Annotated in this window: 55 protein-coding genes and 2 pseudogenes (2 of these 57 running past the window's edge); 28 read left to right on the plus strand and 29 right to left on the minus strand. The window is 59.2% G+C overall.

Annotated elements, in window-relative coordinates; all coding sequences use genetic code 11:
- Together Q0X23_RS14580 and smpB are read right to left on the minus strand one after the other, a co-directional pair.
- Window positions 1-496 carry the 5' portion of an N-acetylmuramoyl-L-alanine amidase gene (locus Q0X23_RS14580; protein WP_297860951.1) on the minus strand. It extends 407 nt beyond the left edge of the window, so only the first 496 of its 903 coding nucleotides appear in the window; it begins with the start codon at window positions 494-496; the stop codon falls past the left edge of the window.
- A gap of 86 nt (window positions 497-582) precedes the next feature.
- Window positions 583-1,014, minus strand: a complete 432-nt coding sequence (gene smpB / locus Q0X23_RS14585; RefSeq protein ID WP_297860952.1) for an SsrA-binding protein SmpB — start codon at window positions 1,012-1,014, stop codon at window positions 583-585.
- 329 nt (window positions 1,015-1,343) lie between these two features.
- Here smpB and Q0X23_RS14590 point away from each other — a divergent pair, with 329 nt between their 5' ends.
- Both Q0X23_RS14590 and Q0X23_RS14595 read left to right on the plus strand, forming a co-directional pair.
- Complete coding sequence (locus Q0X23_RS14590; protein ID WP_297860953.1) at window positions 1,344-2,561, plus strand: carbohydrate ABC transporter permease; 1,218 nt, start codon at window positions 1,344-1,346, stop codon at window positions 2,559-2,561.
- Window positions 2,562-2,616: 55 nt separating this feature from the next.
- Window positions 2,617-3,762 (plus strand): carbohydrate ABC transporter permease, encoded by a 1,146-nt coding sequence (locus Q0X23_RS14595; RefSeq protein WP_374707483.1) that lies wholly within the window; start codon window positions 2,617-2,619, stop codon window positions 3,760-3,762.
- Window positions 3,763-3,839: 77 nt separating this feature from the next.
- Here Q0X23_RS14595 and pdxT read toward each other — a convergent pair whose 3' ends face one another.
- The 6 genes from pdxT to fsa form a co-directional block, all read right to left on the minus strand.
- Entirely contained in the window at window positions 3,840-4,412 is a 573-nt protein-coding gene (gene pdxT / locus Q0X23_RS14600) for a pyridoxal 5'-phosphate synthase glutaminase subunit PdxT (protein WP_374707484.1), read from the minus strand.
- A gap of 88 nt (window positions 4,413-4,500) precedes the next feature.
- On the minus strand, window positions 4,501-4,857 hold the full coding sequence (locus Q0X23_RS14605) for a hypothetical protein (RefSeq protein WP_297860956.1): 357 nt from the start codon (window positions 4,855-4,857) through the stop codon (window positions 4,501-4,503).
- A gap of 434 nt (window positions 4,858-5,291) precedes the next feature.
- Window positions 5,292-6,173, minus strand: coding sequence for a pyridoxal 5'-phosphate synthase lyase subunit PdxS (gene pdxS / locus Q0X23_RS14610; RefSeq protein ID WP_297860957.1), 882 nt, complete (start codon window positions 6,171-6,173; stop codon window positions 5,292-5,294).
- Between the two features lie 271 nt (window positions 6,174-6,444).
- Window positions 6,445-7,650, minus strand: coding sequence for a peptidoglycan DD-metalloendopeptidase family protein (locus Q0X23_RS14615; protein ID WP_374707462.1), 1,206 nt, complete (start codon window positions 7,648-7,650; stop codon window positions 6,445-6,447).
- Window positions 7,651-7,768: 118 nt separating this feature from the next.
- Window positions 7,769-9,046, minus strand: coding sequence for a transcription termination factor Rho (gene rho, locus Q0X23_RS14620; RefSeq protein WP_297861241.1), 1,278 nt, complete (start codon window positions 9,044-9,046; stop codon window positions 7,769-7,771).
- Between the two features lie 106 nt (window positions 9,047-9,152).
- Complete coding sequence (gene fsa, locus Q0X23_RS14625) at window positions 9,153-9,803, minus strand: fructose-6-phosphate aldolase (protein ID WP_297860958.1); 651 nt, start codon at window positions 9,801-9,803, stop codon at window positions 9,153-9,155.
- Window positions 9,804-10,368: 565 nt separating this feature from the next.
- Here fsa and ileS point away from each other — a divergent pair.
- Complete coding sequence (gene ileS, locus Q0X23_RS14630; protein WP_297860959.1) at window positions 10,369-13,659, plus strand: isoleucine--tRNA ligase; 3,291 nt, start codon at window positions 10,369-10,371, stop codon at window positions 13,657-13,659.
- Window positions 13,660-13,907: 248 nt separating this feature from the next.
- Here ileS and Q0X23_RS14635 read toward each other — a convergent pair whose 3' ends face one another.
- The gene (locus Q0X23_RS14635; RefSeq protein WP_297860960.1) at window positions 13,908-14,651 is read right to left on the minus strand and encodes a hypothetical protein; all 744 of its coding nucleotides are present in this window, start codon (window positions 14,649-14,651) and stop codon (window positions 13,908-13,910) included.
- A 125-nt stretch (window positions 14,652-14,776) separates the two neighbouring features.
- On the opposite strand from Q0X23_RS14635, the gene Q0X23_RS14640 reads away from it, so the two are divergent.
- The 3 genes from Q0X23_RS14640 to Q0X23_RS14650 are packed head-to-tail and all read left to right on the plus strand — an operon-like array spanning window position 14,777 to window position 17,237.
- Window positions 14,777-15,820 carry a Xaa-Pro peptidase family protein gene (locus tag Q0X23_RS14640; protein WP_297860961.1) on the plus strand — a complete coding sequence of 348 codons (1,044 nt, stop codon included), beginning with the start codon at window positions 14,777-14,779 and terminating at the stop codon, window positions 15,818-15,820.
- Window positions 15,817-16,428 carry a septal ring lytic transglycosylase RlpA family protein gene (locus tag Q0X23_RS14645; RefSeq protein WP_297860962.1) on the plus strand — a complete coding sequence of 204 codons (612 nt, stop codon included), beginning with the start codon at window positions 15,817-15,819 and terminating at the stop codon, window positions 16,426-16,428. The genes Q0X23_RS14640 and Q0X23_RS14645 overlap by 4 nt, the downstream gene beginning before the upstream one ends.
- On the plus strand, window positions 16,425-17,237 hold the full coding sequence (locus Q0X23_RS14650) for a deoxyribonuclease IV (RefSeq protein WP_297860963.1): 813 nt from the start codon (window positions 16,425-16,427) through the stop codon (window positions 17,235-17,237). The genes Q0X23_RS14645 and Q0X23_RS14650 overlap by 4 nt, the downstream gene beginning before the upstream one ends.
- Before the next feature lie 46 nt (window positions 17,238-17,283).
- Here Q0X23_RS14650 and Q0X23_RS14655 read toward each other — a convergent pair whose 3' ends face one another.
- The 12 genes from Q0X23_RS14655 to Q0X23_RS14710 form a co-directional block, all read right to left on the minus strand.
- The gene (locus Q0X23_RS14655) at window positions 17,284-17,937 is read right to left on the minus strand and encodes a site-2 protease family protein (protein WP_374707463.1); all 654 of its coding nucleotides are present in this window, start codon (window positions 17,935-17,937) and stop codon (window positions 17,284-17,286) included.
- On the minus strand, window positions 17,938-18,564 hold the full coding sequence (locus Q0X23_RS14660) for a site-2 protease family protein (RefSeq protein ID WP_297860964.1): 627 nt from the start codon (window positions 18,562-18,564) through the stop codon (window positions 17,938-17,940).
- A gap of 77 nt (window positions 18,565-18,641) precedes the next feature.
- Window positions 18,642-19,526 (minus strand): hypothetical protein, encoded by an 885-nt coding sequence (locus tag Q0X23_RS14665; RefSeq protein ID WP_297860001.1) that lies wholly within the window; start codon window positions 19,524-19,526, stop codon window positions 18,642-18,644.
- 176 nt (window positions 19,527-19,702) lie between these two features.
- The gene (locus Q0X23_RS14670) at window positions 19,703-19,927 is read right to left on the minus strand and encodes a hypothetical protein (RefSeq protein ID WP_119342520.1); all 225 of its coding nucleotides are present in this window, start codon (window positions 19,925-19,927) and stop codon (window positions 19,703-19,705) included.
- A 114-nt stretch (window positions 19,928-20,041) separates the two neighbouring features.
- Window positions 20,042-21,385, minus strand: a complete 1,344-nt coding sequence (gene accC, locus Q0X23_RS14675; protein WP_297860965.1) for an acetyl-CoA carboxylase biotin carboxylase subunit — start codon at window positions 21,383-21,385, stop codon at window positions 20,042-20,044.
- A 53-nt stretch (window positions 21,386-21,438) separates the two neighbouring features.
- The gene (gene accB / locus Q0X23_RS14680; protein WP_297860966.1) at window positions 21,439-21,960 is read right to left on the minus strand and encodes an acetyl-CoA carboxylase biotin carboxyl carrier protein; all 522 of its coding nucleotides are present in this window, start codon (window positions 21,958-21,960) and stop codon (window positions 21,439-21,441) included.
- A 318-nt stretch (window positions 21,961-22,278) separates the two neighbouring features.
- The gene (efp, locus tag Q0X23_RS14685; protein ID WP_119339317.1) at window positions 22,279-22,833 is read right to left on the minus strand and encodes an elongation factor P; all 555 of its coding nucleotides are present in this window, start codon (window positions 22,831-22,833) and stop codon (window positions 22,279-22,281) included.
- 248 nt (window positions 22,834-23,081) lie between these two features.
- Window positions 23,082-23,525, minus strand: coding sequence for a universal stress protein (locus Q0X23_RS14690; protein WP_297860967.1), 444 nt, complete (start codon window positions 23,523-23,525; stop codon window positions 23,082-23,084).
- Window positions 23,526-23,651: 126 nt separating this feature from the next.
- A complete protein-coding gene (phoU, locus tag Q0X23_RS14695; protein WP_297861243.1) occupies window positions 23,652-24,314 on the minus strand; it encodes a phosphate signaling complex protein PhoU in 663 nt (220 codons plus the stop codon).
- Window positions 24,315-24,336: 22 nt separating this feature from the next.
- A complete protein-coding gene (locus Q0X23_RS14700) occupies window positions 24,337-25,296 on the minus strand; it encodes an ATP-binding protein (protein ID WP_297860968.1) in 960 nt (319 codons plus the stop codon).
- Between the two features lie 60 nt (window positions 25,297-25,356).
- On the minus strand, window positions 25,357-26,025 hold the full coding sequence (locus Q0X23_RS14705) for a response regulator transcription factor (RefSeq protein ID WP_297860969.1): 669 nt from the start codon (window positions 26,023-26,025) through the stop codon (window positions 25,357-25,359).
- 80 nt (window positions 26,026-26,105) lie between these two features.
- Window positions 26,106-26,552, minus strand: a complete 447-nt coding sequence (locus Q0X23_RS14710) for a hypothetical protein (protein ID WP_297860970.1) — start codon at window positions 26,550-26,552, stop codon at window positions 26,106-26,108.
- A gap of 126 nt (window positions 26,553-26,678) precedes the next feature.
- Between Q0X23_RS14710 and Q0X23_RS14715 the strand changes: the two genes are divergently transcribed.
- The gene (locus Q0X23_RS14715) at window positions 26,679-27,572 is read left to right on the plus strand and encodes an AEC family transporter (protein ID WP_297860971.1); all 894 of its coding nucleotides are present in this window, start codon (window positions 26,679-26,681) and stop codon (window positions 27,570-27,572) included.
- A 342-nt stretch (window positions 27,573-27,914) separates the two neighbouring features.
- On the opposite strand, the gene Q0X23_RS14720 is transcribed toward Q0X23_RS14715, so the two are convergent.
- From Q0X23_RS14720 to Q0X23_RS14735, 4 genes are all read right to left on the minus strand, one after another.
- Window positions 27,915-28,310, minus strand: a complete 396-nt coding sequence (locus Q0X23_RS14720; RefSeq protein ID WP_297860972.1) for a hypothetical protein — start codon at window positions 28,308-28,310, stop codon at window positions 27,915-27,917.
- On the minus strand, window positions 28,307-29,005 hold the full coding sequence (locus tag Q0X23_RS14725; protein ID WP_297860973.1) for a 16S rRNA (uracil(1498)-N(3))-methyltransferase: 699 nt from the start codon (window positions 29,003-29,005) through the stop codon (window positions 28,307-28,309). The genes Q0X23_RS14720 and Q0X23_RS14725 overlap by 4 nt, the downstream gene beginning before the upstream one ends.
- Before the next feature lie 23 nt (window positions 29,006-29,028).
- Window positions 29,029-29,790 (minus strand): 50S ribosomal protein L11 methyltransferase, encoded by a 762-nt coding sequence (locus Q0X23_RS14730; RefSeq protein WP_297860974.1) that lies wholly within the window; start codon window positions 29,788-29,790, stop codon window positions 29,029-29,031.
- Between the two features lie 125 nt (window positions 29,791-29,915).
- Window positions 29,916-30,833 (minus strand): aldose 1-epimerase, encoded by a 918-nt coding sequence (locus Q0X23_RS14735; RefSeq protein WP_297860975.1) that lies wholly within the window; start codon window positions 30,831-30,833, stop codon window positions 29,916-29,918.
- A 301-nt stretch (window positions 30,834-31,134) separates the two neighbouring features.
- Between Q0X23_RS14735 and Q0X23_RS14740 the strand changes: the two genes are divergently transcribed.
- The 20 genes and pseudogenes from Q0X23_RS14740 to Q0X23_RS14830 all read left to right on the plus strand — a co-directional run bounded on the left by Q0X23_RS14740 (window position 31,135) and on the right by Q0X23_RS14830 (window position 51,754).
- On the plus strand, window positions 31,135-32,157 hold the full coding sequence (locus tag Q0X23_RS14740) for a LacI family DNA-binding transcriptional regulator (protein ID WP_297860976.1): 1,023 nt from the start codon (window positions 31,135-31,137) through the stop codon (window positions 32,155-32,157).
- A 1-nt stretch (window position 32,158) separates the two neighbouring features.
- Window positions 32,159-32,812, plus strand: a complete 654-nt coding sequence (locus Q0X23_RS14745) for a transaldolase family protein (protein WP_297860977.1) — start codon at window positions 32,159-32,161, stop codon at window positions 32,810-32,812.
- Entirely contained in the window at window positions 32,809-33,729 is a 921-nt protein-coding gene (locus Q0X23_RS14750; RefSeq protein ID WP_297860978.1) for a carbohydrate kinase, read from the plus strand. The genes Q0X23_RS14745 and Q0X23_RS14750 overlap by 4 nt, the downstream gene beginning before the upstream one ends.
- Window positions 33,730-33,861: 132 nt before the next feature.
- Complete coding sequence (locus Q0X23_RS14755; protein WP_297860979.1) at window positions 33,862-35,334, plus strand: ABC transporter substrate-binding protein; 1,473 nt, start codon at window positions 33,862-33,864, stop codon at window positions 35,332-35,334.
- A gap of 49 nt (window positions 35,335-35,383) precedes the next feature.
- Complete coding sequence (locus Q0X23_RS14760) at window positions 35,384-36,517, plus strand: carbohydrate ABC transporter permease (RefSeq protein ID WP_297860980.1); 1,134 nt, start codon at window positions 35,384-35,386, stop codon at window positions 36,515-36,517.
- Window positions 36,514-37,530: a carbohydrate ABC transporter permease gene (locus tag Q0X23_RS14765; protein WP_297860981.1), complete on the plus strand. Its 1,017-nt coding sequence runs from the start codon at window positions 36,514-36,516 to the stop codon at window positions 37,528-37,530. Before Q0X23_RS14760 ends, Q0X23_RS14765 begins: the two co-directional genes overlap by 4 nt.
- Window positions 37,527-38,666, plus strand: a complete 1,140-nt coding sequence (locus tag Q0X23_RS14770; protein WP_297860982.1) for an extracellular solute-binding protein — start codon at window positions 37,527-37,529, stop codon at window positions 38,664-38,666. The genes Q0X23_RS14765 and Q0X23_RS14770 overlap by 4 nt, the downstream gene beginning before the upstream one ends.
- Window positions 38,663-39,814, plus strand: a complete 1,152-nt coding sequence (locus tag Q0X23_RS14775; RefSeq protein WP_297860983.1) for a dihydrolipoamide acetyltransferase family protein — start codon at window positions 38,663-38,665, stop codon at window positions 39,812-39,814. Before Q0X23_RS14770 ends, Q0X23_RS14775 begins: the two co-directional genes overlap by 4 nt.
- Before the next feature lie 10 nt (window positions 39,815-39,824).
- Window positions 39,825-42,281, plus strand: coding sequence for a thiamine pyrophosphate-dependent enzyme (locus Q0X23_RS14780; RefSeq protein ID WP_297860984.1), 2,457 nt, complete (start codon window positions 39,825-39,827; stop codon window positions 42,279-42,281).
- 12 nt (window positions 42,282-42,293) lie between these two features.
- Window positions 42,294-43,607: an L-fuconate dehydratase gene (locus Q0X23_RS14785; protein ID WP_297860985.1), complete on the plus strand. Its 1,314-nt coding sequence runs from the start codon at window positions 42,294-42,296 to the stop codon at window positions 43,605-43,607.
- Entirely contained in the window at window positions 43,604-44,626 is a 1,023-nt protein-coding gene (locus Q0X23_RS14790) for an aldo/keto reductase (RefSeq protein WP_297860986.1), read from the plus strand. Before Q0X23_RS14785 ends, Q0X23_RS14790 begins: the two co-directional genes overlap by 4 nt.
- The gene (locus tag Q0X23_RS14795; protein WP_297860987.1) at window positions 44,627-45,367 is read left to right on the plus strand and encodes an SDR family oxidoreductase; all 741 of its coding nucleotides are present in this window, start codon (window positions 44,627-44,629) and stop codon (window positions 45,365-45,367) included. It abuts the gene before it with no gap.
- A 17-nt stretch (window positions 45,368-45,384) separates the two neighbouring features.
- Window positions 45,385-46,227, plus strand: coding sequence for a fumarylacetoacetate hydrolase family protein (locus tag Q0X23_RS14800; RefSeq protein ID WP_297860988.1), 843 nt, complete (start codon window positions 45,385-45,387; stop codon window positions 46,225-46,227).
- A gap of 9 nt (window positions 46,228-46,236) precedes the next feature.
- Window positions 46,237-47,070 (plus strand): amidohydrolase, encoded by an 834-nt coding sequence (locus tag Q0X23_RS14805; RefSeq protein ID WP_297860989.1) that lies wholly within the window; start codon window positions 46,237-46,239, stop codon window positions 47,068-47,070.
- 136 nt (window positions 47,071-47,206) lie between these two features.
- A complete protein-coding gene (locus tag Q0X23_RS14810; RefSeq protein WP_297860990.1) occupies window positions 47,207-47,584 on the plus strand; it encodes an IS5 family transposase in 378 nt (125 codons plus the stop codon).
- Window positions 47,581-47,670 (plus strand): annotated as a pseudogene (locus Q0X23_RS16180) (hypothetical protein); the annotation flags it as partial. The gene Q0X23_RS14810 and the pseudogene Q0X23_RS16180, both read left to right, overlap by 4 nt.
- A 14-nt stretch (window positions 47,671-47,684) precedes the next feature.
- Window positions 47,685-48,017, plus strand: a complete 333-nt coding sequence (locus tag Q0X23_RS16185; RefSeq protein WP_374707464.1) for a hypothetical protein — start codon at window positions 47,685-47,687, stop codon at window positions 48,015-48,017.
- 55 nt (window positions 48,018-48,072) lie between these two features.
- The gene (locus tag Q0X23_RS14820) at window positions 48,073-48,681 is read left to right on the plus strand and encodes an EAL domain-containing protein (protein WP_297861244.1); all 609 of its coding nucleotides are present in this window, start codon (window positions 48,073-48,075) and stop codon (window positions 48,679-48,681) included.
- Window positions 48,682-48,890: 209 nt separating this feature from the next.
- Window positions 48,891-49,262: a metalloregulator ArsR/SmtB family transcription factor gene (locus tag Q0X23_RS14825; RefSeq protein WP_297860991.1), complete on the plus strand. Its 372-nt coding sequence runs from the start codon at window positions 48,891-48,893 to the stop codon at window positions 49,260-49,262.
- 266 nt (window positions 49,263-49,528) lie between these two features.
- The gene (locus Q0X23_RS14830) at window positions 49,529-51,754 is read left to right on the plus strand and encodes a heavy metal translocating P-type ATPase (protein ID WP_297860992.1); all 2,226 of its coding nucleotides are present in this window, start codon (window positions 49,529-49,531) and stop codon (window positions 51,752-51,754) included.
- A 6-nt stretch (window positions 51,755-51,760) separates the two neighbouring features.
- Here Q0X23_RS14830 and Q0X23_RS14835 read toward each other — a convergent pair.
- The 3 genes and pseudogenes from Q0X23_RS14835 to coaE all read right to left on the minus strand — a co-directional run bounded on the left by Q0X23_RS14835 (window position 51,761) and on the right by coaE (window position 54,563).
- Window positions 51,761-52,549: pseudogene (locus Q0X23_RS14835) on the minus strand (IS5 family transposase).
- A gap of 635 nt (window positions 52,550-53,184) precedes the next feature.
- Entirely contained in the window at window positions 53,185-53,988 is an 804-nt protein-coding gene (locus Q0X23_RS14840; RefSeq protein WP_297860993.1) for a helical backbone metal receptor, read from the minus strand.
- Window positions 53,985-54,563 carry a dephospho-CoA kinase gene (coaE, locus tag Q0X23_RS14845; protein WP_297860994.1) on the minus strand — a complete coding sequence of 193 codons (579 nt, stop codon included), beginning with the start codon at window positions 54,561-54,563 and terminating at the stop codon, window positions 53,985-53,987. The genes Q0X23_RS14840 and coaE overlap by 4 nt, the downstream gene beginning before the upstream one ends.
- A gap of 88 nt (window positions 54,564-54,651) precedes the next feature.
- Here coaE and Q0X23_RS14850 point away from each other — a divergent pair, with 88 nt between their 5' ends.
- Window positions 54,652-55,143, plus strand: a complete 492-nt coding sequence (locus Q0X23_RS14850; RefSeq protein WP_297860995.1) for a CAP domain-containing protein — start codon at window positions 54,652-54,654, stop codon at window positions 55,141-55,143.
- Window positions 55,144-55,149: 6 nt separating this feature from the next.
- Here Q0X23_RS14850 and rnr read toward each other — a convergent pair whose 3' ends face one another.
- Window positions 55,150-56,569: the 3' portion of a ribonuclease R gene (gene rnr, locus Q0X23_RS14855; protein WP_297860996.1), read on the minus strand. 1,037 nt of this gene lie beyond the right edge of the window; 1,420 of the gene's 2,457 nt are visible here — the last part of the coding sequence; the start codon falls outside the window, past its right edge — the gene reads right to left on this strand; the stop codon is at window positions 55,150-55,152.

A 56,569-nucleotide genomic window follows, 5' to 3' on the forward strand; every position in this document is an offset into this window, starting at 1 on the left:
CTCCGATCATGGCCAGGCGGGGAGGGTTATTGGCCAAAAGCCGTACCTGCACATCTCGATCAAAACGAAGGATGTAGCGTTCGCTCGAGCCCGCTACGGCCCGCTGCACCTCCAGCAGTCGGGCCGGTCGCAGGGCCAGCACCGGTGCGCCATAGTCGTTGCGGTAGTACAGATCGAGGTTGCGGGCCAGCTCCCGCACCGGAACCCACAGGCTGCCCTGGTAGCGGTAGGCATTCAGAAAACGCACGGCATCAGCGCCCTGGCTGCTGATGCCAAAAGCCGCCACCCGGCTGCCCAGGCTCAGGTACACCTTCCCCGAGGCCTCGAGGTAGCCCAGCCCCAGGGCTTCGGCAATCAGCTTTGCGGAGCCAAAGGCTACCGTGCCGCCGCCCGGATAAATGGCCTGACTCTCCTGAAAACCCACCAGCAGGCGATTTTCGTACTGGGCCAGGGCAAGCCCAAGCAATACCACCCAAACCGTCAATATGCGCCGCATCCCAGATCCAGTCGCTACAGTTTTACTTGGCCCAGATTAGAAGTGCAAGCCCGTTCAGGGAGCACCGAGCGTCGGGGAGCCAAAGGCTACCAGCTTTCCAGCTCCCGCCGTATGGCTCTTTTTTTGTCGTCGGCTTTCTTCTGATAGTCCCGCTTGCCCCGCGCCAGGGCCAAGAGCAACTTGGCCTTGCCCCGCTCGTTGAAGTAAATCTTTAGCGGTACCAGGGTCAGCCCTTTCTGCTCGGCCCGGGCTTTGAGCTTGTTGAGCTCGTGGCGCTTGAGCAACAGTTTGCGCAGGCGGCGAGGGTCGTGATTGGTGTAGCCGCCTTTCTCGTAGGGGGCAATATAAAGGTTTTCCAGAAAGAGCTCGCCATTTTGAAACCGGGCAAAGGTGCCGGTAAAGTCCACCTGGCCCGCCCGGATGGACTTGACCTCAGTGCCTTTGAGAACCAGGCCCGCCTCGAGGGTCTCCAGGATTTCATAATCGTGGCGTGCTTTGCGGTTCTCGAGTCCAGCCATAAGGCACTCCATTCTACGGCTTCAAAGAGTTCCCTGTGGAGGGAGCTTATACCGGATTCAAAAAGACGCTTTGCAACACCAAAAACCCCAGAGGTTGTCTTTTTGAATCCTAGAGCACTCCCTTTGCCGCCTTCCCCAGCGGGGGAGGCTCGGTGGGGGCATTACACCCAGTCAGGGCGCCTGCCTACGAGCATTATTTGCAAGGGTTCCCGCTACGACCCAGGTCTTTTGTGGCAGCTCATGCTTGCTTCTTCCTTCCGAGTAGCTTTGCCCTCGACCACCTTACCCGTGATGCTGTCCTGACCTTTCAGGGAGTATATTCACCCTCGATGGGCTTGCGTTTGAGTTTATATCTAGGTTTTCTGGTAAGCACTTTGCTGGTGCGCCTGCTCTGGGACCTGCGCTTTGCGCCCTCCTGGCTCTACGCAGCGCTGGCCTTGCTGGTAGTGGGGTTGGGCCTCTGGATCATGCGGGGCTCGCCAGCCCTGGTATGGGCTGGAGGGCTGGTTACGCTTGCGGGTCTGGGGGTAGGTTACTTCAATGCAGTGGCATCCCTCATCGCATTAGCCGGGCTTTTCATCAGTTATCACGGCTGGCGCAACCACCTGAGCGAGAAAGATCAGGCAGCTTTTTGGGGCTGGGTATTTGTCTGGCCCGCGCTGGCTCTTCTCCTGTTCTGGCAGGTCTTGCCCGCCTTTTACGCGGTCTGGCTTTCCTTGCTGGACAGGTTCAACTTTCTAGGACCCAGCCGATTCGCAGGGCTGGGCAACTACGAAATTCTGCTGCGTGACCCGCTTTTCTGGAAGGCCATGGGCAATACTTTCTGGTTTGTGGCTTTCACCGTACCCATAGGTATAGGATTGGCGGCCTTGATAGCTATTTTGCTCAACGAGCGGGTGCGATTTCAGGGGCTTTTTCGCACCCTGTACTTTTTGCCCTACATCACGGCCCTCACCGCAGCCGCGGCAGTCTGGGACTGGATCTACAACCCCGAGTTTGGCTTTCTGAACTACCTGCTGGGTACCCAGGGCCTGGACTGGCTCAACCGGCCCGAGGGCATTTTTAGCTTGCTGCTGGCACCTTTGGGCCTGCCGTTGCAGGGCTTTTTTGCCGGGCCCAGCCTGGCTTTTGTGGCCATCATGGTCATGACCATCTGGCACTTTTTGGGCTACCAGATTGTGGTGCTGCTGGCTGGGTTACAAAACATTCCTCGGGAGTACTACGAGGCTGCCGAGCTAGACGGGGCTTCCTGGTGGCAACAGCAGTGGTTAATCACCTGGCCCTTGCTCTCCCCTGCAACGTTTTTCCTCTTTACCCTGGGCCTGATTGGCGCGTTTCAGGTCTTTACCCAGGTCTTAATCCTCACCCCCACCGGCGGGGTGTTGCAAGATACCCTGACGGTCACGCTTTATCTGTACAACAAGGGTTTTCGGGACTCCGACTTTTCGTATGCTTCGGCCATTGCGGTGGTGGTTTTTGGCGTGATTCTGATCCTGACCCTGATCCAGCAGCGGGTGCTGGAAAGGCGGGTGAACTATGAGGCGTAGCTCCCCCCTGGGCCGGTTTTTTATCTACCTGGTGCTAACTGCGGGGGCTGTGGTGATGGCGTTTCCTTTTTACTGGATGCTGGCCACCAGCCTCAAGAGTCCTCAAGAGGCCCAGCAAGCCCGGCCTATCTGGATTCCCGAGCGGCTCAAAGTGTCCAACTGGCGAGTGGCCTGGAGCCTGGGTGCAGAGGCAGGCTCGAGCTGGTGGGGTGGTTTTGGCCCCCAGCAAAGCGTAACCCTGAAGCTCTATGCCCCCCCAGGCCCCGCGCCCCAGGTCATGGTTCCCTCACCCCCCGGGGCATTCTCCGACCCGCGCTCCGAGCAAACCGAGATAGAAGTTGCCTATCAAATAGACCACTGGGCCATTCGTTTCACCAATCGGAGCAGCGAGCACTTTCGCACCCTTCCGGCAGTCATCCTGATTTCTAAGGAATACCCCAGCTACACCCCCGAACTACCCCCGGACGCCATCCGCAGCAGTGGCGATGATTGGAGGCTCGAGTATGTCAATGTGGCCCCAGGGCTTTTGGGCTACATCTTCCACAACTACCTCGAGGCCTGGTACGCTGCCCCCTTCGCCCGGTATTTTTTCAACAGCTTTTTCACCGCAGGTTTACAGGTACTGGGTGGGTTGTTTTTAGCGGTGCTGGCAGCCTTTGCCCTGGCCCGGATTCCTTTTCCAGGCAAGTCGTGGGTGTTTGGCCTGGTTCTGGCTACCCTGATGATCCCCGGCGAGGTACTGCTAATCCCCAACTATGTGCTGCTGGCGCGGCTCGAGTGGATTGACACCTATTACGCTTTAGTTGTGCCCTGGTTGGCCTCGGTCTTTGGCATCTTCTTGTTGCGCCAGTTCTATCTCTCTCTGCCCCAGGACTTGTTCGATGCTGCCCGTATAGACGGGGCCAGCTACTGGACGCAGATATTACACATTGCGCTGCCCCTTTCGATTCCAGGGCTGATCACCTATGGCATCTTCACCTTCCTGGGGGCCTACAACGCCCTGCTCTGGCCGCTCATCGTGACCAACAGCCCGGAGATGCGCACCGTTCAGCTGGGCTTGCAGGTGTTCATCGGCGAGGCCGGCAGCGACTACGGCGCACTCATGGCAGCATCTACCGTTTCAATTTTGCCTATCATCCTGGGCTATTTTATTGCTCAGAAGCAGTTTATTCAGGGTGTGGCACGCAGTGGTATCAAGTAAAGGAGATTTGCTAGTGAGAATATTCACGATACAATATATTCGTGAAAATATTATGCAATTGTTTGCAAGCACAGCCCCTATTTGGCTACCAGTACATTTAAAGATAGCTGCAGGAAAAGCTGATGGACTCGAGTATCTTCGCTCAGCTCGGGATGAAATGTACCGGCCAGTAACTTACCGGACTGCACCAGTACAGCTTCATTCTGATGTTTGGCCAGCACCCTCACATCATCGCCAACTTTTAGGATGCGCGGCGCCCGAATAAAAAAAGCATGAAAGGGCCGGTCAAGACCCAGAATCTCTAAGTCTTCCTCAAAGCTATCGACCTGACGCCCATAGGCATTGCGCTGCACGGCGATGTTCAGGATACCCAGACGGGGCTGATCGGGAAACTCCGGTATCTCCCTGGCTAACCAGATGGCGCCCGCGCAGGTTCCCCAGACCGCGAGCGAACCCTCCTGGACACGCTCTCGCACCGCGCCCTCGAGGCCATACTCCCGCGCCAGCATACCGATTGTGGTGGACTCCCCCCCAGGCACAATTAAGCCGGCCAGGCCTTCCAGGTCCCTGGGAAGTCGCACCTCAACCGCCTCGACCCCCAGTTCTTTCAGCATCTGTTTGTGTTCACGAAAATCACCTTGAATCGCCATCACACCGATTTTCACATCCCCAATCCTATAGCAAGCTGCACGATTCGCCCAAAAAGAAAAAGGCCAGGTCAAGCCTGGCCCTGTAAATCTAGGCAGGAAATGTTATCAGGTTGACAGTGGGGCCGTGGCGGCTCTCTTCAGCCTCTGCCTTCAGGAGCTGCTTTTCGTGCTCCTCCCCCAGGGCTTTCAGCAGGCGCCCTCGAGACACAAATTGGCCCGCCAGCATGTAGTAGAAGCCTTGCTGGCCCAAGACCACCACATAGCGCACCCCAAGATGATTGCGCACAAAGGTGTTGTGCTTCAGAGCGAATCGATACATCCTGTCCAGCGCTAGCAACTCTCGTTCCTGACGGCGGCGCTTCAAAACTGGCATTAGCCAGGTAGGAATCAACACGATCAGGGCCGTGACAGCAAAGAAAACCATGCCAAAGGTTTCTGCTTTCATAGCGTTACAACTATACACTAATACGTTACGTTATTTGTAACATAGTCGTAACATGAACCCAGTACAAAATACCCTCTAACCTGTGGAGCTACGTACAACAACGTTAGGAATTTGCTCTACCCGAAAAGGAGAGCCCACAAGCTGCGCCGCTTTAAAGACCGGCCACTTCTTTCACCGAGACCGTCACCACAAAAATCTAACGTGGGCGCACTTAGAGGGAGTGCATCTTGTCGGAGCGTAGAGCGCTCTTCACAAAAATCGAGCCTCTCATGATTAGAAGTCCTTTGTCCCAGACAGAACAGTTACCGCCCGGAAACTCAAAACCCAAGCACTCGTAGGCCGAGCCCGGCCCAGGCTTGGGTGCGTAACATGCGTCTGGGCGCAGGCGCATCCTCGTTTTCGCGGGCGCCAACGCCTGTGGAGGGCACGATAATCTACCAGCCGCGCTTGGCCAGTTTTTCTTCTTCAGACAGGAAATCCAGGTTGATGCCCACCATCGCCTCACCCAGATCTTCAGATACCTCGGCCAGGACTTCGGGGTTGTTGTAGTGCGTCACCGCCCGCACAATGGCCTTGGCCCGCTTGCGGGGGTCACCCGACTTGAAAATACCCGAGCCCACAAACACCCCGTCCATGCCCAGTTGCATCATCAAAGCGGCGTCGGCTGGAGTGGCCACACCGCCCGCCGCAAAGTTCACCACCGGCAGCTTGCCGTTTTCGTGAACCCAGAGCACCAGCTCGTAGGGGGCGCCGTGGTTTTTGGCATAGGTCATGAGCTCTTCGCGGGGCAGGGCCTGAATCTGCCGGATTGCCCCCATCACGCTACGGGCATGTCGGACAGCCTCCACCACATTGCCGGTGCCAGCCTCGCCCTTGGTGCGAATCATAGCCGCCCCTTCCCCAATCCGCCGCAGGGCCTCGCCAATATCGGTGGCGCCGCATACAAAAGGCACCTGGAAGGCGTGTTTGTCGATGTGGAACGACTCGTCTGCCGGGGTCAGTACCTCGGACTCGTCGATGAAGTCTACCCCGAGTGCCTGGAGAATCTGGGCTTCCACGGTGTGCCCAATACGGCACTTGGCCATCACCGGAATCGAGACCGCTCCGATGATCTCCTTGATCAGCTTGGGATCGGACATGCGGGCCACGCCCCCCTGCGCGCGTATGTCGGCCGGCACGCGCTCGAGAGCCATAACGGCTACCGCTCCAGCCTCCTGGGCAATTTCGGCTTGCTGGGCATTGACCACATCCATGATCACGCCGCCCTTGAACATTTCAGCGAATCCGGTTTTGACCCGCAAAGTTCCTTTTTCCATAACTCCCTCCAGCAACGTAGCATAAGGCTTTTTCGTTCAGTCTCCTAGGGGTTTGGCTTACAGCCCACAACGCATAGAGACCAATCCTGGATCTGGCTACCTTCGCCAAAAACATGCAATCTGGAAAGAAGCAGCAAATATGCATTGCCAGTGTGCTGCGCTTTCTTCACCACGCAGCGGGATGGCAAGATTGTTCGTCTGGTTCACAAAGGGGAATTGTATTCTTCCTGAAAAACCGCAAAGCGGATCCTGAGCCGCCTGGAACAAAAGCTCAAGGCAGATAGGCCATGGGGTTACGAGCTGCACCGCCGACCCGCACTTCGAAGTGGAGGTGGGGGCCGGTGCTCCAGCCCGTCGAGCCCACGTAGCCAATCAAATCGCCCCGAGCGACCCACTGGCCCGGACGCACTGCAATGCGCGACATGTGGCCGTAAAGGGTCTCCTGAGCCCCACCGTGGTCGAGGATGACATGCAAACCATAGCCGAAGCGGCTCCAGCCAGCCGTATCGACCTGGCCTGCCCTGGCTGCATAGATAGGGGTACCGGTCGGTGCAGCCAGGTCTATGCCGGTGTGGAAGCGCTGGAACACCCCCCTGCGGCCATAGTAGGTGGTGATGGTGAAGTTCGTCATCGGCCAGCGGTACCCGGCTGCCGCTACTACGGCATTGGCCCGGCGCAGGCGGGGCTGGCTCTGGACTTGCTGCTGGCGTGCGCGGGCCTGTTGCTCGAGGCGCCGTTGCTCTTGTTGCTGCTTGCGGCGGGCTTCCTCCCGCTGGCGACGTTCTTCGGCCAGTCGGCGCTCTTCTTCTTCGCGGGCTTTGCGCTCCGCTTCGCGGATTTGCAGCAATCGGTCGTAGGTGGTCTTGGCCTGTATACCGGGCAGCAGTACCAGATCCCCTGCTTGCACATCGGTGGGCGAGTTCAGCGCATTGGCCTTGGCTACTTGGGCAACCGAAAGCCCAAAGCGGCTGGCCAGATCCTGGATGGTCTCGCCTGGCTTGAGGCGGACCAGCAGGCCGGGCTCCCCGGTGGGGATGTAAAGGGTGGAGCCGACCTCGAGGCGATCCAGGCTGGGCAGGCCCGGATTGGCCGAAACCAGACCCAACACCGTCAAATCGAAGCGATTGGCCACCGACTGCACCGTATCGCCCCGGCGTACGATATAGGTGCGAACACCCGGCGGCAAGCGACTTTCATCGCTGGCCTCTTCGACCAGGGGGATGCGCAGCACCTGTCCGGGACGCAAGGCAACACCCTCCAGGCCGCTGCTATACATGATGGCTCTGGCGTCTACCCGGTATCGACGCGCAATCTGGCTCAGGGTATCGCCGGGCTGAACGGTGTACAGAACCCAACCCTTGCGGGCGGGTGAGTCTACTGCAATTTCGGTTCCTGGCAGGCTGGCCTTGGCTAGGCCTATCGGTAAACCGAGTACACCTGTCGCCAGCACACTGCTCAAGAGTTCGGTTATGGCCAAAGTCAACCTCCAAAGCTACCCAGGAGCTGCCCCAAGAGGGCCCCTGGTTGGAACGACAGGATATATGGGTCTGCTATCCGTAAACCCTGTGTTCCCATTACTTCCGCAGGGAGTATACCTATTTTCCCCCCAAAGTTGCAAGGAACTCCTTGTTGGTCTTGGTACGAGACAGTCGTCCCAACAACATTTCCATGGCTTCAGCCGGATCCATATCGGCCAACACCTTGCGCAACAGCCACATTTTCTGTATGACATCCTCGCCTAAAAGCAACTCCTCGCGCCGGGTGCCCGACTTGAGGATGTCAATGGCCGGGAAGATGCGGCGTTCTTCCAGGCGACGGGAAAGGTGCAGTTCCATATTGCCCGTGCCCTTGAACTCCTCAAAAATCACATCGTCCATGCGGCTGCCGGTTTCGACCAGGGCTGTAGCCAGGATGGTCAGCGACCCGCCACCCCGAATATTGCGGGCCGCCCCCAAAAAGCGCTTGGGGAAGTGCAGCGCCGCCGAGTCCAACCCACCCGACAAGGTGCGCCCGGTAGGGGGGGTGACCAGGTTATTGGCCCGGGCCAGACGGGTGATGGAATCCAGCAAGATCAGTACGTGGCCCCCTTCTTCGACGATCCGGCGGCTGCGCTCATGCACGAATTCGGCTACCCGGATGTGGTTTTGCGGGGGTTCATCGAAGGTCGAGGCAATCACATCGGCCCCTTCCACCGACTCGCGAAAATCGGTAACCTCCTCGGGTCGTTCATCGATCAGCAAAACGATCACCTTGATATCGGGTTCGTTCCGCAAGACGGCCCGGGCCACCTTCTTCAAGAGGGTGGTTTTACCGGCTTTAGGCGGGGCCACAATCAAACCGCGCTGGCCACGCCCAATGGGAGCCAGCAGATCTATAACTCGGTTGGAAGACTCCTCGCCGGTAGTCTCGAGGATGATCTGGCGGTCGGGGAACTGCGGGATCAGGTCGTCAAACTTGGGGCGCCTGGCAGCGGCCTCGGGGTCGAGGTTGTTAACCGCTTCCACCTTCATGAGGGTGCCGTAGCGCTCATTTTCACGTGCTGGACGGGCCTTACCCACGATATAGTCGCCCGTACGAAGCTGATATTGCTTAATCAGGCCCGCTGAGACAATTACCGTGCGGGATTCCATGGTGTAGAGGCTTTCCTGTAAGAAGCCATAGCCATCCTGGCTGATTTCCAGATAGCCTTTGGCAATGGCCAGGCCCTCCTCGGTGGCCTCCTGCGATAGCAAGAGCATCACCAGCTCATCTTTGGAGAGCTTTTTGTAGTTGGGAATGCCTGCCTCAGCGGCCAGCAGGTGCAGCTCGGGCAGGATGCGGCTCGAGAGTTCCTGGTAGCTGAGGGGTACCTGGCTCTCGGCCTTGCGGCGGATTTTCTTGCCGGTGCGGGTCACGGTGACCTGGGCTTCGGCGTTGGGATCGGCTGTGGTTGTTTTTGGCATTGCACTGACTCCAGTTCTAAAAAAAGGCTTATTGGTGCTACACCCTGGCGCTGGCCCTGGCCCAGTCCTCCAGGAAAGCTTTGAGGCCCAAGTCGGTCAGGGGGTGCTTGATGAGTTGCTGAAACACCTTGGCAGGCATGGTAGCGATGTCGGCACCCAGCATGGCGGCCTGGGTCACATGACGGGGGTGGCGAATCGAGGCCGCCAGGATGCGGGTACCGAGGTTTTGTACCTGGAACAGCTCGGCAATCTCGCGGATTAAGTCCATGCCCTCCCAGGAGATGTCGTCGATACGACCCAGGAAAGGCGAAACACACCAGGCCCCGGCCTTGGCACACAAGAGGGCCTGGTTGGCCGAGAACACCAGGGTCATATTTACCCGGATACCCTCGCCAGAGAGGATTTTGCAAGCCTTGAGCCCCTCGCTGGTGGTGGGAAGTTTGACCACCACATGTTCGTCGATAGCCGCCAGGCGGCGCCCTTCCGCCACCATATCGGCTGACGTAGTCGAAACCACTTCCGCCGAGACCGGCCCCTGCACGATCTCACATATTTCTTTGATGGTGGGCTCGAGCGGACGACCTGACTTGGCTATCAAGGAAGGGTTGGTCGTAACGCCCGCCAGCACGCCCCAGGCTGCGATTTCCTTGATTTCATTTACCTCGGCAGTATCCAGATATAAGTCCATACCGCATTCACTCCTTCCCGCGTCTGACCACATTTGTGCGGATTTTTCCAGGCGAGTATATCGCTGGTTAAGGATGAGAAGCAAGAGATTGATTGTTGACGCGGGGATAGCAGCTTGCTACCATGCAGGTTAGCCGGTTGCCAGCAGTGGAATATAGCATAACACTGCACCCGGTGTAAAGGGCCCGGGGACGAGTACGCCTTCAGCGACCACAAAGCGAGCCTGGGAGGGTGCAAGCCAGGCGGCAACCTGAAAGCCGAAAATCACCCCGGTGTATTTTGGGAAGAACGAGCGGCCTGCGCTCTAATAGACCCCAACGGGTGCGCCCGAGATAGCGCAGAAGAGGGCCTGAATGAAAGCTTATGGCTGGTAGCCACATGTCCATTTTTGCTTCACCAGCTATTAGCCAAATAGCAACATTCAGGAAGTGCGGTGGTAACGCGGGAAAGCTCGGCTGAGATTCTCGTCCGCACCTGAGGAACCCGAGGGTCACAGGTCGGACTTTTTATTCATTACCCGAGATTCGGCCCTTGACCAGGGGTGGCACCTCAGAAAGGAACCGACCATGGTGGAGGAGAAAAAGCTATTCCAGGAGATTAAGGAAACCAACTTTCCCCAACTAGAAGAAAACATTCTCGCCTTCTGGCGCGACAACCACATTTTCGCCAAATCCGACCAGAAGTCCGCACCCAAGGGCGAATTTGTCTTTTACGAAGGCCCCCCAACGGCCAATGGCAAACCGGCCATGCACCACGTGCTGGCCCGTAGTTTCAAGGACATCTTTCCGCGCTACAAAACCATGCAAGGCTACCACGTCACCCGCAAGGGGGGCTGGGATACCCATGGCCTGCCGGTAGAAATTGCGGTGGAGAAAAAGCTAGGCGTGTTGGGCCGCAAAACCCTGAACCGTGATGAGATCGCGGAGTTTACCAGGCAGTGCCGCGAGTGGGTTTTTGCCAACATTGAGGACTGGAACTACTTTACCGAGCGAATGGGCATGTGGGTAGACCTGGAAAACGCCTACGTGACCTATCACAACAGCTACATCGAGTCGGTGTGGAATCTCCTGAAGCGCATGTGGGATAAAGGGATGGTGGTGCAGGACTACAAGGTAGTGCCGCTTTCACCGCGCATTTCCTCGACCCTCTCGCAAAACGAAATTGCCGATGGCTACCGCGAGGTGGACGACCCCAGCGTGTATGTGCGCTTCCCTCTAAAGCTGGAAACTACCCCCAAAGTGGTGAGCGATAAACTTCAGGCGCAAGGGGTGCGGCTCCTGGATCTGGATAACCTGGCCATTCTGGTATGGACGACAACGCCCTGGACGCTGCCTTCCAACACCATGGCTGCGGTAAATCCTGAGATGGACTACGCAGTGGTGCGCTCCCCTTCGGTGGGGCATCTGATTTTTGCAGTCGAGGCGGTGGAGCGGCTTCGCGAATTGCATAAAGAAGACCTCGAGGTGCTCGCCCTCCTCAAGGGGAAAGACCTGGAGTGGTGGGAGTACACCCCCCCTTTCCCCGAAGTGTGTGTGGAGCTGGGGGTTGTGAAGGCGCAGGGGGAAAAGCGGCCCGATGGCAAGCCGGTCATGCACTTTGTGGCCCTGGCCGACTTTGTGAGCGCCGAGGACGGTTCGGGGGTGGCCCACGAGGCCCCGGTCTACGGCGCAGAAGACCTCGAGCTTTCCCGTCAGTATGGTACGCCCCTCCTCTTCGGCACCAACGAGTACGGGATCATGCAGGTCACGGACGAGCGCGGCAAGTTTTTCAAGGAGGCCGACAAAGGACTCATTCGCATCATGAAGGAGCGGGGGGTCATGTACCACGCAGGCCAGATTCGCCACCGCTATCCCTTCCACGACCGCACCGGCGACCCCATCCTGTACTTTGCCAAGCCAAGCTGGTACATCAAGACCTCCAATTTCCGCCAGGCGCTCTACAACAACAACGAAAAGATCAACTGGATTCCCGAACACATCAAACACGGGCGATTCGGCAACTGGCTCAAGGACAACGTGGACTGGGCCATCAGCCGCGAGCGCTACTGGGGCACGCCGCTGCCCTTCTGGGTCTCGGAGGACGGCTCGGAGTACGTCTGCGTGGGAAGTGTAAAAGAGCTTTCGGAGCTGGTTGGGCGCGACCTTTCGAACCTCGACCTGCACCGCCCCTACGTGGACGAAATCACCTTTGTAAAAAACGGCAAAACCTTCCGCCGGGTGCCGGAGGTGCTCGATGTGTGGTTCGACTCCGGGGCCATGCCCTATGCCCAGTGGCATTTGCTGCTGGACCAAGAGGGCCAACCCCTCCCCGGCACCGAGGAGAACTATCGGCTCTGGCAGCGGCACTTTCCCGCCGATTACATCTGCGAGGCTATTGACCAGACTCGGGGCTGGTTCTACTCGCTGCACGCCATCTCTACCTTGCTCTATGACCAGCCCTGCTTCAAGAACGTCATCTGCTTAGGGCACCTGGTAGACGAGAAGGGTCACAAAATGTCCAAGAGCAAGGGCAATGTGGTGGAGCCCCTGCCTATGTTCGACAAGTACGGGGCCGACGCGGTGCGCTGGTACCTTTTTACCGGCTCCGAGCCCGGCGAGCAGAAGCGCTTCTCCGAGCGGCTGGTACAGGAGGCCCAGCGGGGCTTCCTGGGTACGCTGTGGAACGTCTACAGCTTCTTTGTGCTGTATGCGAACCTGGACAAGCCCGACCTGCGCAACCGCCCCCCGGTGGAGGCGCGGCCCGAGATGGATCGCTGGCTGGTGGCCCGCCAGCAGCAGCTTATCGAGCGGGTAACGGCAACGTTGGATGTTTACGATGCCAGAGGTGCGGGAAAGGAACTCGAGCAGTTTGTCGAGGAACTTTCCAACTGGTACGTGCGCCGCAACCGCCGCCGCTTCTGGAAAAACGAGGATGCCGCCGACCGGGAGTCGGCCTACGCTACGCTATGGGAAGCTCTGGTGGTGGTGGCCCAGATGGCTGCACCTTTCACTCCCTTTGTGGCCGAGGCCCTGTGGCAAAACCTGGTGCGTTCGGTTCTGCCTGAAGCCCCTGAATCGGTACACCTGTCGGATTGGCCCAAAGCCGACTCCAGGCTCCTGGACGAGACCCTGCTCACCCAGATGGGCGCGGTGGTAAAGGTGGTGGGGCTGGCCCGAAGTGCGCGGGCCATCAGCGGCATCAAGACCCGGATGCCCCTGCCCAGGGTACTGGTAACAGCCCCCACCGAGGCCGAACTAGCCGGACTGCGCCATTTTGCCGACGAAATTGCCGAAGAACTCAACGTCAAGCAGGTCGAGGTACTGGCCCTGGGGGAGGAGCTGCTCACCTACCGGGTACTGCCGAACCTGCCGGTGATGGGTAAGAAGTACGGCAAACTGGTTCCAGCGATTCGGGCTGCCCTGGCCGAACTTGACAGCAGGATGGTGGCGAAAACCATCAAGGCTGGGCATGGCGTCCGCCTCGAGTTGGGCACCCTGGATGGCTCTGTCATCAGCCTTGCCCCAGAAGAGCTGCTGCTGGAGGCCCTCTCGCCCGAAGGCTACTCAGCCCAGGAGCAGGATGGCTATCTGGCCGCGCTCGAGGTCAGGCTAGACGAGCAACTGCTGCTCGAGGGCCTGAGCCGCGACCTGATCCGCCTGGTGCAGCAGGCCCGCAAGGAAATGGGCCTGAATGTATCGGATCGCATTCACCTGACCTATGCTGCCGAGGGCAAATACGCCGAGTCGCTGGTGCAGTTTGGCCCCAGACTCCAGGAGGAAACCCTGGCCCTCTCGCTTGTCCAGGCTGAGCCGGTTGGCTTTATTACGGAACTATCCGATGAAGAGGGTACCGTCAAATTTGGGCTCAGCAAGGCCTGAATAATACCAGATTCGGTTAGTTCGGCGCCGGATGGCGCCGAACTAACCGGGCCGAAGTTATCCGCGTAGCGGAGGGCGTAAGCCCCTTGGAAGTTATCCGCGTAGCGGAGGGCGTAAGTCCCTTTGGAAGGAAGACGCTTTTTTCGCCGACCGTTCGGGAGGGGTGTGCTCTAGGATTCAAAAAGATAGCCTCTGGGGGATCTTTGGTTTGGATGATTATCTTTTTGAATCCGGTATAACCTGACTGATCAGCGGGTAGGCTTGAAGAAGTCGGCCTCAGTAAAGGTCAAATTGATCTCCACCTCCATCAGCTCGCCCCTGGCGGTCAGCGCCCCATCGATATAGTTTTCCCACTTTTGCGGCAGGCGCACGCCCTGCACAGTCTGGTAGTTGGAAAAGAAAGTAATGCTCTCCCCTACGCCAGGAATGGTCAGGCGCTCACCCAGAAGTAAACCATCGGCGCCGAATAGATAGGTGCTCACCCAGCCCTGGGTACTGACGGTCAGCAGGCGGCCGGTCTGGTTGCGCAGGCTGCCCTGTGACACACTGGCCCGCTCGCGGTTGCTGCTACCGTATTTGAGGCCCAGCCAGCCGGTGTAGAGGCTCGAGCGCAGGATCTCCCGCTCTCTTGCAGGCAGAGGCCTGAGCGACGTCTCCCGACTCCAAAAAAAGCTCTCCTGGGGGCTGTATTGCTGCAAGGCCAGCGGAATAGGGTTTGGGTTATTGAGGCTCTGGGGGTCGTAGATCTCCAGGCGCACCCGGCTGTTGGCAAAATCCACGAGTAGCAAGGTCACGATGCGGCTCTCCTCCTTGCCATCGGGGGTGTAGTAGATGTTGGTGGTCACTTCGCGGTAGGTTTTGAGGTTGGTCAGGGCCGATCCGCCCAGCACTGTGCGGCCCCGCTCCAGAAGCTGAGCCGCCTCGAGCGAAACCTGGGCCAGGGCCAGGCTGCCAAACAAAATCAACAGCCAGCTAAAGGCAAATCGATGCATACGAATGAACTTAGCACGTAAATAGTTCAAATTCCATGCGCCATATTTGTTACTATTTTCACGATAATACGTGTTCGTGAAAAAAATATCGGCCCGCATTTGAAGCGTGGGGTAAAGTTCTGGTCGTGGACTTCAACCTGCTGCTAGACAAATACAACCTCAATGCGCTTTTTATCTCTAGTCCCCACAATGTTCGCTACCTATCGGGCTTTGTTGAAGGCAAGGATGCCAAGATTGTTATTACCCACAGCGGCGCCACCCTGATCACCGACGGTCGTTACATTCTGGAAGCCGGCCAACAACGCCTTCCCCATCGCATCCTGCTGAAACGCACAGAGATGAACCGGCTGCTTGGCGAGTTCTTTCAGGGTCGGATCGGCATCGAGGCCGAACACCTGAGCGTGGCCACCCTGGAAAGCTTTAAGAAGGACTTTCCAGACCTCGAGTTCGTCTCTACCTACGGAATTATCGAAGACCAGCGCAAGCGTAAAACCCCTGAGGAAATTGCTCATATTCGCAAAGCTGCCGAACTGGCCGACCGGGGTTTTGAGCATATCTTGCCTTTCATTAAACCTGGTGTGCGCGAGATCGAAGTGGCGCTGGAGCTCGAGTTCTTCCTGCGCAAGAACGGCTCCGAAGGACTGGCCTTTGGTACGACCGTGGCCTCGGGGGAGCGTGGCGCCAGGCCACACGGGGGGGCCAGCGAACGCAAAATAGAGCCGGGGGAGCTGGTCACACTGGATTTTGGCTGTGTGGTGGGCGGCTACTGCTCCGACATGACCCGCACTGTGGCGGTGGGCAAGGTTTCGCCAGAGCTCCAGCGCATTTATCAGGCTGTACTCGAGGCCCAAACACTTGCGCTCGAGGCCGTTGCCCCGGGTAAGAAGGGCCAGGAGCTTGATGCGCTGGCCCGAGCGCACCTCACCAGCCGGGGCTACGGCGAATACTTCACCCACGGGCTGGGGCACGGGGTGGGCCTGTTTATTCACGAGGCGCCCGGTCTGGGCCAGACCTCGGAGGATGTACTCGAGGCCGGTAACATAATCACCATCGAACCGGGGGTCTATATCCCCCAGGTGGGCGGTTGCCGCATTGAAGACCTGGTATTGGTCAGCGCACAGGGGCACGAAATCCTTTCCAAAAGCCCCAAACACTTGATCGAGCTATGAGACGCTGGCTTGCCCTGTTGTTGTTTTGCGGACTGACCTGGGGACAGGGGTATGTGGTCCAGCCCGGCGATACGCTGGAGCGAATTGCCCGTTTGTTCCAGGTGAGTGTAGCCGAGCTGATGATGCTCAACGGCCTGATCGAAGACCCCCTGCCCGTCGGGCTGGAGCTGGAAATTCCTGCATCGAACTGGGACCCAATGAACCTGGAGGTGCTCCCCCTGCCCGACCCCGTTCAAGAAACAGCGCCGGCTCTGTGGGTCTTCATCCGTCCGCCCCTGGCCCCGGAGGAACCCAAAGCGCCCGGTTCTGCGGCCGGTTCGATTCAGCAGGGCTGGGCCTCCTGGTACGGGCCCCGGTTTCATGGCCGCCGTACCGCCAACGGGGAGCGATTCAACAAGTTTCATCTGACCGCTGCCCATCGCACCCTGCCCTTCAACACCCGAGTTCGAGTGACCAACCTGCAAAATGGTCGAAGCATCGTAGTGCGCATCAACGACCGGGGCCCTTATATTCGCGGCCGGATCATAGACCTCTCTTATGCTGCTGCACGACAGCTAGGAATGCATCTGCGCGGGGTTATTCAGGTAAAGGTGGAGATCCTCAGGTGAAATACGGTTTTCATGTGTCCATTGCCGGCAAGCTGGGCGTTGCCGGGGCCGCCGAGGAGGCCCACCTGCTCGGCCTGAGCGCTATTCAGATTTTTGCCAAAAGCCCGCGCAGTTGGAAAACCCGCAGCTTGAAAGCAGGCGAGGTCGAGGGCTTTAGAGCCCGTAAGGAGAACCTGGGCGGCTTGCCCACGGTCATTCACGCTTCTTATTTAGTGAACCTGGCCGCCGAGGGCGAACTATGGGAAAAAAGTGTGTTCAGCCTCGCCGACGACCTGGCCAAAGCCCAGATGCTGGGCATCGAGTATGTGGTGGTGCATCCGGGTTCGGGGCCCGCCGAAAAAGCCAGGACAGGTGCTTTGAAAGCCCGCGAACTGGCTGGACTCGGTAGAAACGGGCCCTGGCTGTTGCTCGAGAACACCGCGGGGGGGGGCGAAAAGCTGGGGGCTAACCTGCACACCCTGGCCGAGCTGGTCGAGGGTACTTCGCTCGGGGTTTGTTTCGACACCTGCCATGCCTTTGCCGCCGGCTACAACCTTGCAGAAGCCCTGGAGGCGCTCGAGCAGACCATTGGCCTGCAGCGGGTACCGGTAATCCATCTCAACGATTCGGTGGGCGAACGGGGTTCACAGATTGACCACCACGCCAACCTGATGGAAGGCAAGATTGGCGAGGAGCTTATGGACTTTGTACTCGACCTCCGCCTTAAGGACAAGATTTTCATCATGGAAACCCCGCGTGGCACCCTCGAGGATGCCCACAACCTGCGGGTTTTGCGCGGATGGCTGGGTTTGTCAGAGTCGCTCTCTTGAACCGCCCCTAGACGATGGGGTATCGGCTATCAGCTTCTTGAGCACGCTACAAACCAAACAGGCCGAAGAACTGGGTGCGCACCGTGCTCAGAAAGGTGCTCAGTGGTTGGCGGAACACCGTTAGCAACAGTAACATAGCCACAATTGCGTAGGTCGGGTTCATCTCCAGTCGCCAGATGTAGGGGTGCCAGCGCAAGGGTAAAAAACTCTGCAAAATTTTGGAACCGTCCAGGGGTGGGATGGGCAAAAGGTTGAAGACGGCCAGGGTCAGGTTGATGCTGGCCGCCACCACCGCTGCCTGAATCAGCACCCTAATGAAACCTTGTGGATTTTGCAAATAACCCGCATCGAGCATCCAGCGCAGGAGAAACGCCAGGGTGGTGGCGATGAGCAAATTAATCACGATGCCTGCTATGGAGACCAAAAAGAGCCCCACCCGGTAGTGGCGAAAGTTGGGGGGATAGATCGGAACCGGCCTGGCCCAACCAAACCCCACCAGCAGAATCATGACCGAACCAATCAGGTCGAGGTGCTTGAGCGGGTTGAGGCTCACGCGGCCTTGCTCTTTGGCGGTAGTATCGCCCATCCAGAGCGCGCTGATGGCATGACCCCATTCGTGCAGGGCCAAGGAAAGCATCAGCACCAGCGCCACCAGCACAAAAGCCAGGGGGTCGCTTTGCAGCAGCGGTAGCAGGCCCATCTACAACCCGATGGCCGCAAAAAGGCCATTGAGCAAACCGCTCAGGCCTGCCCGGATGGCGGGTAGAATGCCACTCAGGTTCAAAACCAGAAAAATCAGGAAGAAGCCCACAAAGCCATAGCTCTGAAGCTGATCCATGAAGCGGCGAGCCTCGGCGCTGCCGATGGCATAGACCACCCTGGCACCATCCAGCGGTGGTACCGGGAACAAGAACACCGCCGCGTGGCCGACCATGAGGGAACCGGCTACCTGCATACCCAGGGCGATGCTCGAGGTGGCCGGGCCCACCCCTTCCAAAAGCCTGCCAATGAGGATATAGAAAAAAGCTGCCATAAAAAACCCCAGCGGCCCCATCAGTGCGGTCTGGGCACCCTTGGGGCCAAAGAGCCGCCAGGGCACCAAGCGGGGAAACCCAAAGCCAATCAAGGCCAGGAAAATGAGCCCCAGGCCATCCAGGTGCACCCTGGGCTCCACCGTCAGAAAACCGTAGCGCCGGGGGTCGCCATCTTTGTAGCGGTCGGCCAGATATGCTTGAAACAGGTTGTGCACGACCAGGCCAAAAGCACCTGCTGCAAACGCAACCAGATAAGCCAGGGGGTCTCTACCAAGAAGTTCGAAGAAAAACATGTCGTTACCAGTTTACGGGTTTTAGGCCCAAAGATTGACTGTCCAGACCCAGTGGGGTGTGTCCTAGATTTAGGCAACTAGGCTGCAGTAGGGAAAGCGCCGTGTCGGACGGCGTGGAAAGGTGTGACGGGGCTGTAGGAGAAGAACCGCGAGCGGACCAGGGCCTTAGCGCTCGCTCCGGATTCGCTCCAGTGGGCCCCGGTGATCTTGAGTCTTTGGCCGATGACGTGCTTGTTGGCGCCTTCGATCTGACCTGAGCCGATGACCTCAATACCTTCCCGCTCGAAGCGGGGATAGTCGGTGTGGTCGAGGTGGGCCTGCTTTTGCAAGAAGCGGAGGGCTTGATGGGCCTCTGGGTTGATGGGCTGATCGCGGAGGTTGAGGTTGAGCCAGCGCTGGATACTTATCTCTCCCCGAAGCAGAGCCTGTCGCTGTTCTTGACGGTGAGCCTCGGAATAACCGAGTCCCGTCATCAGGGTGTCGAGGTAGGTGCTGGCGTGGTAGACATCCAAGATGTGTCGGTGAACCCCCAGTTCGCCAAAGAGTTCGGCGATCCAGGCCGCCCCGTCACTGAGGCCAATCAGGGAGTCGGATTGGCGAACGCCCGCATGGCGGAGCAGGCCATGCACCTGGGGGGCGAACGCTGTGGCGGTGGTTAGGGCACTCACGTAGTACCGCTGGCTTGGGCAGCGCATCGGGTACACTACCGCACTTTTGACCTCCCGCCACTCGATGCCGCCCTCCACCTGGGCCGCCACCAGACAGCCATCCACCTCCACACACCAGCGCCGGCCCCGTTCCCCCTCCCGCCCCCTCAAGGGCTGCTGCGCCAGTTGGGTTAGCCTTTCACGACTCAGCTCTTGCTCGTGCTGCTCCAGCCGAATCCCCAGCACCTGCAACGAACTCTTGCCCACCTTCACCCCCCACTCCCCCAACCACGCCTCAGCCTCTCGGTAGGACATCCGTAGGGTCGTCCCATGTATACGCCGGAGGCACTCCGGCAAGTAGCCGCTCTCATCCAGGCTCTCGTCGCGATACCCCTGGCCCTGATGACCACACCCGCAGCGATACCGATACCGCTGCACCTCCACCTCTCCCCACAGGCTCCCTACCTTCACCCGATGGCTTCGGCTACCCCTCAGCTCCTTCCCGCATCCTCCGCACGTTTTTTTTTGACCCCTTTGCCCTCTCCTCCGCTTCCTGTACCCCGCTCTCCCTTTTCCACCATCTCCTGCATCATCAGCCGCTGGATCTGTTTGCCAAACTCAATCACCAGCAACTCCTGCTCGGCTATACTCTTCCCCTCTCCCAGCCGCTCGTACTCATCCACCAACTGATGCATCCGTTCCCGTATTTCGCTCATTCCAACAGTTTAGGCTGTTTGCCTATTTTTAGGACACACCCGACCCAGTGGGTGGGGCGGGTGTTCGTAACCCACTGTTGTTGAAGACCATAGCCAGTGCGTCCAACAGGCCACTCATTCCGACATACGGGTAGTCACAAAGTTGGTGTAAATGGCCCCCCGCTTGTAGAAGGCATTGTCCATGACCTTGAGATGGAAGGGCACGGTGGTCTTGACCCCAGGCCCCTCGATGACGGTCTCGGCTAGCGCCCGGCGCATCCGGGCAATGGCCTCCTCCCGATTCTCGCCATGCACAATGAGTTTAGCCACCAGCGAGTCGTAGTTGGGCGGGATGCTGTAGCCAGCATACAGGTGGGAATCCACCCGCACACCGGTGCCGCCAGGGAAGTGCAGGGTTTCGATCTTGCCTATGCTGGGGCGGAAGTCCTTCTCGTAGTCCTCTGCATTCAGGCGACACTCGATGGCGTGACCCCTGAGCTGGATATCGCTTTGCTGCAGAGTAAAAGGCTCACCCGCAGCTATTTTTATCTGGAGCTTGACCAGATCGAGACCCGAAATCATCTCGGAGACACAGTGTTCGACCTGTATGCGGGTGTTCATCTCCATGAAGTAGAAATTACCGTCGGGATCTACGATAAACTCGAGCGTTCCCGCACCCTGGTAGTTGACATATTTGGCCAGGCGCACACCCGCTGCCAGAATCTCCTGGCGCAAGGACTCCTCGAGGCGGCTGGGCGCTTCCTCGATAAGCTTCTGATTGCGGCGCTGGATCGAGCAGTCGCGTTCGCCCACGTGCACCACATGGCCCTTCCCATCCCCCATTACCTGCACTTCCACATGCCGAAACAGTTCGATGTATTTCTCCAGGATGAGGGAAGGATCCGAGAAGTAGTTCTGGGCCTCGACCTGGGCCTGGGCAAAGGCAGTTTTCATCTCCTCGGAAGAACGCACTACTTTCTGGCCACGCCCTCCGCCCCCCGCGCTGGCTTTTAGCAGCACCGGGTAGCCGATCTTTTCTGCGGCTTCAAGGGCCTCTTCCACCGATTGCAAAACCCCCGTACCCGGAACGGTGGGCACGTTGGATTTGGCGGCAATCTCCCGTCCCCCCGCTTTGGAGCCCAGGCTATGCATGGACTCCGGGGTAGGGCCGATGAAGACGATCCCGTGGTCGCGGCACATCTCGGCAAACTGAGGGTTTTCCGCCAGGAAACCATAGCCGGGGTGAATAGCTTCGGCCCCAGAGATAATCGCTGCAGACAATAAATTGGGAATATTTAGGTAGCTCTGGGCCGAAGGGGGCGGCCCAATGCAGATGGCCTCGTCGGCCAGCAAAACAGGCAGCGACTGGCTATCGGCTTCGCTGTGGGCCACCACCACCTTAATCCCCAACTCCCGCGCAGCCCGCAATACCCGCAGGGCAATCTCACCTCGGTTGGCAACCATTATTTTCTTAAACATAAAGGGCTCTCCAGACGCACTGGTAGCGCATTGCGGTAGTTAGCCATCAGCACTTATGCCGGCTCGATCAAAAATAGGACTTGGCCGTACTCAATAGGCTCCCCATTGGCAACCAGAATTTTCCTCACCACACCTGATACTTCGCTTTCGATTTCGTTCATGAGCTTCATGGCCTCGATGATGCATAAAACCTGGCCTTTTTTAACGGTGTCCCCTTCCTTGACAAAGGGTTCAGCATCGGGGGAGGGCGCACGGTAAAACGTACCCACGATGGGCGCCTTGACTTCGATGTATTTGCTGGTGTCTTCCTTGGGCGTTTCGACCCTGGGAGCTGGCGTTGGGGCCGGTGCCGCCGCAGGGGTTGGGGCTGGGGTGGCAACCGGCGCATGGCTCACAGCTTGCGCTGCCGGAGCCACCGCTGGCGGCTGGATCACCACAGGCGCTGGGGCAGCCACATATTGCACCTCACCACCACGCTTGACGGTGAGTTTGTAATCGGGGGTCTCGAGGGTCAACTCGGACACCTCATGTTCTTGCAGGGCTTGGAGGATGGACTTCAGTTCCTTTGCGTTCATGACTGCCTCCGAAACAGCACTGAGCTATAGCTTCATAGACTGCCTATAGAAGTATAAGCCCCAGAGGTTGGTTTTACTGATTGCAGGCAGGTATATATGGCCGTGCGCTCCAACAAAAAAATGCCCGCCGGCAAGGAAGGATTAAGGGCTTCAACTAAGCTATCTGGCCCTGGCTTGGCTTTCTATAGAGCCTGAACGGGCTGGTTTAGTCCAACATAACAGCAGTATGGCGTTTTTGGCCGTGCTAGGTACATAACAACGTGCTAAGCACGCCGCTATGGTTAAGAGTGCGATAAGAGTGCGGGTTCGAGACCCGACTCAGGCACGACCGAGGTATTCCCCGGTACGGGTATCCACCCGAATAACCTGTTCATTTTCGACAAACAGCGGTACCTGCACCACTGCTCCAGTCTCGAGGGTAGCGGGTTTGGTACCCCCCGAAACCGTATCTCCTCGCACTCCAGGGGGCGTATCGATAATTTTAAGCTCAACCGAAGCAGGCAAGGTAATGTCCAAAGGACGGCCGTTGTACATGGCTCCCTGCACCGTCATGCCTTCTTTTAGGAACTTAGTGGCCTCGGAAATATCCCGTGAGACATGGAACTGCTCGTAGGTTTCCAGATCCATGAATACCAGTTCATCCCCTTCCGGATAAAGGTACTGAAGATCTTTGGTCTCAACGTAGATGTCCTCGAGTTTCTCACCCGAGTTGAATGAGCGCTCTACGGTTGCGCCGGTCTCGAGGTTTTTGAACTTGGCGACCACTTTGGCGCCGCCCCGTCCAATTTTCTGGTGCTGATAGTCCACGCACTGCCAGAGTGCTCCATCCATCTTGACTTTAGTTCCATTCCGCAGGTCGGTAACGCTAATCATTTGCCCTCCTCGTACCCAAACCAAGAGTGTACAGGATGAAGCTAGCAAAGAAAAGGTGAACCGACTTATAAGCATCCCATCACAGGGAAAAAGGCCATTCCTGAGTTAAGCTATCGCAGCGAGGCCGGATCGCTGGTATCACGCAGGGCATCCCCTAGTGGGAATTATCGCCTTCCCCACCATTACGCCTAACACGGTGATGTTTCCCAGGCCCAACAAGCCCCGCTGCGACACTATTCGTGTATCAGCTATCCCGCTGCGCCCCGAACGATCAGAACAGGCGTGGAGCAGTTGTGCAGCACTTTATCGGTGACGCTGCCCATCATCACGCGATCAATGCCTTTTCGTCCGTGAGTTGCCATCACGACCAGATCATGTTCCTTGGCTGCCTCGAGAATGGCCGGCACGGGGTGTTCCTCGACAATTACCGCTCGGGTATGAACCCCCTTCGTTTCAGCTTTGGCTGAAATGCGGCTCAGAACTTTTTGGGCTTCAGCTTTATAGTCATTCATCAGCTTCTCGAAGTATTCGGGTGGCTGGGTGGCGTAATTCTGGAAGGGTTCGTACGGGCTTTCAATGGCATAAAGTATCGTCACCTCTCCCCCCGACAGTTTGGCTAGATCCAATCCTTGCTCTAGGGCACCCTGGCTAAACTCGCTGCCATCCGTGGGGATCAGGATTTTTTTGAACATAAGAGCCTCCTTGGGGCGTATAGGTCAGTGCAGCACAGGGCTTTCGCTCTGGTCAATACCCTAAACCTGTACCCCAGGGGCTTGTGTCCCTCAAGAAAGATGCGCAGCCAACGGCAAGCCGGTTTTCTAAAATACGTCTTCGGGCTTTTTCTCCATTTTGCCGGTGAGCCAGTAAATAATGCGCTCCGAGATATTCTCGAGGTGATCCCCCAGGCGCTCGTAGCTACGGGCCACCCGGCCCAGGGTGAGGGCTTTGGTGATGGTGCGGGGGTCTTCCATCATGTAGGTCAAGAGTTCGCGCGAGACCTCCTCGTAGAGGCCATCAATCTCGTCGTCGCGGCGGAATATTTCTTTGGCAGCTTCAATGTCACGCTCGGCAATCGCCTTAGAAACCAGATCGAGCATCAGGGTCAGGCGGCGGCCCATATCAGGCAGGGTGATGTAGTTTTTGAGCGGGGGCTCTTTGGCCAGCACAATCACGTCTTCGGCCACGTGTGCGGCGTAGTCGGCGGCCCGCTCGAGGTCGGTCAGGGCTTTGATGATGGTAAAGGCAAAGCGCAAGTCCGAAGCCACCAACCCCTGGCGGGCCATAAGGGTGATGGTCTGGGCCTCGATTTCCAGCTCCAGGGCGTCCACCTCGGCATCCTGGGCAATAATTTCCTGGGCCAGCCGGGGGTCTTGATCGGCCAGCGCCTTGGCGCTTTTATCCACCATCTCGCGTACCAGCGAGATCATACGAATGGTCTGTTCGGTCAGGTGGTTCAGTTCACGATCCAGGGTTTCGCGCATAGCCATACTCCGTACCTCCAGTTTAAACAGGTGTTTGGGTTGTCAGACGATTATAGGCAGTACCGGTATGGAGGGGGAATGTCAGGCCGAAAGCATTACCGTTCTCCAGGGCGCGTCCATAAGCGGTGCCGCCCCACCCCGCCGCCAGCCGCCGCACCAGGGCCAGCCCCAGGCCTGTGCCGCGCACATTGGCTGCATGTACCCCGCGCTGGCCGGCCTGGAAGAGCTTCTCAAACTCTTCCAGGGGCTGACCCTGATTGCGGACCTCGAGCCACACCCCATCGGCGTTTTGCCCGCTGACAACCACAATTTCAGCACCGGTTCCATACTTCAGGGCGTTATCCAGCAGGTTGAGCAGGGCCTGGTACACCGCGTCGGGGTTGGCCCGGATGGTATGGGGGGTTTGCCACTGAATCCAGGCCGACTTTTCGGCCAGTTGGGGGGCCAGGAAGCGCTCGAGGCGGCCTTGCAACTCTTCCAGGGCAAAGGTGCGTTCCTGCGAGGGGCGGCGGGTCAGGGGCAGGTCTTCCACCAGGCGCCGCAGGCGCTGGGTTTCCTGGTAGAGCATCTGCAAGGCTTCTTGTGCGTCCGGGCCTTTCAGGCCGCCTTGCAAGGCTTCCAGCAAGGAGAGCATCCCGGCCACGGGGGTGCGGAACTCGTGGGCCAGCATCCGGCTGGACTCCTCGAGGGCCTCGACCCGGTTTTTTTCCTCGGTTTGATCCCACAAAAGCAGGATGCCGGGCACGGCTTTGACCCACACGGTACGATTACGGGTCTCGATAATGTTCTCGCCTCCAATGCGGCAGAGCGCCTCGAGTTTGTGGTCGCGTAAGGCCAGCAGCAACGGGCGGCCCAGCACCCTGTCGCGTTCGACGCCCAGCAGCTCAGCTGCCACAGGGTTCAGATACAGCACCCGGTCTTCTGCAAAGACCATCACCCCTTCGCGGGCTGCTTCCCAGGCATCTTTCAAGAGGGTATCCATGAGGCTAGGGGCTTGGTTGAGCCGGGCCGGGCCAGGGCTGGTTGCTGAGCATTCCAACCCTCACTCTCTGAAGCGGTACCCTACACCGCGCAGGGTTTCCAGGAAGCGGGGAGCCTTAGGGTCTTCACTCAATTTATCCCGTAGCTGCGCTACATGCTGATCTACGGTGCGGGCCGTACCCAAGAACTCCTGACCCCAGACCCGCTCCAGGAGTTCTTCGCGGGTGTAGACCCGGCCCGGGTGTCGGGCTAGAAAAGCCAGCAGTTCGAACTCCCGGCGGGTGAGCTCGAGGGCGTGTCCGTCCAGGAAAGCCTGATGCCGCTCCAGATCCAGGCTCAGCGCGCCTCGTTCCAGCCGCCCACTTTTACCCACACGGCGTAACAGGGCCTGCACCCGTGCAATAAGCTCGGGGGTAGAGAATGGTTTTGTCAGGTAATCATCAGCCCCACGGGTCAGTCCCTCTACCCGGTCTCCTTCGCTGGCCCTGGCCGTGAGCATCAGCACCGGTAGGTTTTCGTAGCGCCCATCGCGGCGCAAGCGATCCAGGAGCCGCACCCCAGGCTCATCCGGAAGCATCCAGTCGAGGATGACCAGGTCGGCACCGGCGAGCTTCTCCCAGGCTTCGCCGGCGGTAGGCGCCTCCAGAACCTGATGCCCGGCCTTGGATAACGAAAGCCGCAACCCCATCCGGACAGAGGGTTCGTCCTCGACCAAGAGCAATTTCGACATCTCTAATAGTTTAGTCTCACCCCTGTCAAGCAAATGTCATGCCAGGTACCCACAAGCCCACACCTGCAAAGGGTAACGCCCTACAACCCCCTGTACAACACCCAGGCAAGCAGGAACCCCCGCGTCGTCCAGGCCAGGGTTCGAATCCAGTTGGTCGTCACCAGCAGAGCATGGGCTTGGGCGTCAAAACCTGCGGCCAGTTTTGCATGCAGCGGCACCGATACCAGCATGGTGGTAAGCCAGATTACCCCCACCAAAGCCAGGCCCAACCACCCCACCCAGACGGGCAGGCTCGAGGGCCACAAGGTCAGGATAGCAACGGCAGTGAGCAGCTCGAGCAGCATCAGGGGCCCGACCACCAGGGTAATCAGGTTGGCGTGGGCGTTTTGGTAGCCGGCAAACTCCGCCGACCCGACCCTGTTAAAAAGCGGATAATGGACCACCTGCACCATCCAGATGAGCCCCACCAAAAACCAGGTAGCAGCGAAGTGCAGTACCAACACGACCTTGAACAGCCCGTCGGTCATGGTTGGTGCCTCATCCATTTGAGCTTATAGCCCAAACTGATTAGTTGACTGTACATCACAGACCAAAGCTTTGCGGGTCTGCCGGTATGGTTCTCAGTGGGATGTTCGGGTAAGCTACGCCGTGGTATGGAAGCCCTGCTCAACACGGTAGTCCCCGTCGCCTTTATCGTTCTGATGGGCTATCTGGTCGGCAAGCGCATAGACTTCGACCTGCAAACGCTCTCCAAACTTTCCATTTACGTGCTGGTTCCAGTGTTAATTTTCGATGCCATGCTCAGGGCTAAACTGACCGGAGCCAGTGTGATCGGGATTACGGCAGCATTTTTCCTGGCCTCCGTGGCGCTGTATTTCCTGGGGCTGGGGCTCAGCAAATGGCTGCACCTCGACCAGGGCTCGAGCAAGACCCTAATTGCCTCCGCCACTTTTCCCAACTCGGGCAACATGGGGCTTTCCCTCACCTTTTTTGCCCTGGGGCAGCCCGGTCTGGATCGGGCCATTGTATTCTTCATTGCCAGCAGCGTGCTGATGTTTGGGCTGGGACCCGCCTTCTTGCGGGGGGGCGGGTTTGTGCAAAGCCTCTGGTTCACCCTGAGGCTGCCGCTGTTCTGGGCCCTGGCTGGGGGCTTGCTGGTGCGCGGGCTGGGTATCCCGCTGCCCCTGGGGCTCGACGAAGGGGTACATCTTCTGGGCCAGGCCTGCATTCCGGTAATGCTGCTCACACTGGGTATTCAGATTGCCAAATCCAAACCCGAGTGGGGACAGTTTGAGCTTCAGGCCAGCAGCCTGCGGCTTTTAGCAGCCCCTGCGCTGGCTGGGCTGGCCGGGTGGGCTCTGGGCCTGGAGCGTCTGGACATTCAGGTGCTGGTACTGCAAAGCGCCATGCCCATTGCGGTGAATGCTTTTCTGATGGCGGGGGAGTTTGGTGGGGATGGTCTCCGGGCGGCCAGGGCGGTGGTGGCCTCTTCGGTCTTATCTTTCCTCACGATTCCGGTGGTGCTCCTGTGGATTGGCCTGGGTTAGGCCCACGGAAACAACCCTCACCACACCAGCTTTACGCGTGTAGCCAACTTTCAGTAATGCACAAGGTGCGGGATGTTAAGTGCGCCCACATTAGATTTTTGTGGTGACGGTCTCGGCGAAAGAAGTGGCCGGTCTTCAAAGCGGCGCAGCTTATGGGCTCCCCTTTTCGGGTAGAGCAAATTCCTAACGTTGTTGTACTTAGGAAGTAGGTAGTGCATTTCAAAGCCCTAATACCAACTTCAGCCAGATACCCAACTCTCAGCGACGCGCAAGGTGGGAGTGAACGACAGGAGGTAGGTTGCGGTTTTCAAACGCCTGTCCCCTGACCCCTATTCCCTAGGTTCAGGAACCGGGTGGAGACGCAGGCGGCGCTGGAAGCAAGGGGGTGCCGACCTCGAGCTGCAAGACCGGGCTTTTCTGCACCAGCACCATGAGCCGGTAATAGCCATCGTCCAGACGATCAAAGCGGGCCTCGAAAGTGCCCGGTTGTTCGACCCAGATGGAGCGCTCCTGGAAGAGCTGATCGCCCTTGTACCAGCGCAGCTCGAGGTAGCCCGGCTCGGCCATGCGCCGCACAGTCAGCTTGGCGACCGCTCCACGTTCGATGGTTTCCAGGGTTCCACTCAGGCTGGTGCGGTCCGGTAGCGTAGCCCGACCAGGATCCAGCGGAAGGAAGGTATAGCGGCAGCCTGGCAGCAGCAGCCAGCCCAGCAAAAGAATCCAGCGCAGGTAGTTCATAATCCTTCCCCTGCCGTAACCAGGCTCAAAAGAGCAATGGGGGCGGTCTCGGCCCGCAGGATACGGGGCCCTAATGTGACGGGCGTGAAGCCTTGCTGTTCAAGGAATTCAACTTCAGCCTCGCTTAAGCCCCCCTCGGGGCCGGTGAGGAGGGCCGTGGGCTTTTCGGGGTTATAGGTGTCCCGCACCCGGCGCGAGACCCTGGGATGGGCCACAAAGCCCTGGTCGATGGTCGGAACTTCGTTGAGGGGTAGCATGGGCGTGACTTCGGGTACGACGCTGCGCTCACACTGTTTGGCGGCCTCGAGCACAACCCGACGCAGGCGCAGTAGCTTGTTTTCGCTTAGTTCTCTTACCACGCAGTGCTGGGTCAGGATGGGCACAATCCGGCTGGCCCCCAGCTCGGTAGCCGCCCGTACCACCTCAGCTAAGTGGTCACCTTTGAGTAGAGCCACAAACAAGGTTATGGTCTGTGGCGGCTCTTTGCGGGCCGGCCAGGTTTCTACGACTTGCAGGCGTACAAAGCCCTGCTCGAGCTGTAAAACTCGAGCACGGCCCTCCAGGCCTTTCCCATCAAACACACTTAAGAAATCGCCTTCCCTGGCCCGCAGCACCTCCAGCAGGTGGTGTGCTTCCCGCCCGGATAGCTCAACCTCGGATCGGATAACCTCAACAAAAGCACGGTGTGGGCGCATGTACTAAGCCTTTTGAAGGGGAATCAGCGTGCGGCGTAGATCAGACAAACCCACTCGCCCTCCTGTCGCCGGGCCAGAAGCGCGAAAGCGCTGGCCTCGAGAGCCTCCCGAACCAGGGCCTCCCGCTCAACCAATATGCCGCTCAAGACAAGGGTTCCGCAGATACCGAAAAGCCCCCGGTATTTTGGGGCAAAATAGGCGTGAAGCTCGGCATAGAGGTTGGCCACCGCCAGGTCAAAGGGGCCTTCTACATCGTCCAGGCTGCCCAGCTCGAAGGATACCTTAACCTGGTTCAGCTTTGCATTTTCGCTGGCCTGGGGAATCACCGCCGGGTCTATGTCGATGCCCACCGCTTGGGCCCCCAGCATGGCCGCCCCAATAGCCAGGATACCCGAGCCCGTCCCAAGGTCGAGGACGCGCATATCCGGCTCCACACGCTCAGCCAGGGCTTCCAGGGCCATGCGGGTGGTCTCGTGATGACCGGTGCCAAAGGCCATGCCCGGCTCAATGATGATCCGCTGTTCCTCGCCGCCCCACTCGTGCCACGGGGCCAGCACCACAAAAGGCCCTGCTACCACCGGTTTTAAGTCCCGCTTGTAGGCCTCCAGCCAGTCGGTGTCTGGGAGCTCGAGCCACTCTCCCGGAAAGGGCAGCTCCCTGCGTTCGGGAAAATAGGCCCATACTTCACCGGGCTTTTCCTCGAGGCCCCGGGCCCCCAGGTCGAACAGGGCAGCTGAATAAATGTCCACAGTTTCAAAGTCACCGCGCAGACGAAAAACGTGCATACCGTATTTTATCGCTTTAGATGCCAGGCTGCCCCCTGATTTGTAGGCCGATTGACGGGGGGGTAGCGATGCCTCGATCTAACATGAGTGCCTGACTGTTTATGCGCCAGGCAGCAAACCCCGTATTACTGACCCTTGCTGAGGGTGAGGCGAATCCTGCCCGAAATTGAACCACCGGGTTCCAGTACCTGCACGCCCGTATCGCTCCACCCCTGTGCCAGCAGGTTAAAGCCATTGGTAGCATGTGTCGCCGGTTCCAAAGCCACGCTCCCGTCCGGTGCAGTGAATACCACCAGATGCGAATAAATGGGGTCTGCGCGGAGCTCCAGCTGCCAGCCCGAACCAGGCCATTCTAGGTGCAGTACCCCCGTCCAGCCGACAAAAACGTGATCCAGGGCAGCCATGCCCAGTGCTCTGGGCTGCGAGAAGTCGAGCTGTGGAGGGATGGCCTCCGCAGGTCGGTTAGGAATGCCGGTAGCATCGGTCAGGTAGACTCGCTCGGCCTCGAAGGAGAGCTGGGCTTCGGCAGAGTTGCCCAGGTGGCGCATGAAGTAGGGGTGATGTCCAAAGCCCGCCGGCATCGGCCCGGTACCCACGTTTTGCAAAGCGGTCAGGATTTCGACGCCGTCGTCCAGCAGGTAGTACTGCATTTGTGCGGTGAAGGGAAAAGGAAAATTGATGTCTGGGAAAGCTCGAGCGTCAAAATCGCACTGCAAGATGTGCTCGTCAAAACGCTGCACCTTCCAGGCCCGTCCGTGAACTTCTCCGTGAATGGTTTGCCGTCCATCGATCCAGTTTGGGCGAAGCGTGTAGGTTCTCCCCGCAAACTGAAAGCGCCCATCCCGGATGCGGTTGGAATAGGGGGCCAGCAAGTAGCTCGAGGTATCGGGTGAGTGCCTTTGTACCAGGGCTGCCGGCGAAGTAGGGCGCAAAACGGGTAACCAGAAGCCCTGTTCATAGAGCTCGAGGCCCACCACACTGGCCCCGAGTTCTGGCGCAACCGTAAGACGCAAAAGAGGGTTCTGCAAGATCTGAAGGTTCATCAGCCTCAAGCGTACAAAATCGGGCCGGGTTTGGGGCGAATCATCGAAGGCTTCGATTTACTCGGACAAACACAAGTGAGACTTTGTGAGTAAAAATAGGGGAACCATTCCAGCAAAGAGGAGATTCCTCAAAGAGCTAAGTTGAGTCGGCGAATTTCAAATCTTGACAGATCGGCCAGCGGTGCGTTAAGATTTCTGAAATCGTTGTCAAAAAAATAAGTAACTAAGTTCTCCTTTCCCTTAGTGGACGTATTTTCTTGGTTTTCTAGAAGTGACAACGATTGCAGGCCTCGATATAAATATGATCAAAATTGCAGATGTAGCTAATATCGCTAAAGTTTCACCGTCCACCGTTTCGCGGGCGCTAACCAAACCCGATTTGGTTGCACGCGAAACCCGTGAACGGGTTTTGCAGGCAGCGCAACAACTGGGGTACCAGCCTAACAAGTTGGCCAGGGGTTTACGAAAGCAAAAGAACCACTTACTGGGTTTGATTGTGGGGGATATTCTGGCACCTTTCCATGCCACCTTGGCAAAGGGTGTTCAGGACGCCGCAGAGAAACACGGCTATATGGTGTTTCTATTCAATTCTGACGAGCAACCCGAAAAGGAGGCTCGCTACCTACAAGAGCTGCAAAGTCACTTACCTGAAGGACTGCTCTTAGTACCCACCGCCCAGACTCGTCAGCACCTACACGGCTTTCCTAGCATGCGCAACCTGCCCATCATCGAACTGGATCGTACTAGTGGCACCCCAGGGGTACACGCGGTGTTGGTCGAGAATATCCTGGGCGCCCGTGAAGCAGTGGAGCACCTAATTCAACTCGGACACCGCAGAATCGGGATGGTAGCTGGTGAGCCGGTCATCACAACCGCGCAGGAACGGCTCGAAGGTTATCGCCAGGCGCTCGAGCAGGCCGGAATTACGTTCGATGAGCGGCTTGTTGCCATCGGGTACCACAAGGAGGAGGGTGGATATGCCGCTGCCCTGGAACTCCTTCGACGCCCTCCCGCCGATCGGCCCACGGCCCTTTTTGTGGGAAATAGCGAGATGGCTGCCGGAACAGTACAGGCTATCCGCGATCTGGACTTGCGCATACCCGATCAGGTTTCGCTAGTTTCCTTCGACGATACCCGCTGGGCCCAGCTGATGAAACCCGCTCTGACGGTGGTGGCTCAGCCCGCCTACGAGATCGGTTTTTTAGCTTGTGAGACCCTAGTGTCATTACTGCGACAGAAGAAGTCGCTCGACAGCCAAACCTTACGACTGAAAACCCGCTTGCTGATCCGGCAGTCAACCACCCGGCCAAACGAGGAAGGTTAAGATGCGACTTTTCCTGGATTCTGCAAACCTGAGCCAGCTGCAACCCTTGCTTAGGACAGGTGTTTTTTATGGCGTGACCACCAATCCCTTGATTCTAAGGGAAAGCGGCCTCTCTATCGCCGAGCTACCCTCCTTCACCCAGGCAGTGCTCCAGGCAGGAGCAAGGGCCGTATTTCTACAGGCCTGGGGTCGTCAAACCGAAGTCCTTTATCAGTGTGGCCGGTTTCTTGCCAGCATCGACGGGCGGGTGGTTGTGAAACTTACTGCGACCCAGGAGGGCTTGAGCGCAGCCAGTCGGTTAGCCGCTGAGGGAGTACACACCTGCATCACGGCTGTCTACACCCCATTTCAAGCTCTGCTGGCCTCTGCGGTGGGTGCAACCTTCGTGGCGCCCTACCTGGGTCGCATCAACGACTCAGGGCGCGACGGGTACGCAATTATCGCGAAAATGGCTGAGTCCTTGAAGCACACAAGTTCCAGAACTGAAATACTGGCCGCCTCTATCCGAAGCACCGCCGACCTGGTGACACTTGCACAGGAGGGTGTGCGGTGCATAACCTTTTCGGTACCAATTGCCGAAAGGCTTTTTCAAGAGCCTATGACCCTCGAGGCCGCCGAAGCTTTTGAGCAGGCCATACAGGAAGTGAGCTTATGATCGTGGTAGCCGGTGAGGCCTTGATTGATCTCAAGCCCGTGGAGAGTCGGAACGGCTTTTTACTCAGCCCCCACCCCGGCGGCTCGCCCTACAATGTAGCGCTCAGCCTGGGGCGGCTGGGTGCCCCGGTGGCCTTTTTGGGTCGTTTCTCCACCGACTTCTTTGGGCAGTTGCTGCGGGCACATCTCCAGAAGAGCCGGGTTGACCTCAGCTACACTGCACAAGGCCCCGAACTCACTACCCTGGCCGTGGTAACTCCGGGCGCACAGGGGGAGTCCTTTTCCTTTTACGCCCATCGAACGGCCGATACGCTGCTGAATCCAAAGGATCTGCCCCACACACTTCCCGATGGAGCGCCCTTGCATTTCGGCTCAATTTCGCTTGTGCTCGAGCCCACCGCCAGCACCCTCGAGACCCTGATGCGACGAGAGGCCGGTCGGCGCCTGATCTCGCTCGATCCCAACGTAAGACCTTTTCTGATTCAGAATAAAGAAGCCTATAAAGCACGCCTTCGGAGTTGGCTTTCTCAAAGCAACCTGGTCAAAGTCAGCCAGGCCGACCTGGACTGGCTATATCCGGGTTTATCTATAGAGCAAATTGCCCGGGAATGGCTCGAGCTAGGCCCCGAGTGGGTGGTAGTAACCCTGGGCTCCGCTGGGGCAGCGGCCTTTTCGCGGACGTGTGAAGCGCGGGTTGAAGCCCCCCAAATAACCGTTGTCGACACCGTGGGTGCCGGGGATGCCTTCATGGCAGGTCTACTGGCGGGTCTAAACCACTCTGGTTTCACTTCCAGTACGAAACTGGCTTCGCTTGACCTCGAGCAGATTGCCGGTCTGCTCTCGTTTGCGACAAAGGTGGCTACCCTAACCTGCACCCGGGCTGGGGCAGACCCCCCTTGGCAGGAGGAGGTGATATAAACCCAGGGTGGCGAGGCCCTGTAGCCAGCGCGCCAACGATGAGCCGTAGAGCCACGCCAGCCTTGGGTACCCCGCGCACATAAGGAAACGATTCGGCCTAAGTCAAATCTCTCCTCAGCGGAGGTAGTCAGCATGATACCAAATCTTGCACGGTTGTTTTTTTTAGTCTTGTTTCTAGTTCCGGCCCTGGCCCAGACCGGGCGCTTTCAGGGTGTCAGCATCAATGTGCTGACTTTTACCGGTCCCCAAATTGCCGAGCCCCTTCGTCGCCATGCAGCCGCCTTTGAGCGGGCTACCGGGGCCAAAGTTAACGTGACCGTGGTGCCTTTCTCCGACCTGTACCAGCAAATTCTGACCGACGCAACCACCGGCACCAACAGCTACGATGCTTGGATCTTCGCACCCCAGTGGATGGCCGACTTTGCTCCCGCAGGTATTATGGAAGATCTGACTGCACGGGTGCGGGCCGATACCGCCATCCAGTGGAGCGACATCGGGGTGTTCTTCCGTGAGTTCAGCGCTTTGTACGGAGGCAAAATTCTGACCATCCCGCTGGACGGCGACTTCCAGATGGTCTACTACCGCACCGATGTGCTGCGTCAACTCGGTCTGCAGCCCCCCCAGACCTGGGACGACTACCTCAACATCGCCCAGCGCGCCAATGGACGGGACATGAACGGGGATGGCCGCCCCGACTTTGGAAGCTGTATCGCCAAGAAGCGCAACGCCCAGAGCTACTGGATGTTTATGAGCATCCTGGGAGGGTATGTCCAGACCCAGGGTACGCGCCAGGGCGCTTTCTTCGACACCCGAAATATGCAGCCGCTGGTGAAAAATCAGGCTTTTGCTGAGGCCTTACGCGTGTACAAAGAGACCACCCGTTTTGGCCCACCCGATGAGCTCAACCTGGATGTGGGCGATACCCGTGGGCTCTTCACCAGTGGGCGCTGTGCCCTCTCGATTGACTGGGGGGATATAGGCCCGTTGTCCATCGATCCTCAAACCTCCAAGGTCAAGGATCTGGTGGGGGCCGTAATTTTGCCGGGTAGCCGCAGGATACTGGATCGGAACACCGGCAACCTGGTTAACTGCAACGCACAGCTCTGCCCACACGCCATCAATGGGGTCAACCGTGCCCCTTACGCAGCTTTTGGGGGCTGGTCGGGCGGCATCAACGCCAAAGCAGCGGCGGCCAAGAAGGATGCGGCGTACGCACTTTTCAGCTACATGAGCCAGCCTGCTCAGTCGAACAAGGACGTGACCATTGGCATTACCGGCTTTAACCCCTACCGGGTCTCGCAGTTCCGCGACATTCAGACCTGGGTGGCGGCTGGCTTTAGCGAGGCCGGGGCCCGCAACTACCTGACCGCTATCCAGCAGAGCCTCAACAGCCCCAACATGGTGCTAGATCTACGAATTCCCAAGGCCCAGCAGTACCAACAGGTGGTGCTGGACCGAGTGCTCTCGGAATACCTGGCCGGTCAGCTTACCATTGCACAAGCCCAGGAACAAATCCATAACGGCTGGGAGGAAATCACCAACGCCGAAGGGCGACAGAAGCAGCTACAGGCCTACCTGGCCTCGCTGGGGATTGCCGGAAGATAGACCGTATGGGGTGGGGGCGGCCGCCCCCACCCGCCACTGGATATAAGAGATGAAAAAAGTAGAAAACAAGCTGCAGCAAGCTGGTCTTTGGATCCGGTTTGTGGGCTGGCTCGAGCGTCGTGCGGCAACGGTTTTTTTGCTTCCTTCGGTACTGGTAATCCTGGCCTTTGTCTTATTTCCGCTGGTGGGTTCGCTGTATAGCTCCCTAGCCCGCCTGCGGTTTAGTGAGGGAGGCCTCGAGCTAACTTTTGTAGGGCTGGCCAACTACCGCAAGCTTCTTTTGGGCAGCGAACAGGGGCACTTTTTGGGACAGCCGGGAGCTGGCCTTTGGGCGCTGGTGGTGATGGGACTCTTGGCCCTCGTCCTGGGGGTGGTAATGTACCACCGCTGGCGGGCAGGACGGTCAGTCTGGATATGGTTAGGGCAACCCTTGCTGGGTGGCTTGCTGTTGCTGGCCTTTACCTGGCTTTTCCTGAGCCGCCTGTGGCCCGGAACCCGTATGGGCACCCTGCAAACCACCCTTTTTTACGTAATGGCCGGTACCGCCTTGCAGTATTTGCTCGGCCTGGGACTGGCCTTGCTTTGTGCAGAACGCCTGCCGGGTACCCGCTTTTTCCGGGTGCTGTTCATCCTGCCTCTGGCCATCACCCCCATTGGAGTGGCTTATATGTTCCGCATGCTCACCGATACCGGTAAAGGTCCCTTGGTTCCCCTTTGGGAGGCCATGGGATTGTCGGGGTTCTCCTGGGTCAACGACCCCTGGGGTGCTCGGCTGGCCGTTTTGATCGGAGACGTGTGGCAGTGGACCCCCTTTGCTTTCATTGTGTTGCTGGCTGCGCTACAAAGCGTACCCCAGGAACAGGTCGAGGCCGCCGCGGTAGATGGGGCCAGCCGTTGGCAGGTTTTTCGTCACATCATCTTTCCCTATTTGCTACCGGCCAGCGCTACCCTGGTATTGATTCGGTTGATTGAGGGATTCAAGATTGTGGATCTACCCAACATCCTCACCAATGGCGGCCCCGGTACCGCCACCGAGTCCATTACCCTCCACGCCTACTTTGCCTGGCGCACTTTGGATATCGGTACGGCTGCAGCCCTGGGCTTTCTGCTGATGCTTCTGGTGAGCCTGATTACCAGCCTGTACGCTGCTTGGATACTACCCAGGGCCAGGGGGCAGGTATGAGGCGGGGTCGTTCTCCCCTGGCGCCTTCCCTTTGGCAGGTAGGCCTCACCTACCTGGCCTTGGGGCTGGCCTCGGTATTCGTGTTGTTTCCTTTGTACTGGCTGCTGATCACCTCCTTTAAACTGCCTGTGGATGTCAACAGCGGCCCTGTCTATCTACCCTGGGTAGACTTCAAACCGAGCCTGCACGCTTGGGAGTACGTGCTGGGTACCTTGGGATCCGATGTACGTCGGGCCTACGTCAACACTGCGGTGGTAGCCTTATGCAGTGCACTGATGGCCCTCTTTTTAGGCACCAACGCGGCCTACGCTCTTACGCGGTTCCAATACCACCCACGGGTAGGCGCTATTGTTTTGTTTGTGGCTTGCCTGGCGCTGGTGGTGGGCCTGGTGGCCTCAGGGATGCCCTGGCAGCCAGCGGTGGGACTGGGCTTAGTGGGACTCATCCTTGGTCTACAAACCCTGGGCAGGCGCTTTAAGAAACACCTCGGGAACGAGGAAATTGCCCTATGGCTAATTTCCAACCGCATCCTGCCCCCGGTGGTGGTGGTCATCCCCATCTACCTGCTCTTCCAGCAGTTGGGCCTGCTGGACACCCGCACCGCCCTGATCATCAGCTATACCGTCATCAATCTGCCCATCGCCGTCTGGTTGATGCGTGACTACTTTCAAAACATCCCCCACGACATCGAAGAGTGCGCCCAGATAGATGGCGCCAGCCGTTACCGAATCTTCTGGACTATTGTGCTTCCGCTCGCCGCTCCGGGGTTGGTGGCTACTTTTTTGCTACTGCTGGTTTTTGCCTGGAACGAGTACCTGCTGGCCTTATTTCTCTCTAAGGCCAACAGCCAGACCATGCCGCTTATGGTGGCGGCCATGAGCGGTACCCGTGGAACCGAATGGTGGTACATGTCGGTGATCATCATGTTGATGATTTTGCCGGTAGTGATTTTGGCATTCGTGCTGGAGCGCTATATCGAGCGAGGCCTGATCGTAGGGGCGGTGAAAGGATGAAACCCCGCATACGCGCCCTGGTGGTGGGCGGCCCGATGTACGACGGCCTGTACCAGACCATCGAGCTTTTTGCCCAGCACGAAGGTGTGGATATCGAGGTCGTCCGAGCGGCCAACCATCCCGACCTCAACCAGCGCATTGCCCAAGCCTTTGCTCAGGGCGCAGGTTTCGACTTAATCTCTACCCACTCGAAGTATGCGCCCGCGCAAAAGCAGTGGTTGCAACCGTTGGACGAACTTCTGAGCCAAGAAGAGCTATCTGCCTTTGATACCAGGGCCCTGGAGCTAGCCCGCATCGAGGGGGTGCTTTTCGGTCTACCGCGCAATCTGGATGTCAAGCTGCTACACTACCGCACCGACCGGGTAGCAGAAGTCCCCCCGACCTGGGAGGCTTTGGTGCTGACGGCTAAATCTCAACCGAAATACGGATTCGTTTTTCCTGGAAAGGGCTCGGGGCTGTTCGGGCATTTTTTTGAGCTGTGCGGTAGTGCCGGTCACTACCTGTACGAAGCCGACCCGCCCTATCCTCATGCGCAGCACCCGGCAGGGCTTTGGGCCCTGAACATCCTGGCTGCCTTAAGCCAGAGCGCCCCCAAAGAAACCACCGAGTGGGAATTCGATGCGGTAACCGCCTGCTTTGCCGCGGGAGAAGCCAGCCTAACCACCGACTGGCCGGGTAGCTTTCACCGTTACAAAAAAAGCCCCATTCGCGACCTGCTGGGCCTGGCGTTGTACCCCAAGGGGCCCGTGCGGCGGGCTACCTATGCCGGCAGCCACACCTTTGCCCTGGCCCGATCCAGCACCGAGCGTCCCCTGGCGCTGGCTTTGCTAAGACACCTGACCTCGAGAGAGGCCCAGCTGTTTGAGGCCCGGCAGGGTACCCTGCCTGCGCGAAGGGATGCCCTGGAAGCCATCCGTCAGGAAACCCCCCCCAACACGCTCGAGGCCAGCCGCTGGTATCTTCTAGAGCAAGCCCTTCACTACGCCTGGTTCCCCCCCAAGCATCCCCGCTACGCAGCAGTGGAGGCCGTGGTAGCCGCAAACTTGCAGTCCTTCTTGCGGGGAGAACAATCGGCAAAGGCCACCCTGGAACGCATGGATCGTGAGGGTCGGCAGGCTGCGGAGGGGGTCGGATGATGGTGGAGGTGCGGATGCCCAAGCCCGGCAACGCGGTAGAAAGCTGCTTGTTGTTGGCCTGGAAAAAAGAGGTGGGCGAGGCGGTACGGGCCGGTGAGGTGCTATGCGAGATCGAGACCGACAAGGCTGTAATGGAGGTGGAAAGCCCTGCCGACGGAGTTCTGCTGCAGCGCCTGGCCGAGGCTGGACAGGAGGTGCCGGTGCAAACCCCCATCGCCATCGTGGGCAAACCAGGGGCCGGTGCACCCACCCACCCCCTGCCCCCGGCCTCCGATAGAAGGAAGCCCGGTATCTCCCCACGTGCTCGGCGCTTGGCACCTCAGGAGATCCTCGAGAGCGTCAGCATCGGCGGAAGCGGGCCGGGCGGTCGAATCATCGAGCGCGACGTTTGCAAAGCCCTGGAGCATTCCCCTCCATCCGCTTCAGGGCCCGGCTTCGCTTCGTTGGCGCCCCCCGAGCCCTGGCAAGCCGTACCCCTGCAGGGTGTACGCAAGCGGGTGGCTGAGCGTATGCTGCATTCGCTCCAGCAAAGTGCGCAGCTTACCCTGCAAGCCTATGTAGAGGTGGAGGGTTTGCTCAAGCTGCGAGCGGAGCTCAAGCACCACAGCGATCCCCGCTTTAGAGAAGTGAATCTCAATCACCTGCTGCTTTATGCGCTGGCCCGCACCCTGCCACAGTTCCCCGAACTTAACGCTTGCTTGGTGGGCGATACCCTGTATCAGTACCGGGCTGTGCACCTGGGTTTTGCGGTGGATACCCCACGGGGTCTTCTGGTTCCGGTTCTTCAGCACGCCGAGCGGTTGGGCTTGCTGGAGTTAGCCCAAAAAGTCCGGCAACTGAGCGAGGAGGCTCGCCAGGGGAAGGCAGCACCGCAAGCGTTGCAAGGGGGCACCTTTAGCGTTAGCAACCTGGGTTCCCTGGGCATCGAGGTTTTTACCCCTATTCTGAATTCACCCCAGGTAGCCATCCTGGGCGTCGGCGCGGTGGGTTTGCGCCCTGTGCAGGACGGGCCAGAAGTGGTCTTCCGGCCCCATCTGCCGCTTTCGCTTACCTTTGATCATCGCGCGACCGACGGTGCACCCGCTGCTCGTTTCTTGCAAGCTTTGGGCCAGCGGCTTACCGATCCATTGTGCCTGCTGGCCCTTTGATGAGGAGACTATGCCTAAATCGCTTTCCCTTGACCCCGACCACCTACGAAAGGCGGGCTGGCTCGAGGCCCCCCACTTGCCGCTTAACCAGTACCGATCCGACCCCCAAGCCGAGAGGGCTCGCTATGGGGCCTCTACCTTACGTCGCGTCTACCGGGATATGCTCTATATTCGCGGCTTTGAAAGTATGCTGGATGCTTTCAAAACCAAAGGTGTGTACCAGGGCATCGAGTACAACCACAAGGGTCCGGCCCACCTCTCCATTGGACAGGAAGCTGCCGCAGTGGGGCTATGCCTGCCCCTAGGCCCGGAGGATTTCATCTTTGGTTCCCACCGCAGCCACGGTGAAATACTGGCCAAAGGTTTGGGCGCCATAGAGCAGCTTGGTGAAGCCGAACTGGCCAGCATTTTGGAAGGCTATCAAGACGGGCGCATCCTGCGGGTGGTCGAGCAGTTTGGTCACCAAAGCCTAAAAGAACGGGCCCTAGAGTACCTGCTATACGGCTTGCTGGCCGAGATATTTGGCCGCGATACCGGCTTCAACCGGGGTATGGGCGGCTCCATGCATGCCTTCTTTCCGCCTTTTGGCATCCTACCCAACAACGCCATAGTGGGAGGTTCGGCTGCCATTGCAGTAGGAGCTGCCTTGCACAAGCGGCTACAGCGCAAGCCGGGCATCTGCGTGGCCAGTCTTGGCGATGGGGCGCTGGGTTCGGGCCCCACCTGGGAAGCCATGGTGTTTGCGAGCATGGATCAGTTTCACACCCTGTGGCCGCAGGAAATTGGCGGCGCACCCCCGGTACTGTTCAACTTCATGAACAACTTCTATGCCATGGGGGGGCAGACTCAGGGAGAGACCATGGGGTTTGGGGTACTGGCTCGGGTGGGCTTGGGGGTCAACCCCCAGGCCCTGCACGCCGAGCGGGTCGATGGTTACAACCCGCTGGCTGTGGCGGAAGCCGTGGAACGGAAAAAAAACCTGCTACTAGAAGGCCGAGGCCCAGCCCTGTTGGATACCTTGACCTACCGCTATAGCGGGCACTCCCCCTCGGACGCTTCGTCGTACCGAGAAAAAGCCGAGATTGAGGCCTGGCAGGCCCAGGACACCCTCCTGCACTATGGGCGTTATTTGCTCGAGCAAGGCCTCATGACTCAGAGCGAGCAGGAAGCTTTGTACCAAGAAGTACAGGAGCGGCTGCACCGCGTGGCTTTATGGGCCACCTCCGACGATGTTTCACCTCGGCTTCCTCCCCACTCCGAACGCATAGCCGAGTGGATGTTTTCCCGCAAAGAGGAAAAGGCCTACGCAGAAGGCCCGCCATGGGTGCAAAAACCCCTACAAGAAACCCGCTATGGCGTATTGCAGTCAAAATACCGCTTTGGTCTGGATGAAGAAGGCCGCCCCTTGCCCAAGCTAAAGTGCCTGACCTACGCCGAAGCCCTCACCGAAGCGCTCTATGAGGCCTTCTATAGCGATCCCAGCTTAATCGCTTACGGCGAGGAAAACCGAGACTGGGGTGGTGCTTTTGGGGTTTACCGGGGTCTGACCGAGGCCTTGCCCTATCCCCGGCTTTTCAATGCACCCATCTCCGAGGCGGCCATTGTGGGGACCGCTGTGGGCTATGCCCTCTCGGGCGGTCGGGTGGTGGTAGAGCTGATGTACTGCGACTTCATGGGCCGGGCCGGAGATGAGATCTTTAACCAGATGGCCAAATGGCAGGCCATGTCGGGGGGAATCCTGGAGATGCCCCTGGTGTTGCGTGTCTCGGTAGGTTCGAAGTACGGCGCCCAGCACTCTCAGGACTGGTCGAGCCTGGTAGCCCACATCCCGGGCCTTCAGGTGATGTATCCGGCCACACCCTACGACGCCAAAGGTATGCTGACTGTGGCCTTGCAGGGCAGCGATCCGGTGGTCTTTTTTGAAAGCCAGCGGCTATACGGCGAACCCGAGGTGCTTGTACCAGGGGGTGTGCCCAAAGAATCCTACCGTATCCCTTTGGGTCAGCCGGCGCTGCGGCGTACAGGCAAGGATCTGACGCTGATCAGCCTAGGACCTGCTTTATATCGGGCGCTCGAGGCGGCTCGGCAGCTCCAGGAGTATGGCCTCGAGGCCGAAGTTATAGATCTACGCTTTCTAAACCCCCTCGACTACACCTCCCTGGTCGAGTCGGTGCGCAAAACGGGGCGGGCCATTCTGGTTTCCGAAGCCTGCGAACGCGGCTCGTTTTTGCATACGGTGGCCTCCAATCTGAGCCAAATGGCTTTTGATTATCTGGACGGGCCCATTGTGGTGCTGGGGGCTCGCAACTGGATCACCCCGGCCGCCGAGCTAGAAGACCTCTTCTTCCCCGGCCCAGATTGGATTTTGGACGCCGTTCACGAGCGTATTTTGCCGTTACCGGGCTACCGGCCCCGCACCCAGCAGGCCACATCGCTTATCCTCGAGCGCAACCGGCTGGGGGTTTGAGGGAGGTACGTTATGCGAATAAAAGACCTTAAAACCCTCGATCTGCGCTTTCCTACCTCACACTCCCTGGATGGTTCGGATGCCATGAACCCCGACCCCGACTACTCGGCGGCTTATGTGATCCTCCAGACCGACAGCGGTCTGGAAGGGCATGGGCTAACCTTCACCATAGGTCGGGGCAACGACCTGGTCTGCGCGGCTATCGAGCTGCTACGGCCCTTGGTGGTGGGTTTCTCACTGGGGGAATTTACTCAGAATATGGGGGCCTTCTACCGGCATATTACCGGTGATTCCCAGCTTCGCTGGCTGGGACCGGAAAAAGGGGTTATTCACCTGGCCACCGCTGCTGTGATTAACGCGGTTTGGGATTTGTGGGCCCGGGCCGAGGGCAAACCCCTGTGGAAGCTGGTGGTGGACATGCGCCCAGAGGAGCTGGTGCGTTGCATTGACTTCCGTTACCTGACCGATGCTATAACGCCCGAAGAAGCGCAGGAGCTCCTGGAGCGCATGGCACCAGGAAAGACCCAGCGCGAAGCCCATCTCTTGCGGAAAGGCTACCCCGCTTACACCACCAGTGTGGGCTGGCTGGGCTACCCCGATGATAAAATTCGCGCTTTGTGTCGCAAGGCCCTGCAGGGAGGCTTCACTGCCTTCAAGCTCAAAGTTGGGCGCGACCTACAGGATGATCTGCGCCGTTGCCACATCGTCCGGGAAGAGATTGGCTGGGATAAACACCTGATGGTAGATGCCAATCAGGTGTGGGATGTGCCTCAGGCCTTGGCCTGGGTGCAGCAGTTGCTGCCTTTCCGCCTTCTGTGGATTGAGGAACCCACCAGCCCCGACGATATCCTGGGCCATGCCGCCTTGCAGAAAGCCTTGCAAGGCAGCGGTACGCAGGTGGCGACCGGCGAACATGTGCAAAACCGGGTGGTCTTCAAGCAGCTTTTGCAAAGCGGGGCCATTGGCTTCTGCCAGATTGATGCGGCGCGGGTAGGCGGAGTCAACGAAAACCTGGCCATTCTGCTTCTGGCCGCTAAATTTGGGGTGCCGGTCTGCCCCCATGCGGGTGGGGTGGGGCTGTGCGAGTACGTACAGCACCTTTCCAGCATCGACTACATCGCTATCTCGGGTTCGCTCGAGCACCGCTACCTGGAGTACGTGGATCACCTGCACGAGCACTTCGTGGAGCCCGTCCAAGTGCATCAGGGCCACTACCAGCTCCCCCAGCGGCCCGGCTATAGCATCGAGATCTGGCCCGCCTCGCGCGAAACCTTCCGGTACCCCGACGGCAGCTACTGGGCAAGCCATCTGGGAGGGCAGGTATGATCAAGGCCACCCGCACCCGCCTTCACGGCAAAACCGGCCTAGAGCTGACCCGGCTGGGCTTGGGAACCGCCCCCTTGGGCGGCCTGTTTGCCCCGGTAAGCGAGGGCGAGGCCCGCGCCACCCTGGAGGCAGCCTGGCAGGCGGGTTTGCGCTACTTCGATACCGCACCCCAGTACGGCAACGGGGTGGCCGAGCAGCGCACGGGGGCTTTTTTGCAGGATAAGCCCCGAACCGACTTTGTACTCTCGACCAAGGTAGGACGGCTATTGCGCCCGGGGCCGCTCCACAAAAGCCAGCTGGATCCCCAGGGCGAACCCTTCTTCAAGGGGGTTCCTCAGCTGGCCCAGGTCTATGACTACAGCTACAGGGGCACCATGGTCTCCCTCGAGGAGAGCTTGCAAAGGCTGGGCCTGAGCCGGGTAGATATTCTTTACATCCACGACCCCGATGCCGACAACCGCACCGTGAGCGAGGTGATGCAGGGAGCCTACCGAGCCTTGGTCGAGCTGCGCCAGCAAGAGGTGGTGCGGGCCATTGGAGCGGGCATGAACCACACCGATTGGTTACTGGAGTTTGCTCGAGCGGGTGACTTCGATCTGCTATTGGTAGCAGGCCGCTACACCCTGCTTGAGCAGGGGGCTTTGTGCGAACTGCTGCCGCTGTGTCTTCAGAAGGGTATCGGGGTGGTGGCGGGCGGGGTATACAATAGCGGCCTCCTAGCCCGCCCAGCCCCTGGGGCCACCTACAATTACACAGCTGCCCCGCCTGAACTGATAATGCGCGCCCAGGCCTTGCAGAAAGTCTGCCAGCGTCATGGGGTGCCCCTCAAAGCAGCAGCCATCCAGTTTCCCCTGGGCCATCCAGCAGTGGTCTCGGTGCTGACCGGGGCTCGCTCGGGGCAAGAACTGGAAGAAAACCTGCAAATGTTCGAGACCCCACTGCCTGCAAGCCTCTGGGAAGACCTGATCGCCGAAGGGCTGCTGGGCCAGGATGTGCCCATACCCGTACAGGAGGCCTAGATGCAACGACTTAAAGGCAAGACCGCTCTCATCACCGCCGCTGGGCAGGGCATCGGAAGGGCTACGGCGGAACGCTTCATTGCTGAAGGCGCTAGCGTGATCGCAACCGACCGAGACCCCGAGTTGCTGCGGGGTCTGGCCTGTGCGCAAGCTCGCCTGGATGTACTCGACCTGGGCCAGATTGAAGCGGTGGTAGCAGGGCTTCCACGGGTAGATATTCTGTTCAACTGCGCCGGCTATGTTCACCAAGGCACCATCCTGGAATGCAGCGACTCGGACTGGGAGTTCAGCTTTAACCTCAATGTGCGTTCCATGTTCTGGACCATGCGGGCCGTTATTCCCAAGATGCTCTCCCAGGGCAGCGGCTCCATCATCAACATCGCCAGCGCTGCCTCCTCTATTAAGGGGGTGCCCAACCGTTTCGTTTACAGCGCTACCAAAGCCGCCGTGATCGGTATGACCAAAGCGGTGGCCGCCGACTACGTGACCCGGGGTATCCGGGCCAATGTGATCTGTCCCGGTACGGTGGACTCTCCTTCCTGGCGGGCTCGTGTGGTTGAACAAGCCCAGCGCACGGGCCAAAGCGAGGAGGAAGTACGACAGGCCTTTATCGCGCGCCAGCCCATGGGCCGGTTGGGCCGGCCCGAGGAGGTCGCTGCGCTCGCCGCCTACCTAGCCTCCGACGAGGCAGCTTTCACCACTGGGGCAGTACACTTGATCGATGGCGGCTGGACTATGTGATTGCCAGGAGTTTTGCTATGAAGCTTGTCCGGTATGGAAGCAAAGGCAAGGAAAAACCGGGGGTGCTGGATGCCGAAGGGCATATACGCGATCTTTCGGAGGTGGTGCCCGATATCAACGGTTTGGTTTTGAGCAAGCATCTGCCCCGCCTGGCCCGGCTGAACCCCAGCCGACTGCCCCTGGTGCGGGGCCGTCCCCGGCTGGGGCCATGTGTGGGTCAGGTAGGTAAGTTCATCTGCATAGGCCTCAACTATAAAGACCACGCCGACGAGACGGGCGCGGTCTATCCGCTCGAGCCGGTGGTTTTTCTAAAAGCCACCAGCGCCATCTCGGGGCCCTTTGACCCCATCGTAATCCCCAGAGGTTCAACCAAGACCGACTGGGAGGTAGAGCTGGGGGTGGTGATTGGACGCCCAGCCAAATACGTTTCCGAGTCCGAAGCCCTGCAGTATGTGGCAGGCTACTGTGTGGTCAACGATGTCTCGGAACGCTCTTTTCAGCTCGAGCGCGGCGGCCAGTGGGACAAGGGCAAGGGCTGCGACAGCTTTGGCCCCATCGGCCCCTATCTGGTGACCCGGGATGAAGTACCCGACCCGCAAAATCTGCGGCTATGGCTCGAGGTAGACGGGCGACGTTATCAGGACGGCCATACCCAGAACATGATCTTCAGCGTGGCTCAACTGGTCAGTTATGTTAGTCACTTCATGAGCCTCCAGCCGGGCGACGTCATCTCGACCGGTACCCCAGCAGGGGTGGGCCTGGGGCAAAAACCCGAGCCGATTTACCTGTGCCCAGGGCAGGTCGTGCGGCTGGGCATCGAAAGGCTGGGCGAGCAGCAGCAAAAAGTAGTCGCCGAGTAGAGGTGGGTTGTGATTGTTGATGCGCACCAACACTTTATCTTTCCCAGCCGGCTGCACTACCCTTGGCTGCAGGACCCCGCTCTGGCCCCATTGTGCCGCGACTTCACCCCGGATGACCTGCGGCCCCTACTTCGGGCATCGGGGGTAGATTGCACCATTGTGGTACAGGCCAGAAGCAGCCTCGAGGAAACCAAAGAGCTGCTGCAAATCGCCGCAAGCACAGATTACGTAGTAGGAGTGGTGGGATGGGTTGACCTGACCGATCCAGCGGTGGGCCGGGTGTTGGACGAGCTCATGGCCCTGCCGGAGGGCCGCTATCTGGTTGGGATACGCCACCAGGTACACGACGAACCTGACCCCAACTGGTTACTTCGGCCCGAGGTGGGGCGTGGTTTGGCGGCGCTCGAGCAGCGCGGGCTGACCTACGACCTACTGGTTCGTATTCGCGAACTGCCAGCCGCCCTGGCCTGTGTGCAAAATTATCCTCGTCTGCGTTTTGTTTTAGATCATCTAGCTAAACCCAATATCGCCCGGGGACAGTGGGGCGATTGGCTCAGAGCGCTCGAGCCTTTGGCTGCGCAACCCAACGTCTGGGTCAAGCTTTCTGGGCTGGCTACTGAAGCCGACTGGAAGCACTGGAAGCAGGAGCAATTGGCTCCTTACATCCGGGAGGCTCTAGCGTTATTTGGCCCCTCGCGCTGTTTGTTCGGTAGCGACTGGCCTGTGTGTACGTTGGCAGCCAGTTATGCTCAGGTTAAGGAAGCCTTGGAGTGGGCTTTACGAGAAACCAGCCTGGCTTTGTTAGGCGAAAATGCTCTACGGATATACAAAATCAAAACCTAGAAACCGCAACTTTAAGACAATATCCTCTAAACCTCTAGCGCAATACACGCTGTGCTGGGTCGACCTGTAAGAGGCTGTCGTAAAAGTCTACTATGCTTGAAGGGTGGCTTCTACACGTAGATTTTACCCCAGCGACTTGACCGATGAGGAGTGGGCCATCCTGGAGCCCTTGATCCCTGCCCCTAAAACCGGCGGCCGACCCGCTAAGGTGCCCAGAAGGGAGATCGTCCATGCCATACGCTACGTCCTGGAAAACGGCATCAAGTGGCGGGCCATGCCCCATGACTTACCTCACTGGTCTACGGTCTACCACTACTTCCGCAAGTGGCTGAAGGAGGGGGTGTGGGAGAAGGCGGTCCAGGCCCTGGCCCGGTGGGATCAGGAGCGGGAGGGGCGGTACGCCTCTCCCAGCGCCCTGGTGATGGATAGCCAGTCGGTGAAGACGAGTGAAAAGGGGGGCCCCGGGGACACGACGGGGCGAAGAAGGTCAAGGGGAGAAAGCGGCAGATTCTGACGGTTACGGGGGGCCGATGGCTGAAGGTGTATGTGCACCCGGCCAACGAGCATGACAAGTGGGGTGGGCAGGCGTTGCTTTTGGGGATGGACCCCTCCATGTGGCCCCGGGTGCGCAAGCTCTTTGTGGACTGGGGGTACTGGGGCCTCAAGGGGCTGGCTTCCTCCCTGGGCTGGAGCTGGAGGGGGTGGCCCGTCCATATGCGGGGGTGCGGGGGGTCTGGGTGCGGGAGGGGGAGCCGCTTCCGGAGGTAGAGCGTGTGAAGGGGTTTAGGCCGTTGCCCAGGCGGTGGGTGGTGGAGCGGACCTTTGCCTGGATGGGGCGGAACCGACGGCTGGGAAAAGATTACGAGTACCATCCTGAGGTAACGGAAGCCTGGATGTATTTAGGCATGATACGCTTGCTGGTGAAGCGGCTGGCAAAGGCCGCATAAGCTGGAGGAGGGAACTTTTACAACAGTTTCTACGTGTAGAAGCCACCCTTAAAGCATAGTAGACTTTTACGACAGCCTCTTAGATCGCTATGTGCTCAACAATGCTATCCAGTGGCTCTCGATCCCCGGCAACGAGGAAACCAGCGTCTCGGTCAATCTCTCCACCAAGAGCTTCAACGATCCTGAGCTACCCCTCTTTGTCAAGGAGGCACTCGCCAAGAGCCACGTCAAGCCCTCCAACCTCATCCTCGAGGTCACCGAGAGCGCCCTGGCCGAGCCGGAGCGAGCCCTGCCGGTAATGCAAGAACTCAAGCACCTGGGCCTGCGCATCGCCCTCGATGACTTTGGCACCGGCTATTCCTCCATGGCCTACCTGGCCCAATATCCCTTTGACCGACTCAAGATTGATGGGGTGTTCTTGCGCCTGGTGGGCAAGTCGGTCCATAGCGAAGCTCTGCTCAAGGCCCTGGTTCAGCTGGGTCGAGCCCTGGGCCTGGAGGTACAGGTGGAAGGCGTCGAGGATGGCCGTATGCTGGATTTTCTGCGCGAGATTGGCTGCGATTTTGCCCAAGGGTATTTTGTGGGGTCGCCTTCCTTGGTCGAGCAGTTCGTGCGCACCCGGGTGAACCTCGACCACGAAGGTCAGGGCCTCCAGGGGCGATAGACTGCCGCCCTCCCTCAATAGCGGCACCTCGCAGGCCTCGCCCTCTCCCTACTTGCGGGGTTGGGGCCTTTGGCTAGGGGGCTTTCCCCAGCCGAAATGCGGGCTAGCGCGAGGGCCATGCATGGTGTCCAAAGACCAACCCAGACCCTCCAGAGCTGTGGAAGCTTTTTTCCGCTGCTGGTTGTAATCTGTTGTAATCTGATATTGAGATGCCCATATCAACAACTGCTGACCCCAACCTGTGCGAAGTACAGATCACCAATCCGAAGGCGGTTGCCAAGGCCCGCCAGGGCTTGCCTCAGGAAAACCACCTGATTGGAGCTTCAGAGCTGCTCAAGGCCATCGCGAATCCTACCCGGATGCGTATCCTGGCCGCATTGCAGGCGGCACAGGAGCTCTGCGTGTGTGACATCGCCGCCGTGGTGGCCATGAGCGAGTCGGCGGTTTCCCACCAACTGCGGGTTCTGCGCTCGGTCAAACTGGTTGCCTCACGCAAGGAGAGCCGCCAGGTGTTTTACCGGCTGGCCGACGACCATGTGACCTCGATTCTGTCGTGTGCCCTGGAACACGCCCAGGAATAAACCCTTAGGCAATCGCAAGGAATGGGCCAAGGCTGGTTCCTGCCCCTGGCGGAACCCCGGGTCGTGAGCGACCAGCACGGCCTTGCTGCTGGAAGGCTGAGAACCCGGCCTAGAGGCTTGCTGCGGCGATCAAGGACATCCCCGAGACCCACATATAGAACCCCACGCCATCCCCAAGAAGCTTGAATACTTGTTCAAGTATGGCTATACTTGAACAATAAATGAATGGTTGTTCATATATTGAATTGCCATTATCAGGAGGAGACATGAGCACCAAGACCAACGAACCCGCCCCCGAGCTTTGCTACCTGGTCGAGGGCATGGACTGTGCCGACTGTGCTAACAAGATCGAGGCCCTGGTCAACAAGACCCCTGGAGCCAGCAACCCCCGTATGGCCTTCACCACCCAGATCCTCAAGCTCAACCTGGATGAGTCGGTCACTTCCAAGGAGAATCTCGAGGCCAAAATCCGCTCGCTGGGGTACAAGCCCACCCTGCGGGTCTCGGCTCCACATGGCGCACAAGGCCACGTCCACCCAGAGGGGGAAGGCCACGGCCAGGCTAAAGGCCAGGTCGGCGAACACGCCCACGAACTCGAGGACAAGCCCTGGTACGCCACACGCCAGGGGCGCGAGGTGCTGACTACGGGTGTGCTGCTCTTGGTAGCCTTCGGCTTTGGCTTTATCGAACCCCAACTCTCGCGGGTGGGCTATATCGCCGCCACCTTGATCGGGGTCTGGCCTCTGGCTAGAAAGGCCTGGGCAGGAATCCGGGTGGGCAATCCCTTTGGCATCAACTTGCTGGTCACGATTGCTGCTGTTGGCGCGATTGTGATTGATGAGTCCCCCGAAGCTGCGGTGGTGGTGTTTTTGTTTGCGGTGGGCGAGTTTCTGGAGGGGATCGCCGCAGGGAGGGCCAGGGCGGGGATCAAGGCTCTAGCCAACCTGGCTCCCAAGACGGCCTTTGTGATCCACGAAAAAGATCACGGCGACGGGAATAAAGCCCACGCCCACGAAGTCCCTGCCAGCAGCCTCGTGGTCGGGCAGGTGGTACAGGTGCAACCGGGGGGGCGGGTTCCCGCCGACGGCACCATCTTGAGCGGTCAATCCGCCCTCGATGACTCCCCCGTGACCGGCGAATCGGTTCCGGTGGTCAAAGGCCCCGGTGACACCGTGTTTGCCGGTTCCATCAACACCGACGGGGTGCTCACGGTACGGGTGGATAAAGACCCCTCCGATAACACCATCGCCCGCATCATCCACATGGTGGAGGAGGCCCAAGAAAGCAAAGCCCCTACCGCCCGCTTTATTGACCGCTTTAGCCGCTACTACACCCCTGGGGTTTTGGCGGTAGCCATCTTGATCGCGGTGGTTCCCCCCCTATCCTTGGGCGGGGCCTGGCACGAGTGGCTCTATAAGGCCCTGGCAATCCTGCTGATTGGCTGCCCCTGTGCCCTGGTGCTCTCGGTTCCAGCAGCCATCACCTCGGCTATTTCCGCAGGGGCACGGCGGGGCCTGCTAATCAAGGGGGGCGCGGTGCTGGAGAACCTTGCTCAGGTCAAGACCATCGCCTTTGACAAGACCGGAACCCTCACCGCTGGCCAGCCTAAAGTGACCGATGTAGTTCCAATTACGGTATCTGAAACCGAGTTGCTGGGTCTATCGGCGGCAGTGGAGCAAGGTTCTTCGCATCCTTTAGCTAGGGCCATCGTCGAAAAAGCCTCACAGACTGGTGTCTCCGTGCCTCCTTCGAGCGATCAGCAGGCCATCCAGGGCAAGGGGGTTCAGGCCAGCGTGCAAGGGAGAACCCTGGTGGTGGGCTCGCCCAAGTATGCGGCTGCCCTGGCACCCCTGTCCTTCGAGGTGACCGGGCAAATCGAGGACCTGGAGCAGCAGGGCAAGACCGTGGTGCTGCTGATGAACCCTCCCACCCCTCTGGGCTTGATCGCCATCCGCGACGAACCCCGCCTGGACGCGCGAGAAGCCTTGAGCAAACTCAAGCAACTGGGCGTGGAGGCGGTGATGCTGACCGGGGATAACACCCGCACCGGCCAGGCCATCGCCGAGGGGTTGGGCTTGGCGGTCAAGGCCGAGCTGATGCCGGAGGATAAACTCCGCATCATCGGTGAACTCAAGCAAGCCGAAACGGGGCACCGGAAAGTGGCCATGGTCGGCGATGGCATCAACGATGCCCCTGCGCTGGCTCAGGCCGATGTGGGCATAGCGATGGGCGGTGGTACAGACGTAGCGCTGGAAACCGCCGATGCTGCGCTGCTCAGGAACTCAGTGACGGGCGTGAGCGACCTGATCCGGCTCTCGCGGGGCGCCATGGGGGTGATCTGGCAGAACATCGCCTTTGCCCTGGGGCTTAAGGCCGTCTTCCTGGTCGCCACCCTCTTGGGCATTACCGGGCTGTGGCCCGCCATCCTGGCCGATACCGGTGCTACCGCGCTGGTCACCCTCAACTCGCTGCGGCTGCTGCGGTTCCGCTAGAGCCTGCTAAGAAGCCAAACATAAACCATCCAGGACTTTAGGCAAGAGCAGAATGGAGAAAGCCAGCCAGTGAAACCCCTTGAGGGTCTCGGCCAGACGTTCGTAGTCACGAGCCATCCAGGCAAAACGCCGCTCGACCACCCAGCGCCTGGGCAGCAGAACAAAGCCCTTCCTGGCCTCGGCAAGTTTGACCACACACAGGGCAATACCCTCCCGCGCAGCGGCTTGCAGAGCCTCGGACCCCGTGTAGCCCTGATCCACGAAGGCGATCTCCCCCCGTTCCTGGGTGACCGCTTGCACCGCTTTGGACAGTTCGGCTACCTGGGCCCGCTCCTGCTCATCTGCAGGGGTGACCAAGAGCGCCAGTAGATGCCCCAGCGTATCCACCGCCATATGCACCTTGCTCCCTTTGCGCCGTTTGGCCCCGTCGTACCCGGCCCTCCCCCCGCTCTCAGGGCTCGACTGTAAGGTACGGCCATCATAAATAGCCGCACTGGGCTGGGCCTCACGACCCGCTAACAGCCGGAGGGTTTCCCGCAGGTCATGCACCAGATCCTCGAAGACCCCCCGCTGCATCCAGCGCTGAGCCTGCTGGCTGACGATATGGGGGGGCGGGAAGTCGTGGGGCAGGTAGTCCCACTGGGCACCGGTTTTTACCAACCAGCGTAAGGCATTGAATACCTCCCTCAGATCGTACTTGCGCTGGGCTGCATCTCAAGGCAGCAGGGTCAGATAGGGCATCACGAAGGCCCACTCTTCATCGCTTACGTCGGAGGGGTAGGGTCTGCGTTTCATGCTCTAAACATAACAGACTGCCTCTGTTTGGGTTGTCTTCTTACCAGCTTCTAGATGAGTCCCCGTACGAGTACCGCCATGACCGCGATCTCAACGCGGCGCTCAACCTCAAACGGCTGGCAACCGCAACTGCCCTACCCGTGGCGAGTCCGTCCGGTAATGGCGGCACTGCTGCAGAGAAGGTCTCTGCAGCAGGCGGGAAAGTCACGCCTGTCAGATACGAAGAGGGTCAGCAAGACCCGTCGGGGCAGGAAAAGAACTGTGCGCACCTTCGCGCACGTTCTTGATAGCAGAAGATGCCGCCCGCAGCCGCAAGGGGGCAGCGGGGCTGATGTACCTACGGGATGTGATCCTGAACCTCTTGCATCTCAAAAGTGGCCGGTGTTGCGCTCGGTTAGAAGGTGCTCGGCTGATCCTAAGGCTCTACTGAGGCTAGTCCGAGGGTGGTGATAAAAGCCTGCGGGGAGAAGGCAAGGAGTTTATGTGGATTTGGTATAAGAACTACCGGGCCTTCCTCAGCTGCGTGAACCCCATCCTCTGCGCTGCCAACCTGCTCCAATCCCGTACCCTCCTCAAGATTGCGGAGGTGGGTTAGGCTAAGGTAGCAAATGACGGCATTACATAACGTTTGAATTCTACGATTTTTGCGCTATTTTATCTTGAATCTGTTTCGCCAGCGCTTCCAGGTAGGCAAAAAAACCGGGGCCATAATGGGCCAGCTCATCGCCCCCGGTAACCACCAGTGGAAAGGGCCAGTTGCGCTCAGCCATGAGGCGCTGCGCTTTCTCGATGGGGCGCGAGCGGTGGGGTTTAGGCTCATAGATAACCAGGTGGGGGGCCTGGCGGGCTACCTCGGCCAGATTGGGCGAGAAATAGCTCTGAGGGTGCGCGTCAAAAATGTTTTGTAAGCCCAGGTGCCGCAGGGCTTCCCCCACATAGCTGCCCCGCCCTACCGTGATGGGGCCGCCGAGGTCGAACTCGAGGTACACCCGGTAAGCGGGCAGGCTCTGGTAAAGGGCCTGATAGCGCTGTGACAGATGCGCCACAAGTCGGGTGGCTTGCTCGGCTACCGCCAGCAAAGCCCCCATCAGCACAATGTTTTCTAGAATGCCGTGGGGGCTATGGGGCAGGGGCACCGGAAAGATGGGGTAACCCCGCCCATGAAGCTCCTGGAGCAGGTCGCGCTGCACCCCGGTGCTGATGAGCACCAGGTCGGGCTTCAGGCTGTTCAAGAACTCCCAGCGCAAGCGGGTGTAGCTCGAGACCACCGGCAGTGCCAGCGTAGCCGCAGGGCGGTAGCAGAAAGCACTGCGCCCCACCAACCGCTCATGCAGGCCCAGCGCGAAAAGCGTCTCGGTAACGTTGGGGGCCAGCGACACAATGCGCTGGGGGTCGTCGGGCAGCTCGAGGGGGCCCAGCCAGTCGTGCACCAGCTTCACTTCACCACCTCGCGGTACCAGGCATCTACCCGCTCTCGCAGCATCTGCAGGTCGGCGTCGTTCCAGATAACCCAGGTAGCCCGCCGCACCTTCTCTTCCTGGGGAATCTGGCTCTGGTCACGAGCGGTGAATTCGTCCTTGCTCAGGCCGCTACGGGCCATCACCCGGGCCATGCGCAGTTCGTTGGGGGCGGCCACCACCAGCACCCCGGCAAAGTCTCCTTCGCGGCCCGTTTCAAACAGCAAGGGAATATCGTGAACCACCAACCGCTGCCCCTTCGCTTTGGCCTTTTCGGTCTCCTCGCGCATGCGGCGGCGCACGTAGGGGTGCAGGAGGGCCTCGAGCTGCTTGCGGGCTTCGGGATCGTTGAACACCCGCCGGGCCAGCGCCGCTCTGTCGAGTTCATCGCCCCGGCAGGCCTCCGGGAAGGCCCGGCAAATTTCTGCTTTGAGAACCACTGCGCCCTCTCGAGCGTACTCGTCCGCATCGAGCACCAGCACACCCAGCTCGCGCAAACGTTGGGCCACCGTGCTCTTGCCGCTGCCTATGCTCCCCGTCAGGCCAACCAAGCGCATCAAGGCCTAGCATACCCTTCCTCTTCATGTAACGCTGCCCGGTGATTTTTTCACCGCAGCGGACACGAGACGCTGGCAGACTGTGGCCATGCGTTGGCTGCTTTCAACCGCTGTAACCCTTCTGGCGGCCTGCTCCAGTAGTCCCGGGCTCGAGTACACCCCACCCGATTTTCAGACTGCACTGGATGCGGTCAACGCGGCTCGAGCCGCTGCCCGCACCTGCACCCATGGCAGCAACACCCAATCGTATGCCGCCGCCCCAGCCCTCTCCTGGAACGGTCTGCTGGGGGAGGTAGCCCGTCAGCGTGCAGAATACATTCAGCGAACCGGAGAGTTCAGCCACCAAGAAGGCTCCAGTTCCACCTTTGCAGTAGTCACCCGCAGCCAGCAAAACGGCTACCGCTTCAAGGAAATCCGCGAGAACCTGGCCCAGGATTACAGCACCGCAACAGAAGCGGTGGATGCCTGGCTGAACAGCACCCAGGGCCACTGCAACACCCTGATGGCCCCGAACCTGCGCGATATGGGCATGGTGAAGGCGGGCGACTACTGGGTGCTGGTGGCTGCCGAGCCACAGTAGTGGCGCTCAACGCCGTTTGCGTCGTTTCTTCTGGACTTTTGGTATCTCCTGGGCGGGCGTATTGGTTTCCCCGCCCCAGGCGCCAAAGTAAATCTTCTGGGCCTTCACCTTGACGGGCTTGTTGAACCCCTTACGTTCGTCTGGGGGGCCTACCACCCGCCTCGAGCGAGCCCGAGCGTGGGGGGCTGGGCTTTTGGGCTCGGTGGCTACCACCTTGCGCGTGCGCTTCTCCTGTGCAGAGGCCTCGGTTTGCGTCTTAGTGGGTTTTGCGCCCTTGCCCGATTTCTTTTTACGGCGCTTCTTGCCCGGAAGTACTTGTGCAGCCTGGGATTGGTCCTGGTAGAAACGCTCGGTCGGGACAAAATCTATCTGGCGGGCCGAGGGGTTGGCACCTTCGATTTTTACTTCCATCTCGTCTCCAATTCGAATGCGGCGTTTGGTTCGCAGGCCCTCGAGGGCCAGCAGTTCTTCATAGTAGTGGTAGTGGTCGTCCTGAAGGGCCCCCAGCCGTATCATGCCCTCTACCCCATTGTCCAGGCTGACAAACACCCCAAAGCCGGTCACGCCCGAGACCGTGCCCCGGTAGATTTCGCCCCGGTGTCGCTCGGCCCACAAACACTGGTAGTACTTGGTAAGCTCACGTTCAGCGTTCTCCGCGGCCCGCTCGCGCTCGGAGGCGTGCTGGGCAATTTTGGGAAAACGCTCGATCCAGTCTTCTTTGCGGGCCTGAGAGACCTTACGGTGCATCATCGCCCGCAAGACCCGGTGCACCACCAGGTCGGGATAGCGTCGGATGGGGCTAGTAAAGTGCAGGTAGTGTTCGGCGGCCAGCCCAAAATGGCCCAGGTTTTCCGCGGCATAGCGCGCCAGACGCAAGGAGCGCAGCAGCAGGGTGGAGACCACGGCCTCCTCGGGGCGGCCTTCGGCTTTCCGCAGAATGCTTTGCAACGCCTTGGGGCTCAGCTCCCCCCCCGGCAGGTTATAGCCCAGCCTGCCCAAAGCCGCCACCAGCTTGTTGTAGGCCTCCTGGCTGGGGTCTTCGTGGACGCGAAACAGGGTGGGAATCTGCTGCTCAGCCAGGTGCTTGGCCACCACGCGGTTGGCCAGGAGCATCAGCTCTTCGATCAGGCTGCGGGCCCTGGGTTCTTTTTGCGGGATAAGATGTAGATCGCCCTCCTCGTCTACTTCGACCTTGACCTCGGTGAAGCGAAAATCCAGGGCCCCTTGTTCCAGGCGGCGCTCCTTCAGGGTGTGGGTGAGCTTGAGCAGGAGCTCCAGATCGGCCTTGAGTTCGGGGCTCCAGTCAGGGGGAACCGTGCCTGGGGCTGTTTCGGGGGCCTCGAGGGCCTCCGCAAAGGCTTCTACTTCGGTGTAGGTCAGGCGGGCCACGCTCCGAATGACCCCCTCGGCAAAGCGGTAGCTTTTG

Source organism: Meiothermus sp. (assembly GCF_026004115.1).
Taxonomy (GTDB): Bacteria; Deinococcota; Deinococci; order Deinococcales; family Thermaceae; genus Meiothermus.

Coding starts and splice junctions, on each gene's coding strand:
- Q0X23_RS14670 (WP_119342520.1), bottom strand. CDS start 19,927: ATGAGCGAAATACGGGAACGGATGCATCAGTTGGTGGATGAGTACGAG.
- pdxS (WP_297860957.1), bottom strand. CDS start 6,173: ATGGAAAAAGGAACTTTGCGGGTCAAAACCGGATTCGCTGAAATGTTC.
- Q0X23_RS14785 (WP_297860985.1), top strand. CDS start 42,294: ATGCGAATAAAAGACCTTAAAACCCTCGATCTGCGCTTTCCTACCTCA.
- Q0X23_RS14750 (WP_297860978.1), top strand. CDS start 32,809: ATGATCGTGGTAGCCGGTGAGGCCTTGATTGATCTCAAGCCCGTGGAG.
- Q0X23_RS14605 (WP_297860956.1), bottom strand. CDS start 4,857: ATGAAAGCAGAAACCTTTGGCATGGTTTTCTTTGCTGTCACGGCCCTG.
- Q0X23_RS14725 (WP_297860973.1), bottom strand. CDS start 29,005: ATGCGCCCACACCGTGCTTTTGTTGAGGTTATCCGATCCGAGGTTGAG.
- Q0X23_RS14735 (WP_297860975.1), bottom strand. CDS start 30,833: ATGAACCTTCAGATCTTGCAGAACCCTCTTTTGCGTCTTACGGTTGCG.
- Q0X23_RS14775 (WP_297860983.1), top strand. CDS start 38,663: ATGATGGTGGAGGTGCGGATGCCCAAGCCCGGCAACGCGGTAGAAAGC.
- accB (WP_297860966.1), bottom strand. CDS start 21,960: ATGAACGCAAAGGAACTGAAGTCCATCCTCCAAGCCCTGCAAGAACAT.
- Q0X23_RS14710 (WP_297860970.1), bottom strand. CDS start 26,552: ATGACCGACGGGCTGTTCAAGGTCGTGTTGGTACTGCACTTCGCTGCT.
- Q0X23_RS14825 (WP_297860991.1), top strand. CDS start 48,891: ATGCCCATATCAACAACTGCTGACCCCAACCTGTGCGAAGTACAGATC.
- Q0X23_RS14755 (WP_297860979.1), top strand. CDS start 33,862: ATGATACCAAATCTTGCACGGTTGTTTTTTTTAGTCTTGTTTCTAGTT.
- Q0X23_RS14665 (WP_297860001.1), bottom strand. CDS start 19,526: ATGTCCTACCGAGAGGCTGAGGCGTGGTTGGGGGAGTGGGGGGTGAAG.
- Q0X23_RS14690 (WP_297860967.1), bottom strand. CDS start 23,525: ATGTTCAAAAAAATCCTGATCCCCACGGATGGCAGCGAGTTTAGCCAG.
- Q0X23_RS14635 (WP_297860960.1), bottom strand. CDS start 14,651: ATGCATCGATTTGCCTTTAGCTGGCTGTTGATTTTGTTTGGCAGCCTG.
- Q0X23_RS14780 (WP_297860984.1), top strand. CDS start 39,825: ATGCCTAAATCGCTTTCCCTTGACCCCGACCACCTACGAAAGGCGGGC.
- Q0X23_RS14700 (WP_297860968.1), bottom strand. CDS start 25,296: ATGGATACCCTCTTGAAAGATGCCTGGGAAGCAGCCCGCGAAGGGGTG.
- Q0X23_RS14655 (WP_374707463.1), bottom strand. CDS start 17,937: ATGGGCCTGCTACCGCTGCTGCAAAGCGACCCCCTGGCTTTTGTGCTG.
- smpB (WP_297860952.1), bottom strand. CDS start 1,014: ATGGCTGGACTCGAGAACCGCAAAGCACGCCACGATTATGAAATCCTG.
- Q0X23_RS14790 (WP_297860986.1), top strand. CDS start 43,604: ATGATCAAGGCCACCCGCACCCGCCTTCACGGCAAAACCGGCCTAGAG.
- Q0X23_RS14705 (WP_297860969.1), bottom strand. CDS start 26,025: ATGTCGAAATTGCTCTTGGTCGAGGACGAACCCTCTGTCCGGATGGGG.
- Q0X23_RS14765 (WP_297860981.1), top strand. CDS start 36,514: ATGAGGCGGGGTCGTTCTCCCCTGGCGCCTTCCCTTTGGCAGGTAGGC.
- efp (WP_119339317.1), bottom strand. CDS start 22,833: ATGATTAGCGTTACCGACCTGCGGAATGGAACTAAAGTCAAGATGGAT.
- Q0X23_RS14795 (WP_297860987.1), top strand. CDS start 44,627: ATGCAACGACTTAAAGGCAAGACCGCTCTCATCACCGCCGCTGGGCAG.
- Q0X23_RS14740 (WP_297860976.1), top strand. CDS start 31,135: ATGATCAAAATTGCAGATGTAGCTAATATCGCTAAAGTTTCACCGTCC.
- Q0X23_RS14830 (WP_297860992.1), top strand. CDS start 49,529: ATGAGCACCAAGACCAACGAACCCGCCCCCGAGCTTTGCTACCTGGTC.
- accC (WP_297860965.1), bottom strand. CDS start 21,385: ATGTTTAAGAAAATAATGGTTGCCAACCGAGGTGAGATTGCCCTGCGG.
- ileS (WP_297860959.1), top strand. CDS start 10,369: ATGGTGGAGGAGAAAAAGCTATTCCAGGAGATTAAGGAAACCAACTTT.
- Q0X23_RS14720 (WP_297860972.1), bottom strand. CDS start 28,310: ATGAACTACCTGCGCTGGATTCTTTTGCTGGGCTGGCTGCTGCTGCCA.
- Q0X23_RS14660 (WP_297860964.1), bottom strand. CDS start 18,564: ATGTTTTTCTTCGAACTTCTTGGTAGAGACCCCCTGGCTTATCTGGTT.
- fsa (WP_297860958.1), bottom strand. CDS start 9,803: ATGGACTTATATCTGGATACTGCCGAGGTAAATGAAATCAAGGAAATC.
- pdxT (WP_374707484.1), bottom strand. CDS start 4,412: ATGGCGATTCAAGGTGATTTTCGTGAACACAAACAGATGCTGAAAGAA.
- coaE (WP_297860994.1), bottom strand. CDS start 54,563: ATGCGCTTGGTTGGCCTGACGGGGAGCATAGGCAGCGGCAAGAGCACG.
- Q0X23_RS14800 (WP_297860988.1), top strand. CDS start 45,385: ATGAAGCTTGTCCGGTATGGAAGCAAAGGCAAGGAAAAACCGGGGGTG.
- Q0X23_RS14595 (WP_374707483.1), top strand. CDS start 2,617: ATGGCGTTTCCTTTTTACTGGATGCTGGCCACCAGCCTCAAGAGTCCT.
- phoU (WP_297861243.1), bottom strand. CDS start 24,314: ATGCGCGAAACCCTGGATCGTGAACTGAACCACCTGACCGAACAGACC.
- Q0X23_RS14760 (WP_297860980.1), top strand. CDS start 35,384: ATGAAAAAAGTAGAAAACAAGCTGCAGCAAGCTGGTCTTTGGATCCGG.
- Q0X23_RS14730 (WP_297860974.1), bottom strand. CDS start 29,790: ATGCACGTTTTTCGTCTGCGCGGTGACTTTGAAACTGTGGACATTTAT.
- Q0X23_RS14770 (WP_297860982.1), top strand. CDS start 37,527: ATGAAACCCCGCATACGCGCCCTGGTGGTGGGCGGCCCGATGTACGAC.
- Q0X23_RS14645 (WP_297860962.1), top strand. CDS start 15,817: ATGAGACGCTGGCTTGCCCTGTTGTTGTTTTGCGGACTGACCTGGGGA.
- Q0X23_RS14850 (WP_297860995.1), top strand. CDS start 54,652: ATGCGTTGGCTGCTTTCAACCGCTGTAACCCTTCTGGCGGCCTGCTCC.
- Q0X23_RS14590 (WP_297860953.1), top strand. CDS start 1,344: ATGGGCTTGCGTTTGAGTTTATATCTAGGTTTTCTGGTAAGCACTTTG.
- Q0X23_RS14715 (WP_297860971.1), top strand. CDS start 26,679: ATGGAAGCCCTGCTCAACACGGTAGTCCCCGTCGCCTTTATCGTTCTG.
- Q0X23_RS14745 (WP_297860977.1), top strand. CDS start 32,159: ATGCGACTTTTCCTGGATTCTGCAAACCTGAGCCAGCTGCAACCCTTG.